Here is a 48,597-nt window from a genome sequence, read left to right on the forward strand (position 1 = left end):
GCAGGTGCCGGGTCAGCTGCGGGGCGGTCAGGTCCCCGGCCCGGTGCACCGCGTCGGCCACCGCGACGTCCAGGTCGTGGGGGTCGATGCCGGCACCGGCCTTGGAGACCTCGTCCAGGATCACGTCGACCTTGCGCCCCTCGATGGCACCGGCCGCCCAGGCGTCCCCGACGGCCGGGTGCTGGGCGGCACCCCAGGCCCGCAGGAAGACGTTCTCGGCGGCCCGTTTCGTGCACACCAGGGCGCACGCCAGCTCATCGGGCACGTGCCGCAACGCATCCGGGGTGCGTGCCCCCAGCTCGCAGGCGAACGAGCCCTGCAGCGCCTGCAGCATGGTGATCGCCTGCTGTGTCGCCGCGACCGCGTTCACCAGGGCCGCGCCAGACACCTCGGCCACCGGCACGGACGCGAGCATCGCCACCAGCTCGGCAACCTCGACCCCGGGCAGCGGGAAGTCCTCCACCGCCGCCAGATCGATCACCCGCGCACCCGGCCCCGGAACGGGCGCCGCACCTGGGCGAGCACCGTGACCCGAGTCCGCCCACACCAGCGCCGAGGGAGCGGGCGGCGTCGATGCGGTAGAGGTAGCGGTTGGTGCCACCGGCAACGAGGCGCGCACATCGGCGGCCGCGTCGGGCAACGGAGCGGACATGCTCGCCGAGGCCGAGGCCGAGGCCGAGGCCGAGCTCGATCCCGAGGCCGAGCTCGATCCCGACCCCGGCGCCGAGCCCGAGCTCGATACCGGGTTCGGACCCGGCCATGGGTTAGGGGCCGAAGTCTTGTATGTGTGGTCGGTTCCGTACGCGGCGAGGCCGTCGCGCGTGGGCTCGGCCAGAACTGCCGTCATCGCCGCCACCTCTCGCCGCGCGAAGCGCCCGATCCGGGCATAGAACAACTGTACGACCGACCACTGACATTCCCCCCTGACCAGCACAAACGCGACACGCAACCAGGAGCACCAACAGAAGGACTCGTACACTTGTTCGATGGTCCGCGACATCGACTGGTCGAAGTGGCAGCGCACGCCACGCGGCTGGGTGCGGGTGCCGCCGCAGGGTTGTCCGGCTGGCCACCGGTGGACCACGAGCGGGCCGGGCCGGCCGTCGGAGCGGTTCGTCACGTGCGGGTGCACGGTCGACCGGCACCACACGCTCTGGGTGTGCCCCACGTGTGGCATGCACTGCGCGGAGGGGTGCACCAACCCGGCGCTGTGGGCGGGCACGACGGTGTCGTCCGGCATCGTCGACAACCGGCGCGGCGTGGTGTGAACGCGGGATAGTGGCGGCATGGGGCGGGCCGCGGCGGTGGGGATGGTTCTCGTCGTCGCGACCCTGGCGGGCTGCGCGTCGTCGATGCCGAGCCGCGCGCCGAAAATCAGCGTCTCGCCGACGAGCGAGCCCACGCCAGTCACTGCACCCCTCGTGCCTGATGCGGACGAACCGCCCGTCGTCGCGGTGGCGCCGGCGTTCACGTCCGCGATCAGCGCGATCACCCCCGAGCTGGCGGACCGGATGAGCGCGTCGTGGCGCCCCGGCTGCCCGGTGCCGCTGGAGGACCTCCGCTACGTCAGGGTCACGCACCGCACCTTCGACGGCTCGGACGCTCAGGGCGAGCTGGTGGTCCACGCGGACGCGGCGCAGGACGTCGTGACGGTGTTCCACGCGCTGTTCGACGCGGGTTACCCGGTCCGCTCGCTGCGGCTCGTCGACGACTTCGGGGCGAGCGACGACGACTCGATGGCCGCGGACAACACGTCGGCGTTCAACTGCCGGGCGATCACGGGCGGCACGGGATGGTCGGAGCATGCCTACGGCCGGGCGATCGACCTCAACCCGGTGGAGAACCCCTACGTCAGCGGGGGATCGGTTGCACCGGACGCCGGTCGTGCGTTCGCCGACCGCCCGGACGACCCAGGCGTCATCCACGCCGGCGACGAGGTTGTGCGCGCCTTCGCGCAGGTCGGCTGGCAGTGGGGCGGCGACTGGGACTCGCCGATCGACTACCAGCACTTCTCCCCGTCGGGCCGCTGAGGTCAGCCGTCGAGCCGGGCGTCGACCTCGGCCATGCGCCGGGTCGCGACGAGTCGGACGGTCTCCTCGGAGAGCGGCGTGGCCGCGTCGAACTGCAGCGTCGCGCCTGACAGGTGCCCCTCGGTCAGAGTTCCGGCCAGCGCGCGCGCCAGGGGCGGGCTCATCAGGTGCACGCTGCAGTGCACCTTCGCGACGGAGAGCGCCACCAGACCGGCACCGCGGTACTTGATCGTCGGCACCTGGTAGGAGATCACCTGCTCCGCCCCGGGGACGACGGCGAGGAAGTGGTCGCGCACGGCGCGCAGCGCGGCGCCCTGCGTCTCGGGGACCGCGTCGAGGTACTCCTCGACGGTTGTCGCGGGAAATCCCTCTCGCACCATGGCTACGCCTCCTGGGGTTCTGACGACCGACGGACCGGCGACGTCGGGCGGACGGGATGAGCGGCGAGCTCGACGAACTCGTCCACGTGCATGCCGGCGAGCGCCACGCGGATCACGCCGGGCACCAGGCGCGCGCCGGCCTCGCCGTGCAGCCGGACGGGGTGGCTCAGCGCGAGGACCGTCCCGCGCCGGACCATCCGCGCCTCGGCGCCGACCGCCGACACGTTCTGCAGCCACTGCACGTGCGGGCCGTAGGTCAGAGCGATGACGACACCCCGCCGCGTGGGAAACGCGAACAACGGCGTGCGGAAGCGTCGACCGCTGCGCCGACCGGTGTGGTGCAGCGTCGCGAGCGGGGGGAGCCGGTCGGACAGGACGCCGAGGATCGGGTTGGTGACACGCCGGTTGACCCGCGTGACCCACAGAGGGATCGGCATGGAAGTCGACGCTAGCGCCGCGGCGAGGGCGGAGCATAGGGACGTCGGGCCGCCCCTCGCGACCGCTCGGACAGTCTGGACGCCGAAGGTCTCGCCCAGCGGACGCCGAGTTGCGCGGCTCGGCCGGCCGTGGTGACCGTAGAGGTGTCCGACGAGCCGCCCCGCGAGGGGTGGCGCCCCCGGCAACGGAAGGAGAGCCACTGTGCTCACCCTGACTGACAGCGCCCGCACCGCCGTCCACACGCTCACGACGAAGGCCGGACTGCCCGACGACACGGGCGGCCTCCGGATCGCCCAGCAGGAGGCCGGCGGCTTCGAGCTCGCGCTCGTCCCTGAGCCGCTCCCGGGCGACGACGTGGTGACCGACGGCTCGACCCGCGTGTACGTCGACCCCGAGGCGTCGCTCACACTGGCCGACCAGCGACTCGACGTCGAGCCGGCCGCCACGGGCTCGGCCTTCACGCTCAGCCCGCAGTAACGCAGCCCGGTAGATCGACGAAGGGGCCCGACGCGAGTCGGGCCCCTTCGTCGTGAGAGCTCAGGCGCCGCCGAGCAGCTGGTCGAACGAGGGCACGGCGTCGTAGAGCCCGACGGGGGCGGAGGGCTCCCGGTCGGCCACCATCTCGGCCAGCTCGCGGCCCGCGCGGCGGATCCTCGAGGGCAGCGGGTTGACGTCGTCGCCGCCGCCGTCGGCCCAGTCGTCGGTGGCCGCGAACACGGCCGTGCCGGCGACGTCGGCTCGCAGGTAGGCGAACAGCGGCCGCAGCGCGTACTCGAGCGCCAGCGAGTGCCGCCCGGTGCCGCCCGTCGCCCCGACGAGCACGGGTCGCCCGACGAGGGCGTCCTTGTCGAGGATGTCGACGAACGACTTGAACAGCCCGGAGTACGAGGCCGAGAAGATGGGCGTGACGGCGATGACGCCGTCGGCGGCCGTGACCTTCTCGATGACCTCCGTGAGCGGGCCGGAGGCGAAGCCCGTGAGGGTCATGTTGACCACCTCGTGGGCGACGTCGCGCAGCTCCACCGTCTCGACGTGCGCGGTGATGCCGCGCGCGGCGAGCTCGGTGACGGTCGCGTCGGCGAGGCGGTCGGCCAGCAGACGCGTGGACGAGGGCTGGGACAGCCCGGCCGAGATGACGACGATCGAGCGGTCGCTCATCGTGGTCCCTTTCCCGAACAGTGAAGACGAAGACGAGGTCATGAGGACAGCGAGTCCTCGGCCCGGAGGCCGGTGTAGTCGTCGGTCGCGCCGACGGTCTGCTCACGCACGGTACCCGCGGCCACGGCCTTCGCCACCCGCTCGGCGTGGGTCGGCGGGTTCGCCGGCACGTGCGCGGGACGCGCGGACTCGGCCTCGGCGCGCAGCACCGGGACGACCTCCGTCGCGAGGATGTCGATCTGCTCGAGCACCGTCTTGAGCGGCAGGCCGGCGTGGTCCATCAGGAACATCTGGCGCTGGTAGTGCCCGACCTGGTCGCGGAACTTGCCGTAGCGGTCGATGACCTGCTGCGGGCTGCCCACGGTCAGCGGGGTGTCGCGCATGAAGTCCTCCATCGACGGACCGTGCCCGTAGACGGGCGCGTTGTCGAAGTAGGGCCGGAACTCCTTGACGGCGTCCTGCGAGTTCTTGTTCATGAACACCTGCCCGCCGAGCCCGACGATGGCCTGGTCGGCCTGGCCGTGCCCGTAGTGCTCGTAGCGCTGGCGGTAGAAGTTCACCATCTGCGCGGCGTGCTCGAGCGGCCAGAAGATCGCGTTGTGCAGGAAGCCGTCACCGTAGTAGGCGGCCTGCTCGGCGATCTCGGGGCTCCGGATCGAGCCGTGCCACACGAACGGCGGGACGCCGTCGAGCGGGCGCGGGGTCGAGGTGAAGCCCTGCAGCGGGGTGCGGAACTTGCCCTCCCAGTCCACGACCTCCTCCTCCCAGAGGCGGCGCAGCAGCGCGTAGTTCTCGATAGCCAGCGGGATGCCCTGGCGGATGTCCTGGCCGAACCACGGGTACACGGGGCCGGTGTTGCCGCGGCCCATCATGAGGTCCATGCGACCGTCGGAGATGACCTGGAGCATCGCGTACTCCTCGGCCAGGCGCACCGGGTCGTTGGTCGTGATCAGCGTGGTCGCGGTCGACAGGATGATGTTCTTCGTCGTGCCCGCGAGGTAGCCGAGCATCGTGGTGGGTGACGAGGGCACGAACGGCGGGTTGTGGTGCTCGCCCGTCGCGAAGACGTCCAGGCCCGCGGCGTCCGCGTGCTGGGCGATGGTGAGCATGTTGCGCACCCGCTCCGTGTCGTCCGGCGTCCGGCCGGTGGTCGGATCGGTGGTGACGTCGCCGACGGTGAAGATCCCGAACTGCATCTCACGCCTCACTCGCTAGAGGTTCATGCGTTTGCATGTACTTGCCGCTCAACAGGGCCCACCCCGGACCTATTCCCCGGCGACGCAGCCCTTCCGCAACTTCGGACAACTCGGATGTATCAGGCGTGATGTACGCGTCCCTTTCTGCCCGTGCGCCGAACGACGGCGCGGACAGGAAAGGGCACGACCATGACCATCCTCAGCTCGCAGATCGGTGCGGACTACCGTCCCGCCGCCGCCGCAGCCATCCAGGCGCTCGCCGACTCCGGCATCCCGGTGCACCTGCCCGGGACCGAGGCGTACGCCGCCCGCACGGGCACCAGCAACCTCATCAAGGCGATCCGCCCCGCGGCCGTCGTGGCCGCGCGCGGCGCCGAGGACATCAGCCGGACGCTGCGCCTCGCGGCCACCGCCGGCCTGCGCGTCGCGGTCCAGGGCACCGGCCACGGCGCCACCGAGACCATGCAGGACGCGATCCTGGTGAGCACCGGCGCCCTCGACGAGCTCACCGTCCACGCCGACGAGCGCTGGGCGCGCATCGGCGCCGGCGTGAGGTGGGGCGCCGTCCTCGAGGCCTGCGCGCCGTACGGGCTCGCCGGCCTCGCGGGCTCGTCGCCGGACGTCGGCGTCGTCGGCTACCTCACGGGCGGCGGGCTCGGCCCGGTCGCCCGCACGCACGGGCTCGCGTCGGACACGGTCCGCGCGTTCGAGGTGGTCACCGGGGACGGCGCGATCCGCCGGGTCACGGCGACCAGCCACCCCGACCTGTTCTGGGGCCTGCGCGGCGGCAAGGGCACCCTCGGCATCGTCACCGCGGTCGAGATCGACCTGGTCGAGCAGGCCACGCTGTACGCCGGCGCGCTGTGGTTCGCCGACACCGACACCGCCGCCGTCGTCCGCACGTGGAGCCAGTGGTGCGAGCTGCTGCCCGACGAGGGCACCACGTCGATCGCGATCATGCGGCTGCCCGACATGCCGATGTTCCCCGAGCCGCTGCGGGGGAGGACCTCCGTCTCCGTGCGGTTCGCCTGGACCGGCGACCCGGCCGTCGGCGAGGAGATGATCCGGGCGATCCGCTGCCTGGGGACGCCGCTCATCGACACCGTGCAGGTCATGCCGTACGCGGCGCTCGGCACTGTGCACTCCGATCCGGTCGACCCGATGCCGCTGCACGAGCAGCACAGCCTGCTGGACGAGTTCGACCTCCACGCCGCCGACCGGCTGCTGGAGCTCGTGGGCCCTGACGCGCAGTCCGCTCAGGCCATGGTCGAGGTGCGGCAGCTGGGCGGGAGGATCCGCGACGACCGTGGCGTGCCCAGTGCCTTCGCCCACCGCAACGCCGCGTTCTCTCTGTTCACCATCGGAGTGCTCATCCCGGAGATCGTGCAGGTGGTCACCCGGGACACCGCGCGGGTGCACGACGGCATGGCGCCGTGGGCACGCGACGGGGGTCTGCCCAACTTCACGGACTCCGCGGGGCAGGAGTGGGCCGAGCGGGTGTTCACCCCCGAGGTGGCGCGCCGCCTGGAGACCGTGTCGATGGTCTACGACCCCGACGCCGTGCTGCTCGCGGCGCGGGGCGTGCGGTCCTGACGCCGGGCCGTCGAGCCCGGCCCTGAGCCCTACGGGGTCGGGGTCGGGCTCGGCTCGACGGAGAACGTGATCGACACGTCGGTGGTGTCGGTGAACTGGGCGGACGTCGTGCCGACGAGCGGGCTCAGCAGCGCCGCCACGGCGAAGGCGAGCACCACGCCCAGCCGGACGAGGCCGCCCGGGTCGACCGACCAGAACGTGCGCGGCGTCGTCTCGGCATCGCGCGGCGGCTCAGTCGAGAAGGAACTCATCGACCCTCCTGTCGGTGCCGTCCTGCGCGGGGCGCTCGCGACGGGCACGACGCCCGTCGCTCATCGCGAGCAGCTCGAGCGTAGCGAGTGCGACGAGCGGAGGGACCAGCATCACGGCGCGTCCCCGCGGGGATCCCGCCCACTGCAGGACCCAGCCCCAGCCCCGGTGCACGGCCAGCTGCACGCCGCGGATCCGGGTGATGGGGGTGGCGTTGACGTCGGGGTCCTTGTTGGCGTCGCCCTTGGTGATGACGTAGGACTTCGTCAGCGGCGTCCCGTCCGGGCCCAGCTTCCGCACCATGTTGCCCGTCGCGTCGTCCTGCTTGAGGTCGGGGAGCTTGCGCAGTGCCACGATGCGGTGGGTGACCAGCTCGTCCGAGCCGATGGGCCAGAACGAGATCACCTGGCCGACCTTGAGGTCCGACTCGTCGGAGATGGCGCGCAGGACGACGGCGTCGCCGGCGTCGAACTTCGGCGCCATGGAGCCGGACGTCACGATCAGCAGGCGCTGGTGGTGCACCTGGAACCAGAGCGGGACCGCCAGCGAGACGGCGTAGGCCGTGCCGCAGAGCACGACGACCGTCCAGAGCGCGACCCCGACCAGCCGTCGCCACGTCGGCTTCGGGGCACCAGAACGCCGCCGACCGGTCACGCGCGGCGCGCGACGGTCGACGGCGGGGGCGTCTGGTTGCCCGTCCGACCAGGAGGTCATGAGGATCAGGGGTTGTGGGCCGTCTGCTCGGCGTTGAACGTCAGGTCGAGCTTCACCCCGGCGGCCTGGAACGCGTTGTCGTTGGGCCCCTGCGGGAAGTCGACGCGGGCGCAGAGCTCGACGGGTGCGGAGGCGGCGGGCATCACCCGGTCACCGGTCTGCTGGCCGGGGGCGTTGCTGCCGACCAGCGGCGTCTCGACGGCGGGCCACGGCGAGATGGTGCCGGCCGCGTTCAACGGGGTGCTCGGCGTGAGCAGCCCACCCGTGCCCGCGTCGTTGCACTGCCCCGACGGCACCTCGTACATGCGCAGCTGCAGGACGGTGCGCAGGTCCCCACCGCTGGCGACGGGCGCGCCCGCCGGGTCGAGCAGGGTGGGCGGCGCGGCGGTCGCAGCGATCTGCTCCGCCTTGTAGGAGATCGAGTACCGCAGCTCGAGCGACCCGTTGCTCCTGACCACCAGCGGCGCGTAGGTCGTGTCGCCCGGCACCAGGTTCTGGGGCTGGAACGCGAAGGTCGCCGGGTCGTTGACGGAGAGGTCCACGGTGCCGGTCTGGATGTCGGCCGACGCCGAGTCGTTGTCCGTGAAGATGGCCGACGTCGTCAGGGCCGTCGCGCCGACGGCGGCGAGACCGACGATCGCCACGGTGGTCCAGAGGCGCCGACGACGAGCCGCGTCGCGGTGCACGGGAGCCGGGTCGATCATCTCCTGCAGCAGGTCGTCCATCATGCGAGAACCCTCCTAGGGGCGAGAGTCGAGACTGTTGCATCGGCACCGCAGGGGCCCGACTTGAGGCGAACGCACGGTACTCACTCGTTCGTGGAGTCTGCGCCGGGTGACCGCGGGGTTCGCGCACGTCGCGTCGTCGACCGCGGCGCGGCGACTGCCACACCGCCCCTGCTGCCGCGATCTCGGCGCGGTCGCGGGACCGACAGTGCCAGGGGAAGGTCGCCGGCCGGCACCGCCTGCGAGTACAGGAACCCCTGTGCCTGGTCGACGCCGAGCCGTCGCAGGATCACGGCCGTGGCCTCGTCCTCGACGCCCTCGGCGACGACACGCAGGTCGAACGAGTGGGCCAGGTCGACCATCGCCTGCACGACGACCTCGGAGCCCTCCCGACCGTCCGCACCGAGGTCGCCCACGAACAGCCGGTCGATCTTCAGCTCGTCCACGGGCAGGTCCCGCAGCTGGGAGATGGACGTGTTGCCGATCCCGAAGTCGTCGATGGCCACCCGGACGCCCAGAGCGCCGAGCCGCTCGAGCACCGGCACCACCCGGGAGGGGTCGGCCACGAGGGCCGTCTCCGTGATCTCGACCTCGAGCAGGTCGGGCGGCACGGCGTGCTCCTCCAGGAGCGCCTCGATGAGGTCGACCACGGCAGGCGTCGTCACGTCGTGCGCCGAGAGGTTGACCGCCACCGGGGTCGCGCGGCCGTCCGCCCGCCAGGCGGCCAGCTGCGTCACGCACTCCGTGAGGGCGAACCGGGTGATGTCGTGGATCAGGCCGGACTGCTCGGCCAACGGGATGAAGGTGGTGGGCGGCAGGACCCCGCGCGTCGGGTGCACCCAGCGCATCAGGGCCTCGAGCCCGACCGTCCGTCCCGTCGCCAGCTCGATCTTCGGCTGGTAGTGCATCCGGAGCTCGCGCTCGGCGTGCGGGGCGGGGGTCAGCGCGCGGTGCAGGTCGCCCAGCAGGACCAGGCGTGCGGGCGACGAGTCGTCCTCGTCGGCCGAGTACACCGAGACGCCGGTGCGGTGGTGCTTGGCGGCGTACATCGCGACGTCCGCGGTCCGCATGAGCGACGACGGGTCGGTCGCGTGGTCGGGCAGGCACGCCACGCCGACCGACGTGTCGACGTGCAGAGGCAGCTCGCCCAGCATGAACGGCGGTACGAAGAGCCCCCGCACCCGGCGCGCCAGGTGCTCGGCGTTGGCCACGGAGCGCACGTCGGGCAGCAGGATGGCGAACTCGTCACCGCCGAGGCGCGCGACGATGTCGTCGTCCCGCAGCGCGCCGCGCAGCCGCTCCGCGACCTGCTCCAGCAGCTCGTCGCCGCGGTCGTGTCCGAGCGAGTCGTTGATGTCCTTGAACCGGTCGATGTCGAGCAGCATCAGGCCGACGCGCGAGCCCGTCTCGTTCGCCTCGAGGATGGTCCGGCGCATCCGCTCGGCCAGCATGCGTCGGTTGGGCAGACCGGTGAGCGAGTCGAGGAGCGCGAGCCGCGCGTTCTCCAGCGCCGTGGCGTGCAGGCGTCGGGACGCGGTGAAGACGGTCCGGAACAGCACGAGCCACAGGGCGAGCAGCCCGAGGGCCACGACCAGAGACACCGTGCGCACGGCGTCGGAGAGGGCGGCGCTGGCGGCGGTGTGGTCCAGCATCACCTCGGCGGCGCCGACGATCTTCTGACCGCCCGTCGCGGGCCCGGCGGCCAGGGTGTCCTTGGCGTGCACCGGCACGTAGACGTCGAGCACCTCGCGTTCCGTGCCGCCGACGGCATCGGCGTTGTCGCCGCGCACGTCGGTGATCACCTGCGCGTCGGAGGCCCCCTCCGTGGTCACCAGGTCGAGCCGGGCGCCGTCGGGGAAGCCGGTGGTGGTGCCCGGCTCGGAGCTGTAGATGAGCGACCCGTCCAGCGCCCAGAGCCGCAGCTCGACCAGCCGCTCCTCGAACCCGGACGTGGCGGCCAGCACGGCGTCCGACTGCGCCGGCGTCAGCACGTCGGGCGCGAGGAACGAGGTGGTCGGCACGGGCGCCGTCGCGTAGGTCTGCACGGTCTGCGCCGTCGCGGTCCCGTCGCGCATCGACTGCTGCCCCATGACGCTCCACGTGACCCAGACGAGGGCGCACCCGAGCACGACCATGGCCGTGCTGCTGATGACCGCGAACGAGCGGGTCAGCGGCCAGCGGCGGCGGGTGGCTCTTGGCACGTGGGACCTCACGAGCTGGGTGAACGCGGGTCGGGAGGGGGCCGCGTTGAGGGCGAGAGTATGCGGTACGAGCGCCCAACAGCGACACCCCAGGTCAGAGGATTGTCCCGGCGCGTCGGGAACGTCCCGACGCGCCGCGCGGTTGCAGGGGACGCCAACTTCTTCTGGAGGATCCGATGACGTACGAGGTGACCAAGACCGACGAGCAGTGGGCCCTGGAGCTGGAGCCCCGAGAGTTCGCCGTGCTGCGCCGCGCCGGGACCGAGCGCGCGTGGACCGGGGAGCTGCTGGACGAGAAGCGCGAGGGGGTCTACCGCTGTCGGGCGTGCGGCAACGAGCTGTTCCGCTCCGACACGAAGTTCGACTCGCACTGCGGCTGGCCCAGCTTCTTCTCCCCGCTGGCCGGCGACAAGGTCGAGCTCATCAGCGACCGCACCCTGGGGATGGTCCGCACCGAGGTGCGCTGCGCCAGGTGCGGCTCGCACCTCGGGCACGTGTTCGACGACGCCCCGCAGACCCCGACCGGCGACCGGTTCTGCATGAACTCGGTGAGCCTGACGTTCGAGCCGTCCGCCTGAGCGCGTCCGTTCGGGGTGTCGTCCGGCGCGCCGGGCTCGACACCCCGGACGGGTGACGTCCGGATGGTCGACAGGGCTGAAGTCGCGTCGCCCCGGTGCCGATAATGCAGACGTGGAAGATGTCCTGACGGTGCGACGGTGGAGGCGCTACGGCGCTGACCGTCTCTATGTCACGCAGGAGACCGGCGCCCGCGTCGGTTCGGTCGACCTGCAGTCGGGAGAGGTCGTCGTCGACGACCCCCACTTCGAGAGCGGGCTGCGCCGCGCGGCTCAGGCGTACCTGCGGGCCGACGTGGCCGAGCTGGCGATGACGCTGCCGACGCAGGCCTCCGGTTCCCTGGCCCCGAACGACGAGGCGGCGCTCCAGGCGTGGCTCGGCGGGACGGACTGGGACGCCATCGACCTCGCGACCATCCGCTCCGAGCGCGGCAGCTCGGTGCGCACCCGGCTCGAGCGCCTCGGCGACGAGGGCTGGCAGGTGGTGCACGATGTGCCGCTGGGCCGGCAGGGCAGCCTGGTCGAGCACCTCCTCATCGGCCCCGCGGGCATCTTCACCATCGCCGAGCGCCGGCACTCCGGCCAGCGCATCGTCGTCGAGGGCCGGACCCTCGCGGTCGACGGCCGGTCCATGTCCTACCTGCGCGACGCGCGCCTCGAGGCCACGCGCGTGCAGGGGGCGCTGCTCGCGGCGGCGTGCGCGGCCATCACCGTCCGCGGTGTCGTCGTGGTGCACGGCGAGCTCGACGTGCGCACGGTGCAGCCGCAGCACGACGCGTTCGTGATCACCCGTCAGGACGTGCAGGCGGTGTTCCGGGCGATGCCCGTGCGGCTCGACCCGCCGCGCATCGCGGCGATCGCCCACGTGGCCCGTCAGCGCGCCACCTGGTCGCACTGAGCCGTTCTGGGTGTTGACACCCCTTCTGCGCGGTGATCTGCTGAAACGCGCCCACCCGTCGGGGTGGCGGTGCAGCGAATTCCGCGCCGGTCCCGTCAGGATGTGACCGTGGTCGACGAACAGTTCCGGCAGCTCGAGCGCGAGCTCGGTCTTCTGCTGCGCCGCGCGCAAGCCTCCTCGGCGTCGATCTCGCGCGACGTGCACCCCGACCTCGAGCCCGCCGCCTACTCGCTCCTCGCGCTCATCGCGGCGAGCCCGGGCATCCGCGCCAGCGACCTCGCGACCAACATCGGCGTCGGCCGCGGCACCATGTCGCGACAGCTCGCCCGGCTGGGATCCCTCGGGCTGGTGTCCCGCCGACCGGATCCCGATGACTATCGCGGACAGCTCCTCGAGCTGACCGACGAGGGCCGGCACCGCTACGAGACCGCGCAGCAGGCACGCCGCGCGTTCCTGCACCGCGCGCTGACCGGGTGGAGCGACTCGGACATCGAGGCCCTGGCCGGTCAGCTGGCGCGGCTCAACGCGGACCTCGCAGCGGCGCGCCGCACGCACTGAGAGACAGACAGAGCCCCGCGACCGTGACGGTGGCGGGGCTCTGTCGTGTCCGGCTCAGTCTCTCGTGGAGACCTTCTGCTCGGCCTCGAGGGCCTCGAGCTCGGCGGCGTCCTGCGAGGTCGCCGGCGCGAGCATCGCACCCTCCTGCTCGAGCAGCTGCTCGATGCCGGAGCGGTTGCCGAGCGGCACCTCCTTGAGGAAGAGCACGGCGATCAGCGAGACCAGCGCGACGGGCGCGGCGACGAGGAACAGGTCCGCGATCGCGTTGCCGAACGCCTGCTCGACGACCCCGCGGATGTTCTCCGGGAGGGTCGACAGGTCGGGGATCGCGCCGCTCGAGCCCATGGCGGCCGGGTCGATCCCGAGGCCGGTGAGCCCGCGGGCGATCAGCGTGGTCACCCGGTGCGAGAGCACGACGCCCAGCGCGGACACGCCGAGCGCGCCACCGAGAGTGCGGAAGAACGCGACCGTCGAGGTGCCGGACCCGATCTCCTTGACGTCCAGGGTGTTCTGCACGGCGAGGACCAGGTTCTGCATGAGCATGCCCACGCCCGCGCCGATGATCACCAGGTAGAGGCCGACCAGCCCGAAGCTCGTGTCGAAGTGGATGGTGCCCATGAGGCCGAGGCCCGAGGTGAGCAGGACGGCGCCGGCGATCATGAACTTCTTGTACTTGCCGGTGCGGCTGATGATCTGCCCGGAGATGGTCGACGAGACGAGCAGGCCGACGATCATCGGGATGGTGAGCAGGCCGGACTGCGTCGGCGTCTTGCCACGCGCCAGCTGCATGTACTGGCTGAGGAACACGGACGTGCCGAACAGTGCGACGCCGACCGCGATGCTCGCGACGACCGCGAGGACCAGCGTGCGGTTCTTGAACAGGTGCAGCGGGATGATCGGCTCCGCGGCGCGGGACTCCACCCACACGGCGAGGGCGAGGGCGACGATCGCGCCGCCGACCATCGCGGCGGTCTGCCACGAGGCCCACTCGAACGAGGAGCCGGCGAACGTGATCCAGAGCAGCAGGGTCGCGATGCCGAGCGAGATCAGCGTGGCGCCGAGGTAGTCGATCTTCACCTTGCGGGACTTGCGCGCGGGCAGGTGCAGGGTGCGCTGCAGCACGATGATYGCCGCGACCGCGAACGGCAGGCCGATGAAGAAGTTCCAGCGCCAACCCGKGCCGTCGGTGATGACGCCGCCGAGCAGCGGGCCGCCGACCATGCCGATGCCCATGACGGCGCCCATGAGGCCCATGTACTTGCCGCGCTCGCGGGGGCTGATGATGTCGGAGATCAGGATGGTGCCCAGCGCGGTCAGACCGCCGGCGCCGATGCCCTGCAGGGCGCGCATGCCGATGAGCATGCCGGTGGTGTGCGACAGCCCGGCGAGCGCCGACGACAGCACGGAGATGGCCAGCGCGAGCTGGATGAGCAGCTTGCGGTCGACGAGGTCGGCCAGCTTGCCCCAGATCGGGGTGGAGATGGTCGTGGTCAGCAGGGTGGCCGTGACCACCCAGGTGAAGGCCGACTGCGTGCCGCCCAGGTCGGAGATGATCTTGGGCAGCGACGAGGAGACGACGCTCGTCGCGAGGATCGAGACGAACATCCCGAGCAGGATGCCCGAGAGGGACTCGAGCACCTCGCGGTGGGTCATCTTCGGTGTGGTCGGCTCCGCGGTGCTGGTGGGCTCGGGCGCGGTGGTGGTGCTGGACATGTCTCGCTCTCGTGGTGCTCGATCGKCCGGTCGGGTGGGGTCAGGCGGGGGTGAGGACGTCCTCGGTGGCGAGCCTCGAGATCGTGGTGGTCAGTCGGTCGAGCGACGCCGTGGCGGCCTCGACGTCGGCGCTGGACCAGTCGGCGAAGATCTCGTCGGCGCGGCGGTCGAGGACGCTGCGGATCTCGACGGCCAGCGACCGGCCCGCGGGGGAGAGGCGCACGGTGCGCACGCGCCGGTCGCCGTCGTCGACGGCGCGCTCGACCAGCCCGTCGTCGACCAGCTGGCTCACCTGACGGCTGGCCACCGAGATGTCGACGCGCAGGGCGTGCGCGATGTCGCCGACCTGGAGGGTGCCTCGGCGTTCGAGGATCCGGACGATCGCGAGCGTCCCCTTGGAGCAGCCGATCTCTCGGGCCACCCCCAGCGACGACTCGCGCAGCGCGCGGCTGAAGGCCTCGACCGACCGCAGCAGGGCCTGCGGCGGTGTCTCGGGCTGGACGGACGACATGGCACTCCCTTTGTTGCTCGACGCAACCATACGACGAATGTTTGCTGCAAGCAACCGAGACGCTGCGCTGTTCCGGACACCACGACGGCCGGGCCCGTGGAGGGGCCCGGCCGTGGGTGGGAGGTGTCAGGCCTTCGTCGCGGAGCCTCGACGCGTGCGGTCGACCTTGACGCCCTCCATGTCTTCGAGCTCGATGCCCTTGGTCTCGGGCACCTTCCAGAGCGTGAAGAAGAAGGACAGTGTCGCGAAGATCGCGTACAGCAGGTACGGGATGGACGCGCCGAACGTGTCGAGCAGCGGGGGGAACGACACGGTGATGACGAAGTTCGCGATCCACTGCGCCGCCGCCGCCACGCCGAGCGCTGCCGCGCGGATGCGGTTGGGGAACATCTCGCCCAGGAGCACCCAGACGAGGGGACCCCACGTGGCGCCGAAGAACACCACGAACAGGTTGGCCGCGATCAGCGCGATGACCCCCCACGAGCCGTCGAGGGTGAGCTCGTCGCCGGTGCCCGTCGACTGCGTGAAGGCGAGCGCCATGACCCCGAGGGTCACCGCCATGCCGAACGAGCCGGTGAGCAGGAGCGGCCGGCGGCCCACCTTGTCGATCAGCGCGATGGCGATGAACGTCACCAGCACGTTGGTGATCGACGTGATGGTGGAGATCATGAACGACTGGCTCTCCTCGAACCCGACGGCCTGCCACAGCGTCGTCGAGTAGTAGAAGATCACGTTGATCCCGACGAACTGCTGGAACACCGACAGCAGGATGCCGATCCAGACGACGGGCAGCAGCCCGAACCGGGGGCCCTTGAGGCTGGCCTGAGACTCGAGCTTCTTGTCGGTCGCGATGGTGTGCTCGATCTGCACGACGTGCGCCTCGACGTCGTCGCCCTCCGCGAGCGTCGTGGCCAGGACCTTCTTGGCCTCCTCGCGCTTGCCGGTGGCGATGAGGTAGCGGGGCGACTCCGGGATGCGGAGCGCGAGGATGCCGTACACGGCCGCGGGGATCACGGCGACGATGAACATCCAGCGCCAGGCCTCGAGGCCGAACCACAGCTCCTCCGACGCGCCGCCCGCGGCCGTCTGCAGGAGCTGGTCGGAGAGCAGGGCCGCGAAGATACCGAGCGTGATCGCGAGCTGCTGGAGCGACCCGAGCCGCCCGCGCATGGCGGCCGGGGCGATCTCGGCGATGTACGCCGGCGCGATGACCGACGCGATGCCGATGCCGATGCCGGCCATGATGCGCCACAGCACCAGGTCCCAGACACCGGTCGCGAGACCGGAGAGGATCGAGGAGACGAAGAACAGGACCGCCCCGAGGAACATCACCCGGGTGCGGCCCCAGCGGTCCGCGAGCTTGCCACCCAGCCACGCACCGAAGGCGCAGCCCAGCAGGGCGATGGCGACGACGAGCCCGGTGACGGCAGGATCGATGTCGAACTCGCCCTCGATCGCGTCGACCGCGCYGTTGATGACCGAGCTGTCGAAGCCGAAGAGGAAACCGCCGACCGCGGCGGCGACCGCGAGTCCGATCGCCTTGTTCTTGTACGGGTTCGGCGGTACCGCCGAACCCCCGGTCGCCCCCTGCGGCGACCCTGACGCGTGGGACATGAGCGGACCTCCCTCGCCCCCGGGCCGCTCCCGGGAGATCACCCCCACCTTGGCCCCGGGCCGGTGAGTGCGCACGTCGGGACGCGAGGCTGCACGAATTCCCGTGCGGCCCGCACGGCCTGCGGCGCTGCGTGCTGGCCCGACGCCGGTGTCCGGGGGATCATCGTCCGATGAACGGCACAGGCGGTGGCGACGGCAGCGCGAGACGTCCGCGGCGTCCCGCGATGCTCGACCCCGCGGCGGCCGACGAGCTCCCCGGCGGGTACGACCCCGCGCTGCGCAACGAGGCCGCGCACACGACCGCGGCGGCGCTGGTGCACCGCGGCCGCGCGAACACCGACCCCGAGGTCGTCGCGCGACTGGTGTCCCTGGTGGAGACCGAGGGCCTCGACGTCGTCGCCGCCCTCTGGTCCGAGAGCCCCGCCGACACGCTCCCCGGTGCGCTGTGGCGGCTGTACGTGCTGCGCGAGTGGGTGCGCCGCGATCCCGTGACGATCGCCGACCGGTACCGCCTCGGCGTGGCGGCGGCGCCGGTGCACGACGTCGTCGCCGGGGTGGCGGACACCCCGGGTCCCGCCGACGTGCGCGCGGTCGCCGACGCGGTGCTCTCCGGCGTCTACACCGGTGAGCTCGACGTCGCCCTCGAGCGCGCCGCCGCGTTCTGCCGGGTCCTCGCCACGGGCGCCGCGTTCGACGCCGACCATCTGGACGACGTCGACCCGAGCGGAGCGGTGCGCCTCACGCGCGGCGCCGCCTCGCTGGTCCGGACGGCCGAGGAGCTCGAGCGCGCGGCCTCGTTGTGGCGGGCCGACCGGCTCGAGTGAGTGTGCAGGTCGGGGCGGCATACCCCTCCTGTCCCGTGTGCCAGGCGTACGATCGCTCTCGACGTCGGGCCGCGGTAGCCCCGGGCTCCATCTCAAGCCGCTTCGAGCGGCCACGCGCCGAGAGGCGCTCCGCGGTCCGGCGTCGCTCATCGCAACAGGCCCCAAGACGTCATCGGGCTGTCACCATGTGTCCATGCGCACGTCGCTGTGCGTTAGGAATACCCCAGAGCGTGACCTAGCCTGATCCCCGTCCTCCCACCCCCTGTTCCGGAGCCTGCCGTGCGCCTGCGCCTCACCCCGCGCGACACCACGTTCTTCGATCTCTTCGCCGCGCAGGCGGTCCATCTCGTCACCGGCGCGGACCTGCTGGGCCAGATGCTCGGGGCCGATCGCTCCACCCGCAAGGAGATCGGGAAGCGGATCGCCGACGCCGAGCACGAGGCGGACGACGCGACGCACTCGATCATGCGGCGGCTGAACCAGACGTTCGTCACCCCGTTCGACCGCGACGACATCTACAACCTCGCCTCGAGCCTCGACGACTGCATGGACTTCATGGAGGAGGCCGCGGACCTCATCGTCCTGTACAAGGTCGACGAGCTGCCCGCCCGGGTGTCCGACCAGGTGCAGGTGCTCCAGCGCGCCGCCGAGCTCACGGCAGAGGCCATGCCCCGCCTGCGCTCGATGGACTCGCTGTCCGAGTACTGGGTCGAGGTCAACCGCCTGGAGAACCAGGCGGACAAGATCCACCGCAAGCTCCTGGCCCAGCTGTTCGACGAGGTCACCGACGCCATCCAGCTGATGAAGGTCAAGGAGATCGTCGAAAAGCTCGAGGACGCCGCCGACGCGTTCGAGAAGGTCGCGAACACCGTCGAGACCATCGCGCTCAAGGAGTCCTGAGCGCGGTGGAACTCGCGCTCGTCATCGTCGTCGTCGCGTTCGCGCTCGGGTTCGACTACACCAACGGCTTCCACGACGCCGCGAACGCGATCGCCACGTCGGTGTCCACCAGGGCCCTCACGCCCCGCGCCGCGCTCATCATGGCGGCCGTCTTCAACCTCGTCGGCGCCCTGCTGGGCACGCAGGTGGCGACCACCATCGCCGAGGACATCATCAGCATCGACGGCGTCTCCTCGCAGGAGGCGCTGATCATCGTGCTGTCGGCGCTCATCGGCGCGATCGTCTGGAACCTCATCACCTGGCGGCTCGGCCTGCCCTCGTCGTCGACGCACGCCCTCATCGGCGGCCTCACCGGCGTCGGCATCGCCGCGGGCGTCACGGTGCACTGGGACGCGATCCTGGACAAGGTCGTCCTCCCCATGGTGCTCTCGCCGTTCGTGGGATTCCTGCTCGCGTTCCTGCTGATGGTGGGCGTGCTGTGGCTCGTGCGGAACTCCGCGCCCGCCCGCACCATGCGGCGGTTCCGCGTCGCGCAGACCGCCTCGGCGGCCGCGATGGCCCTCGGCCATGGCCTCCAGGACGCGCAGAAGACGATGGGTGTCATCGTGCTGGCCCTCGTCGCCGGCGGGTTCCACAGCGGCGACACCATCCCGCTGTGGGTCAAGCTCTCGTCCGCGCTCGCGATCTCGCTCGGCACCTACTCCGGCGGGTGGCGCATCATGCGCACGCTCGGCCGCAAGATCATCGAGCTCGACCCGGCCCGTGGCTTCGTCGCCGAGTCGGTCGCCGCGTCCGTGCTCTACGCGAGCGCGTACTGGCTGCACGCGCCGATCTCGACCACGCACACGATCACGTCCGCGATCATGGGCGTCGGCGCCACCAAGAGGCTGTCCGCGGTGCGCTGGGGCGTGGCCAAGAACATCGCCTACGCCTGGGTGCTGACCATCCCGGCGGCGGCGATCACCGCCGCCTGCGTCTACTGGGTGCTCAACCCGATCCTCACCTGAGCGTCGTTCTCGCTCAGTCCTCGTACGGCCGGTGGGTCTCCGTCGCCACGACGCGGGGTCCCTTCGGGGTCTGCGCCACGTGCGCGACCAGCACCTGGGCCGGGTGCAGGAACGGGTCGACGGCCGGCAGCGCGTCGGCGACCTGCCGGGTGGCGTGCTGGGCCAGCACGTCGACGACGGTCGGCAGCACCGGGCGGTGCGTGCACAGCACCGCGTCGCCCCGCGACTCCAGCAGCGCGAGCACCTCGGCGGCCACCCGCGCGGGCGACGTGCTGTGCTGGGCCTCGGTCAGGATGGCCGAGACCTCCGGGGTGACCTGGGCGGCCGCGGCGTACGGTGCGACCGTGCTGACGCACCGCGCCCACGCGCTGGTCACCACGCGCCCGACGCCGAAGGTCGACAGGATCGAGACCAGCTGGTGCGACTGCCGCTGGCCCACGGGGGTGAGCGGCCGGTCGAGCTCCGTGCCCTTCCAGTCCGCCCGCCGGCGGGCGGTGCCGTGCCGGGCGACCACGAGCGCGCGGGTGTCCAGCCGGCCCTTGTCGTACGCCTCGACCAGTGCCGCCAGCGGCTCCTGGTCGTCGTCGCGGGTCAGCCGCTTGGACGCGGCGGAGACGTCGAACCAGCGCAGCTGGTCGATCTCCTTGGTCGAGGCGGGGGGCACCGGCGGCCGGGCGCGCAGCGCGGCCGCGTCCGGCCGGCCCGCCACCTGGGCGGCCCAGTAGTGCACCCGCTTGCGGCGCCCGTCCGACAGCGGGTACTCCAGGCCGGGCAGCGGGACGCCGAGCACCACGTCGTGACCCGTCTCCTCGGCCACCTCGCGCGTGGCCGCCGCGAGGATCGTCTCGCCCGGGTCGACCTTGCCCTTCGGCCAGGACCAGTCGTCGTACCGGGGGCGGTGGACGAGCGCGACCTGCAGGCGCCCCAGACGGACGCGCCAGACGAGGGCCCCGGCCGCCTCGACGACGACCGGTGCCTGGGTGGGGCTCACCGGGAGTTGCCCGGCCGGCGCCGCTGCCGGTTGATCAGCACGGCCTGCAGGTCGGGCAGCGGTCCGTCGGGCCCGAGGTGGTGCCGGACCCAGGTGCCGTCCTGCTCGAGGTGCCACGACGCCGTGCTGTCGTCCATCGACTCGTCCATCAGCTCGACGAGCTCGCTGACCTGCTCGGCGTCGGCGATCCGCACCAGGGCCTCGACGCGGCGGTCGAGGTTGCGGTGCATGAGGTCGGCCGAGCCGATGTACACCTCGGGGCCTTCGAAGGTCGCGTCGTCCGGCAGCGTGGACGCGGCGAACGCGAAGATGCGCGAGTGCTCGAGGAAGCGGCCCAGGATCGAGCGCACCCGGATGGTCTCCGACAGGCCGGGGACCCCCGGACGCAGCGCGCAGATGCCGCGGACCACCAGGTCGACCGACACGCCCGCCTGCGACGCCCGGTAGAGCGCGTCGATCGTCGCCTCGTCGACCATCGAGTTGACCTTGATCTTGATCCACGCCGGCTTGCCCTCACGCGCGGCCGCGGCCTCGCGGTCGATGCGCTCGATGAGGCCCGCGCGCACGGAGCGGGGCGCGACGAGCAGGCGGTGGAACCGCGACTTGGGCGCGTACCCGGACAGCTGGTTGAACAGGCGCGTGAGGTCCTGCCCGACCTCCAGGTCGCTGGTGAGCAGCCCGAGGTCGGTGTACAGCCGGGCGGTCTTCGGGTTGTAGTTGCCGGTGCCGATGTGGCAGTACCGACGCAGCCCGTCCGCCTCCTGACGGACCACGAGCGACAGCTTGCAGTGCGTCTTGAGCCCGACGATCCCGTAGACGACGTGCACCCCCGCCTGCTCGAGCTTGCGGGCCCACGAGATGTTGTTCTGCTCGTCGAAACGCGCCTTGATCTCGACGAGGGCCAGCACCTGCTTGCCGGCCTCCGCGGCGTCGATCAGGGCGTCGACGATGGGGGAGTCGCCCGAGGTGCGGTACAGCGTCTGCTTGATGGCGAGCACCTGCGGGTCGGCCGCGGCCTGCTGCAGGAACGTCTGCACCGAGGTCGAGAACGAGTCGTACGGGTGGTGCAGCAGGATGTCGCGCTCGCGGATCTTGGCGAACATGTCCGCCGGCGTCGCGCTCTCCACCTCGGCCAGCTGCCGGGCTGTCGACGCGACGAACCGCGGGAACTGCAGCGAGGCGCGGTCGAGGTCGGCGATGAGGTTGAGGCCGGTGGCGTCCAGCGGCGCGGGAAGCTGGTAGACCTCGTCCTCGGCGACGTCGAGCTCGCGGATGAGCAGGCTCCGGATGCGCGGGCTGATGCTGTCGGCGATCTCGAGGCGCACCGGCGGGCCGAAGCGGCGCCGCAGCAGCTCTTTCTCCATGGCCTTGAGGAGGTTCTCGGCGTCGTCCTCCTCGACCTCCACGTCCTCGTTGCGCGTGACGCGGAACGTGTGGTGCTCCTGGACGATCATGCCCGGGAACAGGTGCTCGAGGTGCTCCGAGATGACGTCCTCGACGGGGACGAACGACATCGGCCCCTTCTCGGGCGACGCGGCCTGGATGTCGGGCGCGCTGGGCCGGCCGGAGGCGTCGACCGCGATGAACCGCGGCAGCAGCGGCGGCACCTTCACGCGCGCGAAGTGCTCCTTGCCCGTGGCCGGGTTGGTGACCACGACGGCGAGGTTCAGCGAGAGCCCGGAGATGTAGGGGAACGGGTGGGCCGGGTCCACCGCGAGGGGGGTCAGCACCGGGAAGATCTGGCGGCGGAAGAACTTGCGCAGGCGGTCCTGCTCGCTCTCGCCCAGCTCGTCCCAGCGGACCAGCGTGATCCCCTCGTGCGCCAGCTCGGGCTGCACCTGCTCCGCGAACACCGCCGCGTGGCGGGCCATGAGCCGGTGCGCCTCGTCGCTGATCGCCTCGAGGACCTGCCGCGGGGACAGGCCCGACGCGGCGGTCACGGCGATCCCGGTGGCGATGCGGCGCTTGAGGCCGGCCACCCGGACCATGAAGAACTCGTCGAGGTTGGAAGCGAAGATCGCGAGGAACCGCACCCGCTCGAGCAGGGGGATGTCCCGGTCCTCGGCCAGCTCGAGCACCCGCTGGTTGAACGCCAGCCACGACAGCTCCCGGTCCAGGAACCGGTCGTCGGGCAGCGGCTCCGCGTCGATCTCGCTCTCCTCGACCTCGAAGTGCGGAGCGGGTTGCACATGCTCGGCGATGTGAGCCGCCAAGGACGGCTCGAGGGCAGTGGCGTCCGTCATGCGCCCATCGTGACACCCACAGGTGAACTCTTGGTATCTGAACCGAACATCACGTCGACCGCGGACCGGACGAAGCCCGCGCGCTCGTAGGTGTGCACCGCGACCGTGTTCTCGGCGCCCGTGTACAAGATCGCCGTCGCGAGGCCGCGGGCCGCCAGGTGGTCGAGGCCGAGCGCGGTCAGGGCGCGCCCCAGCCCGAGCCCCTGCGCGTCAGGGTCGACGCCGACGACGTAGATCTCTCCGACGGGCTCGTCGCCATGCTCGCCGGCCGCATGGACCTTGGTCCACACCGAGCCGAGCAGGATCCCGTCGCGCTCGGCGAGGAGGAAGCCTTCCGGGTCGAACCACGGCTCGGCCTCGCGGGCCCGCAGGTCGGCGGACGTCATCCGGCCCTGCTCCGGGTGGTGCGCGAACGCCCGGGAGTTCACGCGGCGCCACGCGTCCTCGTCGCGACCCGGGACGAACGCCCGCACCGCGACCTCGGGCGGCAGGACCGGCTCCGGGCCGGGCCGGGCCGCGAGGTCCAGGCGCATCTGCAACAGCTCGCGGACGACCACCATGCCGGCGGCGTCGGCGAACGCGTGCGCGGGCCGCAGGTCGCCGTGCGCCCAGACCCGCAGCTCGCGGCCCGGGACCGAGGAGGCCTCCGCCTGCGCCCGGGCGAGGAGCGCGCGGCCGATGCCCGCCCGGCGGTGCCCCGGGTCGACGACGAGCTCGGCCCGGACCGAGGACTGCGAGCCGACATCGAGCTGGGCGTACCCGACCAGGCCGTCCGGCCCCTGTGCGCGCAGGTGGATCACCGGCGCCTCCGGCTCGGTCAGCCACAGCAGCGGCTGCTCGGACAACGGCGCGACCCCGTCGGCGGCGGAGGCCCGCTCGGCCAGGGTCCGCACCTCGTCGGCGGCGGCCGCGGTGAGCGGACCGGCCGTCGCACTCACGATGACCTGCGTGGACACGTCGTCGACCATGGGGCCATCCCACCACGCCTGGAGGTCGGCGTTGGCTGAGCGGGTACGTTGGTCGGGCCATGGACCCCATCCCGAGCTCCCCGACAGCGATCGGCGGGACCCCGGACCCCCGCGGGAACGTCGTCGCCGCGGTCGTGCCGTGAGCGAGGACCCCCTGCGTCCTCAGGCTGGCGGCGACACCCGACGCTCTCGACGCGCGGGCCGACCGTCGGCGGAGCAGGCGCCGGTCGACGTCACGGTCGTCGTCGTCGGTGCGGGCCAGGCGGGCCTGTCCGCGGCCTACCACCTGCGCCGCGCGGGTCTGGTCGCGGTGGGCGAGCCGGGCTGGGAGCGCGCGGGAGCGACGTTCGTCGTGCTCGATGACGCGCCGCAGGCCGGCGGCGCCTGGCAGCACCGGTGGCCGGGGCTGACCATGGCCGACGCGCACGGCGTCCACGACCTGCCCGGCATGCCGCTGCTCGTGCCCGACCTCGACGAGCCGGCCGCGTTCGCCGTGCCGTACTACTTCGCGCAGTACGAGGAGGCCTTCGACCTCCACGTCCAGCGGCCCGTCCGCGTGGAGTCCGTGACGTCGGAGGGCGACAAGCTCCTGGTGCGGTCCCGCAGCGTCGAGCGCCCCGAGGAGATCGTCGTCTGGCGCGCGGGCGGGCTGATCAACGCGTCCGGCACCTGGCAGAAGCCGTTCTGGCCCGCGTACCCCGGGCGCGGAGGCTTTCGCGGGCGGCAGCTGCACTCGCACGACTTCCGGCTGCCGGAGGACCTGGCGGACGGGCACGTGGTCGTGATCGGGGGCGGCACCTCGGCCGTCCAGCTGACCCTGCTGCTGGCTCGGGTGACGACGACGACCTGGGTCACCCGCCGGCCGCCCGCGTGGCGCGACGAGGTGTTCACCCCGGAGGTGGGCCGCGACGCCGTGGCGCAGGTCGACGAGCGCACCCGGGCCGGCCTGCCGCCGCAGAGCATCGTGAGCGTCACCGGTCTGCCGCTGACCGCTGCCTACCGCATCGGGATCACCGCCGGTGTGCTGCGCGCGCGCCCGATGTTCGACCGGATCACGCCTGACGGCGTCGTGTGGGACGCCCCCGACCACCCGGGCGACGGGTGGGTCGGCGGACCGGCACACGTCGAGGCGCGCACGCTCCTGTGGTGCACCGGCTTCCGAGCCTCCCTGGACCACCTGGCCCCGCTCGGCCTGCGCGCCGCCGGCGGGGGGATCGTCATGGACGGCACCCAGGTGGTGGCCGATCCGCGGGTCCAGCTGGTCGGCTACGGCCCGAGCGCGTCCACGGTCGGCGCCAACCGCGCCGGTCGGAAGGCAGCCGGCAACCTCCGCCGCCTCTGGGAAGGCTGAGGGCCGGGTCGCCGTGGCGGCCCGGCCCTGTGCCCAGAACGGCTCAGCCGGCGGTGCAGGTCACCGCGGTCGAGGCGCCGGGTGCGGTGCCGGTGCCGACGAACCCGTACGTGGTGCTGGCCCCGGAGCCGAGCAGCCCGTTCCAGGCGGCGTTGGACACGGTCACGGTGGAGCCGGACTGGGCGTAGGTGCCGGACCAGCCGGACTGCACGGAACCGCCGGCGGGCAGGGCGAACGAGGTGGTCCAGCCGCTGATCATGGCGCTGCCGGCCTTGACGGTCACGGCCGCCTGGTAGCCGCCGGGCCACACGTTGCTCACGACGAGCGCCGCCGTGCAGGCCTTGCCCGGCGCGGGGGTGGTGGGAGCGGGCGTCGTCGGCGCCGGGGTCGTGGGAGCCGGGGTCGTCGGCGCAGGGGTGGTCGGCGCGGGTGTCGTCGGCTGCACGCCGCCGTAGATCGCGGCGGTCACAGCCGTCGACCTGATGCCGTTGACCCCGTTGAGCACCTTCTGGCCCCACGGCGACAGGTTGGCGGGGTTGAAGCTCAGCACCATGTCGAGCACGGGGTCGGTGTTGCCCGACCACGACCAGCCGTAGTAGCCGATGTTCCGCTTCAGGGCCTCGGCCATCACGGTGGCGTCGTCGACGTCGGCGGAGCTGGACCGGTAGCCGAACTCGCCGATGATCAGCGGCAGGCCGGCGGTCTTGAACGCGTCGAGGTACGTGGTGATCGACGAGGCGGTGGTGTAGACGCCGTACATGTGGATGGAGAAGAGGGTGTTGGCGTCGGGGTCGGCCGCGGCGACGGTGGCCGCGCTGTCCCGCATGATGTTCTTCCAGTCCTGACCCCAGGCCGGGGCGTCGACCACGATGTTGTGGTGCAGGCCGGCGGCGCGCAGCTTCTTGATCGCCGCGGCGGTGTCGCCTGCCCACTTGGTGTTCGCGGTGTCGTTGTTGCCGAAGGGCTCGTTGCCGATGTTGATCTGGACGTAGTCCTCCTGGCCCTTGAGCACGGAGGCCAGCGAGATCCAGTAGCTGGCGGCGGTGTCGAGGCTCGCCGCGGCGCCCTCCTCGCCGTAGCCGGTGGTGTCGTGGTCCTCGAGCATGCAGATCAGCTTGTTGGCCTTGCACAGGCTGATGATGTTGGCGACGTCGCTGGCGTCGTTCTTGGTCCAGCGCGTGCCGTCGGACAGGACGACGCGCAGCGCGTTGGCGCCGGCGGCCCGGATGGCGGGGATCGCGGTGGCGGTCTGCGAGGTGTACCAGGTGTGCGCGTGGCTGACGCCGCGGGCGACGAACGGGGTCCCGTCCTTCTCGACCAGCTGGGTGCCCGACACGTGCAGGCCGGGCGGGGTGGCGGCGTGGGCCGCCGTGGAGAACAGCGACGTCGCGCCGAGCGCGACGACGGCGGCTGCCAGGGCGGCGCCGGACAGCAGGGACTTGCGAGACCTCATGGGACTTCCTCGTTCCGTGGGCATCTGGGTGGCGACCGCGCAGCGGGCGGGTCGACGCGTGGATGCACCCACCCGCCGTTCCGCCGGCCGGTCGACGGGCGGGTGCGTCGTCACACAACCAGGTCGGGCAGGCGCTCTCCACGGCCCGAAACGCTTCACAGCGGTGCTGACCTCGGGACTCCTCCGTCAGCGCGCCCAGCCCACGGACGCGTTCAGGGGTCGGGACCGAACCGGGCAGACTGGGCGCATGACGGCCAGCAGCGTGCCCCTCCCGCGCACCGCCCGATCCGCCATCGAGGAGCAGCGACGCCGTAACCACGTCCGGGTGCTCGCGTCGCGCGTGGTCCTCGCGCTCGCCGTGCTCGGGGTGCTCTCGGCCGCGGCGCACCCGCTCTGGCAGCGGTTGGGCTTCGTGCGGGACCTCGTGCCGGGCCTCGTGATGCACACCGCCCGCCCCACCCTGGTCCTCGTGTCGGTGATCCTCCTGCTCACGGCGCGCGGCCTGCGCCGCGGCCACCGGCTCGCCTGGATCGCGACCATCGCGACGCTCGCCGTCTCGACCTTCCTCCACCTCGCGAAGGGACCCGACGTGCTCTCGGCCGTCGCGGTCGCCGCGGGGGCGGTGTGGCTCGCGGCGCAGGGCAAGGCGTTCCCGGTGCTGCCGACGCGGCGCCAGGTCCGCCGGGCGATCATCTGGGTGGTCGCGGCCGTCGTCTTCGTCCTCGTCCTGTTCGTCGGCCTGGCCGTGTGGGTGCTCGTGGTCGACCCGACGGACTCGCAGATCGACCGCCTCGGTCACGTCCTGGCACCGATCACGTACCTGCTGACCGTCGTGTTCGTCGTCGTCCTGCTGTGGTCCCTGCTCTCCCCGCGCCGCCCGCACCGGCTGAGCCCCGCGGACCACCGCGACGAGAGGGAGCGCGCACGCTTGGTGGTGCAGCAGCACGGCGGCGGGACGCTCGACTACTTCGCGCTCCGCGACGACAAGGACTGGTTCTTCAGCGGGTCGTCCGTGGTGGCGCACTCGGTGCGCGGCGGCGTGTGCCTGGTCTCGCCGGACCCGATCGGGCCGCCCGGGGAGAAGGTGCTCGCCTGGGCGGAGTTCCTCGACTACGCAGACGACTTCGGCTGGTCGGTCGCGGTCGTCGGCGCCGCGGCGGACTGGCTGCCCGAGTACGAGTCGAGCGGCCTGCGCACGGTCTACCTCGGCGACGAGGCCATCGTCGACTGCCCGACATTCAGCCTTGCGGGGCGCTCGCACAAGTCGCTGCGCCAGGCCGTCAACCGGATCGACCGGGCGGGCTACGTGACGAGCTTCCACGACCCGGCCACCATCGATCCGACGCTGCGGGAGCAGATCGCGGCGATGAGCGACGAGTCCCGGCAGGGCGACACCGAGCGCGGGTTCTCGATGACGCTCTCGCGGCTGTTCCAGCCCGACGACACCGGCCTCATGCTCTCGGTGACGCGCGACCCCACCGGACGGGTCGACGCGTTCGTCCAGTGGGTCCCGGCCACCGACATCGGCGGCTGGTCGCTCGACGTGATGCGGCGCCGCACCGACGTCGAGGGACTGCCCAACGGCCTCATCGACTCGACCATCGTCGCGACCATCGCCCACCTGGCGGCCCGCGGCGAACGCGGCCTCGGTCTGAACTTCGCGATGATGCGGGAGGTGCTCGAGGGCGACAGTGACGGCACCGCGGCAGGCTCGCGATTCGACGCCCTCGCCAAGCCCATCCTGCAGCGGCTCTCGCAGGGCACCCAGATGGGCACGCTCAGCACGTTCAACGAGAAGTTCGACCCCGGCTGGGTGCCGCGCTACGTGGTGCTCGACTCCGTCGAGTTCGTCGCGACGCAGGCCCTCGTGCTGGCCGGCGCCGAGGGTGTCACCGAGATCCCCGTGATCGGGCGCTTCCTCGGGAACATCGGGGCCGCCACATGATTGTCGCGATCCTCGCCGCGGTGATCTCCTCGATCGCCTACGGCGTCAGCACGATCATGCAGGCGGTCGCCACGCGCAGGGCGGCCGGGCTCGCGGTGGTCAAGCAGCCCCTGGTCATCGCCGCGTTCGCCGTCGACGTGCTCGCCTGGGTCCTGTCGCTCGCAGCCCTCGACAGCCTGCCCCTGTTCGTCGTGCAGGCGATCATCGCGTCGTCGCTGGTCGTCGTCGTCATCCTCGCGCGGTTCGTGCTGGGCACCCGGATGCGCCCGATCGACCGGGTCGCCGTGCTCGTGGTCGTCGGTGCGCTCGTGCTCGTGTCGCTGTCCGGCGGCGAGCAGCCCGCGGTCGCCCCGCCCGACGGGTTCGTCGCGATCATGATCGCCGCGTCGGCAGGCCTCGTCGTGCTCACCGCCGTGTTCTACAAGGCCGGCCCGCCCATCCTGCTGGGGATCCTGGGCGGGCTGGGGTACTCCGGCGCCGCGATCGCCGCGCGCGCCGCGACCGAGCGCGACGGCTTCCTCGCGACCGTGCTCCAGCCGGTGGCCATCGCGATCGTGCTCTGCGCGATCGCCGGCGCCCTGGCCTACCTGCGGGCGCTCGAGCGCGGCTCCGTCGGCACCGCGGCCTCGATCGTCTCCGTGCTCGAGGTCGTCATCCCCGGCGTCGTCGGCATCGCCGTGCTCGGGGACAAGGTCCGCGACGGGTGGGTCCCCGCGGCCGTCGTCGGCATCGCGTTGGCGCTCGCCGGGTGCATCGCTCTCGCGCTGAGCCCGGCGAACGCCGCCGCGGAAGCCTCGGCCGACGGGCGGGAGCTCAGTCCTCCTGCCTGATGTCGGCCCGAGCCTGCGCCCCGCTCCGGCTCAGTCCTCCTGCTTAGCGCCCGGGGCRGACAAGCCCTGGGCGATCAGGTCCATGACCGACGAGTCCGCCAGCGTGGTGGCGTCCCCGACCTGACGGTTCTCGGCGACGTCGCGCAGCAGGCGGCGCATGATCTTGCCGGAGCGCGTCTTGGGCAGCTCGGCGACCACCAGGATCTGCCGCGGCTTCGCGATCGGCCCGATCTCCTTGGCCACGTGGTTGCGCAGCTCGGTCTGCACGGCGTCGGCGTCCTGGTCGCCGCCGCCCGCGTCGCCGCGCAGGATGACGAACGCGACGACCGCCTGGCCGGTGGTCTCGTCGGCGGCGCCCACGACCGCGGCCTCCGCGACCCACGGGTGGCTGACCAGCGCGGACTCGATCTCGGTGGTGGAGAGCCGGTGACCGGACACGTTCATCACGTCGTCGACGCGGCCCAGCAGCCAGATGTCGCCGTCGTCGTCCTTCTTGGCGCCGTCGCCCGCGAAGTAGAGGCCCTTGAAGCGCGACCAGTAGGTGTCGACGTAGCGGTCCGGGTCCCCCCAGATGCCGCGCAGCATCGACGGCCAGGGCTCGGTGAGCACCAGGTAGCCGCCGGCGCCGTTCGGCACCGACTGCGCCTCGTCGTCGACGACGTCCGCCGCGATGCCCGGCACGGGCACCTGGGCCGACCCCGGCTTGGTCTCCGTCACGCCCGGCAGCGGGCTGATCATGATCGCGCCGGTCTCGGTCTGCCACCACGTGTCGACGATCGGTGCGGTGTCCCCGCCGATGACGCGGCGGTACCAGATCCACGCCTCGGGGTTGATGGGTTCGCCCACCGACCCGAGCACGCGCAGGCTCGACAGGTCGAACTTGCCCGGGATCTCCTCGCCCCACTTCATGCATGTACGGATCGCGGTGGGCGCGGTGTACAGGATCGAGACCTTGTACTTCTCGATGATCTCCCACCAGCGCCCGCGGTGCGGGGTGTCCGGCGTGCCCTCGTAGATCACCTGGGTGGCGCCGTTGATGAGCGGGCCGTAGACGACGTAGGTGTGGCCGGTGATCCAGCCGATGTCGGCCGTGCACCAGTACACGTCGGTCTCGGGCTTGAGGTCGAAGACGTTGCGGTGGGTGTAGGCCGCCTGCGTGAGGTAGCCGCCGGTGGTGTGGAAGATGCCCTTCGGCTTCCCCGTGGTGCCCGACGTGTAGAGGATGAACAGCGGGTGCTCGGCCTCGACCGCGACGGGCGCGTGCTGGTCGCTGGCCGTGTCGACGACGTCGGACCACCAGACGTCGACGTCGTCGTTCCAGGCCACGTCCTGGCCCGTGCGTTTGACGACCAGGACGTGCTCGACCGACGGCGTGCCCTTGGTCAGCGCCTCGTCGACCGCGGGCTTGAGCGCGCTGGGTGCGCCACGGCGGTAGCCGCCGTCCGCGGTGACGACGAGCTTGGCCTCGGCGTCGTTGATCCGGGTGCTCAGCGCCTCGGCCGAGAACCCGCCGAAGACCACGGAGTGCGGGGCGCCGATGCGGGCGCACGCCAGCATGGTGACGACCGCCTCGGGGATCAGCGGCAGGTAGATGGCGACGCGGTCGCCGGTGCCGACGCCGAGCGCGCTGAACGCGTTCGCGGCCTTCGAGACCTCGCGCTGCAGGTCCGCGTAGGTGAGGGTCCGGGTGTCGCCGCCCTCGCCCTCGAAGTGGAGGGCGACGCGGTCGCCGTTGCCCGCCTCGACGTGCCGGTCGACCGCGTTGTACGCCGCGTTGAGCGTCCCGTCGGCGAACCAGCGCACGAACGGCGCCTTCGACCAGTCGAGGACCTCCTCGAACGGCTTCTCCCAGCTGAGCAGCTCGCGCGCCTGGTCCGCCCAGAAGCTGGGCCGGTCGGCGTTGGCCCACGCGTACAGGTCGTGCTGGGCGTTGGCCTGCGCGGCGAACTCGGGGCTCGGCGGGAACCGGCGGTCCTCGGTGAGCAGGTTCTCGAGCCCGGGCTCGTGGGGCTGGGCGCCCTCGGCGGGCGTGGTGTCGGTCCCTTGTTCGGTCACAAGGACCACCTCCTGTGCAGCGACGTCGGTGCAGGTGAAGCCCGCAGGCCCGGTTCCGCACTCTAGCCGGACCCCGGCGACCTCACCGTTCCTTCTCGTCGTGGAGCGTCAGGCCCGGTGGCGCTCCCGGAACTCCCCGAAGCGGACACCGCGACGGCGGGCCGACGCCGCAACCAGACCGGCGAGCAGCAGCAGGAAGCCGACGGCCAGCACCGTGCCGGACGTGCCGGCGACGGTCACCTGCGTGACGGTGAGCCGCCAGCCCGAGGAGGTGAGGACATTGAGCGTCTGCTCACGGGCGACGGACGGGGCGTACAGGTAGACGATCCCGGCGAGCGTGAGGATCGTCCCGGCCGTGATCGGCACCGCGGGCGTCCACAGCGCGAGGAGCAGCACGCACGCGAGCAGCAGCAGGCCGAGCGAGACGAGCACGATGCCGAGGACCTCGGTGGACGCGTCCCAGCCGTCGACCTGGGCCGCAAGGATGCGCGACTGGCCGAGCAGGAGCACGCCGACACCGACGGGCCCCAGGATCAGGCCGACCAGGACGCCGAGGATGTGCGAGCCGACCGACGTGGAGCGCGGGGCGTTCGGGTCGGGGAACAGCCGGTCATCCTCGGCGGTGGTCGGCGGGGCGACCGGGGGCTCGGTCGGCGCAGAGGTTGCGGGCGCGGCGACGGGGACGACCGGCTCGGGCTCCACCGGTGCGGTCGGCGTCGTGGTCGTCGTGGGGGCCAACGCGGGTGTCTCTGCGACGACCGGTTCCGCCACGGGCTCGTCGGGCGGTGTCGGTGCGGGGCGGACGACCGCGTGGCGGCCGGTGTCGAGGGCCGGCTCGGCCGTCGTCGCGAGCGGCACGGCGCCCGTGGCGGGCGAGGGCTCGACCGGCTCCACCGGCGCGTCGGCCTTGGTGGAGGTGGGCGGGGAGGGCTCGCCGTCCGCGTCGGCCTCGGTCGCGGTGGGCGGGTCGAGCGTCTCGACGCCCGGGGCGACCTGGTGGGCGGGTGAGTCGTCGGAGGCCGGGGTGGTCGGCTCGATCGTGTCGGCGGACTCGTCGGCAGCCGGTGCCTCGTCGGGACCGCCGGGGCGGTTCGGGTCGGAGGTGCTCATGCGTGCTCCTCGGGCGCGGGTGCGGCGCCGGTCGGCGTCGCTGTCCCGTCACCGTATTGCCACGCGCTCCCGGTCGCCGGGCAGCGCGCCCGAGTCGGGCACGTCGGACTCGTCGGACGACTTCCGCGGGTGGCTGCCGTACGCGTACGCGGCGCCCACCAGGATCGCGCCACCGATCACGTTGCCGAGGCCGACGAAGGCGATGTTCCTGGCCATCTCGGCGATCGTCGCGCCCGGCAGCCCGCCGTACAGCCCGAGCGAGAACGTCGTCATGTTGGCGACGACGTGCTCGAAGCCCGAGGTGATGAACACCATCACGCACGCGAAGACCACGGCGATCCGGGCTCCCTCGCTGCGCAGCCGGGCCGCGCACCAGATCGCCAGGCACACCAGCAGGTTGCAGAGGATGCCCCGGACGAGCAGCTGCCCGGACGTCTCATGGGCCTTGTGCTCGACCATCCCCGCCAGGACGGTGCCGCCGGGCGTGCCGGGCGCGAGCACGCCCGAGGCGTGGACCAGCAAGGCGAAGAGCATCGCGCCGAGCAGGTTGCCGACGAGGCAGGCGAGGAGCGTCACGCCTGCCCGAGCCCAGCCGACGGCGCCGCGCAGGGCGCCCTGGGTGAGGATCATCATCGCGGAGGTCGCCAGCTCCGCGCCGGCGACGAGCACGATGGTCAGCGCGACGCCGAACACGAGGCCCTGCACGAGCGGTGTGAAGGGCGAGCCGGCCACCGCCAGCGGGCCGCCGGCCGTGGCCATGATGAGGACGCCGATGCCGATGTACGCGCCGGCCAGCATCGTGCGCACGAGAAAGAGGCCGGGCGTGGCGGTCAGCTCCACCTTGTGGCGGGCGGCAGCCGCCTGGGCGTCGACGGTCTCCGGGATAGTCAGCACGCCCCATCGTCCACTGGCCTCCGCGGCGGGACGCGGGCCCAAAGGCCCGGGAATCGGGAGGGCATCGCGGCGGTTGCGAGCCGACGTGACCCTTCTCTTCTCGCCGCTCACCCTTCGGGGTACCACCTTCGCCAACCGCGCCTGGCTGGCCCCGATGTGCCAGTACTCCGCCGTCGACGGCAGCCCCAACGACTGGCACCTGGTGCACCTCGGCTCGCGGGCGTCCGGCGGGTTCGGCCTGCTCATCGCCGAGGCCACCGCCGTCGTCCCCGAAGGCCGCATCTCCCCGGAGGACACCGGGCTGTGGCACGACCTGCACGTGGCCGAGTGGCGCCGCATCACCGACTTCGTGCACGAGCGCGGCACCAAGATCGGGGTCCAGCTGGCCCACGCGGGCCGCAAGGCCTCGACGTTCTCCCCGTTCTCCGGCGGGCGCGGCTCGGTGCCGGTCGACCAGGGCGGCTGGGCCACCGTCGGCCCGTCGGCGACGGCCTTCCCCGGCTACGCCGAGCCCCGCGCGTTGACCCTCGACGAGATCGCCGGCATCCCCGCCGCGTTCGCCGCCGCCGCACGCCGTGCCGACGACGCCGGGTTCGACGTGGTCGAGCTGCACGCCGCCCACGGCTACCTGCTGCACCAGTTCCTCTCGCCCCTGTCCAACGACCGCGACGACCAGTACGGCGGCCCGCTGGAGAACCGCGCGCGGCTGCTGATCGAGACCGCCGACGCCGTCCGCGCCGCGTGGCCCGACGACAAGCCTCTGTTCGTGCGGCTCTCCGCGACGGACTGGGTCGACGGCGGGCTCACGGTCGACCAGGTCGCCCAGGTGGCCAAGGAGCTGGGCGGGCACGGCGTCGACCTGGTCGACGTCTCGACCGGCGGCAACGCGCCCGCGACGATCCCCGTCGGCCCCGGCTACCAGGTGCCGGCCGCCCGGGAGGTCCGCGCGACGTCCGGTGTCCCCGTCGCCGCCGTCGGGCTGCTCACCGACCCCGCCCAGGCCGAGGCGGTGCTGGCCGACGGGTCGGCCGACGCGATCCTGCTGGGCCGCGAGGGCCTGCGCGACCCGTTCTGGCCGCTGCGCGCGGCGCACGAGCTGGGGGTTCCCGACGACGCGGCCTGGCAGCCGCAGTACACGCGCGCGACCTGGGCCTCATGAGCGTCGATTGGGACGAGCGGTACTCCGCGGCGGAGCGGGTCTGGAGCGGGGAGCCGAACGGCACGCTGGTCGCGGAGGTCGCCGGCCTGACCCCGGGCCGCGCGCTCGACGTCGGCTGCGGCGAGGGCGCCGACGCCGTCTGGCTGGCGGGCCGCGGCTGGACGGTCACCGCGCTCGACGTGTCGCGCGTGGCCCTGGACCGTGCCGCGCTGCACGCGCGCGACGCGGGGGCCGAGGTCACGTGGGTGCATGCGGGGCTCGTGGAGGCCGGGCTGGACGCGGGCTCGTTCGACCTCGTGTCCGCGCAGTACCCCGCGCTGCTGCGCACCGCGGCGCACGACGCCGAGCGCGCGCTCCTCGCCGCCGTTGCGCCGGGCGGAACCCTGGTCGTGGTGCACCACGCCGACGTCGACCGCGAGGAGGCGCTGTCCCGCGGCTACGACCCCGACCTGTATGTCGACCACCAGGACGTCGTCGACGCCCTGGGCGACGGCTGGTCGATCGAGGTCGACCAGCGGCGCGCTCGGGCCGTGCCGACGAGCGGTCAGGCGCACCACCACGTCGACGAGGTGCTGCGGGCGCGCCGCCTGGTCTGACGACCCGCGGGCGGCGCCGCGGTCGAGAGGTCTTCACCTAGAGCGTCAGCGCCCGCGCGAGAGGGACGCCCGGGCGGTAGGCCAGGTGGCGCTGGGTCGGGGCGTCCAGGACGGCCAGGTGGGCGCGAGCGCCCAGGCGCAGGTGGCCGATGTCGTCGCGACGCAGGGCGTGCGCGCCGCCGAGCGTGGCCGCGCGGACGGCCTCCGCGATGGTCAACCCCATCTCGCGGACCGCAAGCGCGATCATCAGCGGCATCGACGTCGAGAAGCACGTGCCCGGGTTGCAGTCGGTGGCCAGGGCGACCTCGACGCCCGCGTCGAGCAGGCGGCGGGCGTCCGGGTACGGCGAGCGGGTGGAGAACTCGACGCCGGGCAGCAGGGTGGCGACCGTGCCGCTGCCGGCCAACGCCGCCACGTCGGCGGCGGACAGGTACGTGCAGTGGTCGACGCTTGCGGCGCCGAGCTCGACGGCGAGCTGCACGCCCGGACCGTGGCCGAGCTGGTTGCCGTGGACTCGGAGGCCGAGCCCCGCTCTCTGTGCGGCGTCGAGAACCTCGCGGGCCTCGTCGCCGTCGAACGCGACCGGGCTGGCCGGCTCGCAGAAGACGTCGGCCCAGCGGGCGTGCGGGGCGCAGGCGGCGAGCATCGGGCCGGTGACCAGCGCGACGTAGTCGGCGCGGTCGATGCCCGGCGGGACCACGTGCGCGCCGAGGAACGTCGTCTCGGGCGTGACCTCTCGCGCCAGGCTGAGCAGGCGCTTCTCGGAGGCGACGTCCAGGCCGTAACCGCTCTTGATCTCGAGGGTCGTCGTGCCCTGGGCGCGGGCCTCGGCGACCAGCGTGCTCAGGCGTGCGCGGAGCTCGTCGTCGGACGCCGCGCGCGTCGCCGCGACCGTCGTCGCGATGCCGCCGCCCGTGTACGGGGTGCCGGCCATGCGGGCCTCGAACTCGGCGGAGCGGTCGCCCGCGAAGACCAGGTGGGTGTGGCTGTCGACGAAGCCGGGGATCACCGCGGCGCCGCCGAGTCCGGTCATGTCGTCGGCCTCCGGAGCCTCGCGCGCGGGCCCGACCCACGCGATCACGCCGTCCTCGACGACGAGTGCGGCGTCGAGCAGCGGGCCGTCGAACCGCTCGTCGTGCGTGGTGAGCTCGCCGATGCCGGTGACCAGGCGCGCCGTCATCGGGCCTCCTCCCACGCGGTGGTGATCGCCGAGCCGAGCATCGCGCCGACGTCGCCCAGGACGTGCTGCCCGCCCGCCACGCGCACGACGCCGCCGACCACGACGGTGTCGACGTCGGCGCTGCCCGCGACGAGCACCAGCTGCGCCGGGTCGGCACCGGCCGTGCGCGGGGTGTCGGTGCGGACGGCCACGAGGTCCGCGCGGGCGCCGGGCTCRAGGCGGCCGCCCGTGGGGTCGCCGAGGCTCGCGTGGCCGCCGGCGGTCAGGAGCTCGAGGAGCTGGACGGGTGTGAAGACGCCGCGGTTCTTGCCGGCGAGGCGCTCGTGCATCTCGACGGACCGGGCCTCGGCGAGCAGGTCGGTGCGGACGTGCTGGTCGCTGCCGACGGACAGGCGGGCGCCCGCGCTCCGGAGCAGGTCGCCGGGGGCGATGCCGTCGCCGAGATCCTGCTCGGTCGACGGGCACAGGCAGATCCCCGTCCGCGTGGAGCCCAGGATCGCGACGTCCTCCGGTGTGACGTGCACCGCGTGGATCGCGGTCGTGTCGGGGCCGAGCGCTCCCGCGTCCTCCAGCACCCGCGTCGGCGTCGCGCCGAACGTGGCCAGCGACTGCTCGTTCTCCAGGCGTTGCTCGGAGAGGTGGACGTGCAGCGGGCGGCCCGTGGCATGGGCGGCGATCGTCGGGATCGCGTCGAGGGGGACAGCGCGGACCGAGTGGACCGCGGCGCCGACCGTCAGGGTGTCGTCGGGGCGGATCGCGGCGACGCGGGTGGCCCAGGCGTCGGCGTCGTGGTCGCCGAACCGCCGCTGGGCTCCCTCGAGCGGGGCGTCGATGCCGCCGGTCAGGTAGGCCGTGTCCAGCAGGGTGATCCGCAGGCCGGCGTCGTGGGCTGCGGTGCGCAGGGCCTCGGCCATGACGTTCGGGTCGTCGTACGGGGTGCCGCCGGGGGCGTGGTGCAGGTAGTGGAACTCGCCGACCGCCGTGACTCCCGCGAGGACCATCTCGGCGTAGGTCGCGCGGGCCAGGGCGAGGTAGGTGTCCGGGGTCAGGGTCGCGGCCAGGGCATACATCCGGTCCCGCCAGGTCCAGAATGTGCCGCCGTCGTCGTGCGTCCGGCCCCGGAGCGCGCGGTGGAACGCGTGGGAGTGGGTGTTGGCGAATCCGGGAAGGGCGACGCCGGGGAGGCGATGGTCGGCCTCGTCGGCACGGACCCCCGCGGACACGCTCGTGATGCGGCCGTCGGCGACCGTGATGCGGACGTCCGCGGCGATCCCGTCGGGGAGCCAGGCCCGCGCCGCCCAGAACGTGGTCACGACAGCAGCCGTTCGAGGGTGGCGGTGAGCGCGTCGATGCCGGCCAGGCAGTCGGCCTCGTCGGCGTCCTCCGCGGGCGCGTGCGAGATGCCCGACGGGTTGCGGACGAAGAGCATGGCCGTCGGGATGCCGGCCGCCGCGAGGATGCCGGCGTCGTGGCCGGCGCCCGTACCCAGCCGTGGCGGGTCGTCCAGGGCGTCGGCGACGACGTCGGCGAGGTCCGCGTCGAGCAGCGTGACCGGGGTCCACGACTCCTCGGCCGGGGTGTATCCCGCCAGGGCGCTCAGCACCGCTTCGACGGCGGACTCGTCCTCCGCGCGGACGTCCAGCCAGGCCGTGACCAGCGACGGGATCGCGTTGACGCCGTTCGGGTCGACGCGCAGCTTGCCGACGGTCGCGAGCGCACCGGCGTCCTGCGCGGCCGACCGCACGTGCGCGATGAACGCCGCGAGGTCGAGCATCGGGTCGCGGCGGTCGGCCAAAGGGGTGGTGCCGGCGTGGTTGGCCTCGCCGCGCAGGTCGACCCGCCAGCGGCCGTGCGGCCAGATCATCCGGCCGACGCCGACCGGGTCGCCGGTGTGCACGAGCCCGCGGCCCTGCTCGACGTGCAGCTCGACGAAGGACGCGATGCGGCGCAGGGTCTCGTCGTCGCGGCCGAGACTCGACGGGTCGCGGCCGGCCCGCCTGAGCGCCTCGGCCATGGTGACCCCGTCGGCGTCCTTCAGGCCCCTCGCCTGGTCGGCGTCGAGGACCCCGGTGATCAGCCGCGACCCGGCGCAGGCGACGCCGAAGCGGGCGCCCTCCTCGTCGACGAAGTTGGCGATGCCGAGCGGCCTGCTCGGCTCGAAGCCGCGTGAACGGAGTGCGTCCAGGGCCGCGAAGCCGCTGACCACCCCGAGCGGGCCGTCGAACGCGCCGCCGCCCGGCACCGAGTCGAGGTGGCTGCCCGTGACGACCCCCGGGGTCGCGTCCGGGTCGCCCCACCAGGCCCACTGGTTGCCTGCGCGGTCGGTCGTCAGGGAGAGCCCGCGGGCCTGCGCCTCGCCCGCGAACCACTCGCGCAGCACGTGGTCCTCGCGTGTCCAGGCGAACCGGCGGTAGCCGCCGTCGTGCGCCCGGCCGACGGGCTCGAGGTCCGACCACATTCTTGCGAAGGTCACGCTGTCGCTCATGCGGGCCTCTCCCGCATCGGCACGCGCAGCCCGTTGGCCGTCGCGACCTCGTCGGCCCGTTGGTAGCCGGCGTCGACGTGCCGCAGCACGCCCATGGCGGGGTCGTTGGACAGCACGCGGGCGAGCTTGCGCGCGGCCAGCTCGGTGCCGTCGGCGACGGAGACCTGCCCGGCGTGGATCGAGCGGCCCATGCCGACGCCGCCGCCGTGGTGGATCGACACCCAGGTCGCGCCCGACGAGGCGGCGACCAGCGCGTTGAGCAGGGGCCAGTCGGCGATGGCGTCGGAGCCGTCGGCCATGCCCTCCGTCTCGCGGTACGGCGACGCGACCGAGCCGGCGTCGAGGTGGTCGCGGCCGATGACGAGCGGCGCGGACACCTCCCCGGAGGCCACGAGCTCGTTGAACCGCAGGCCGGCGCGGTCGCGCTCGCCGTGCCCGAGCCAGCAGATGCGCGCCGGCAGCCCTTGGAACGCGACCCGGTCCTGGGCCGCGCGGATCCAGCGGTGCAGGTGGTCGTTCTCGGGGAACAGGTCGAGCACGGCCTGGTCGGTGACGGCGATGTCCCGCGGGTCGCCGGACAGCGCGGCCCACCGGAACGGTCCCCTGCCCTCGGCGAACAGCGGCCGGATGTACGCCGGCACGAAGCCGGGGAAGTCGAACGCCCGGTCATAGCCGCCCTGCCGGGCCTCGTCGCGGATCGAGTTGCCGTAGTCGAACACCTCGGCGCCGGCATCCATGAACCCGACCATCGCGCCGACGTGCCGGGCCATCGACGCGCGCGCCCGTTCCGTGAACTCCTCGGGCTTCGCTGCCGCGTAAGACGCCCAGTCCGCGACGTCGACGCCGACCGGGAGGTAGGACAACGGGTCGTGTGCGGAGGTCTGATCGGTGACGACGTCGACCTCGACGCCGCGCTGCAGCAGCTCGGGCAGGACGGCTGCGCAGTTGCCGACGACGCCGACCGACAGTGCTCGCTTCTCCCTGCGCGCTGCGGTGACCAGCGCGATCGCCTCGTCGAGACTCGTCGCGACCCGGTCGAGGTAGCGCTCGCGGACCCGCCGGTGCAGCCGCTCGCCGTCGACGTCGACGATCAGGCACGCGCCGCCGTTGAGGGTCACCGCGAGCGGCTGCGCGCCGCCCATCCCGCCGCAGCCACCGGTCACGGTCAGCGTGCCGGCGAGCGTCCCGCCGAACCGCTTGGCGGCCACCGCGGCGAGCGTCTCGTAGGTGCCCTGCAGGATGCCCTGCGTCCCGATGTAGATCCACGAGCCCGCGGTCATCTGCCCGTACATGGTCAGGCCGAGCTGCTCGAGCCGGCGGAACTCGGGCCAGGTCGCCCAGTCGCCGACGAGGTTCGAGTTGGCGAGCAGCACGCGCGGCGCCCACTCGTGGGTCTGCAGCACGCCGACGGGCTTGCCTGACTGGACCAGGAGCGTCTCGTCGTCGCCGAGCGTGGTCAGGGTCCGCACGATGGCGTCGTATGCGTCCCACGACCGGGCCGCCTTGCCCGTCCCGCCGTAGACGACCAGGTCGTCGGGGCGCTCGGCCACCTCGGGGTCGAGGTTGTTCATGAGCATCCGCAGCGGGGCCTCGGTCTGCCAGCTGCGGGCGGTGAGCGTGGTGCCGCGCGGGGCGCGGACGGGGCGGGGGCCGGCGGTCATGAGCGTGCTCCTAGCTGTGAGGCGATGGCCCCATCCCGCACGGCGTCCGCGGCGGTCTCGAGGTCGGGGGAGAGGTAGGTGTCGGGACCGGGGCCGGGGATGCCGCGCGCGCGGAGCAGGTCGCGCACGGCGCCCGTGACCGGCGACGGCCGCAGCGGCGCGCGCAGGTCCATCGCCCGGGCGGCGGTGAGCAGCTCGATGCCCAGCACGCGGGTCAGGGCGTCGAGGGATCGGCGCAGCTTGCGGGCCGCGTGCCAGCCCATCGACACGTGGTCTTCCTGCATGGCCGACGACGGGATCGAGTCGACGCTCGCCGGCACCGCGAGCCGCTTGAGCTCCGAGACCAGCCCAGCCGCCGTGTACTGCGCGATCATCAGGCCGGAGTCGACGCCGGGGTCGTGCGCGAGGAACGCGGGCAGGCCGTGGTTGCGGGCGACGTCGAGGAACCGGTCGGTGCGGCGCTCGGACATGCTCGCGACGTCCGCGACGGCGATGGCCAGGAAGTCGAGCACGTAGCCGACGGGGGCGCCGTGGAAGTTGCCGTTGGACTCGACGCGGCCGTCGTCGGTGATGACCGGGTTGTCGACGGCGGCGGCCAGCTCGCGCTCGGCGACGTCCCGCGCGTGCTGCGCCGTGTCCCGGGCTGCGCCGTGCACCTGCGGCGCGCAGCGCAGCGAGTAGGCGTCCTGCACTCGGGTGCAGTCGGGGGTCTTGTGGCTCGCCATGATCCCGGAGCCGTGCAGGACCGCGCGGATGTTCGCGGCGGACACGGCCTGGCCGGGGTGCGGGCGCAGGCCCTGGAGGTCTGCGGCGAAGACGGCGTCGGTGCCCAGCAGCGACTCGACGCTCATCGCCGCCGCGACGTCCGCCGTGGTCAGGAGGGTGTCGAGGTCGTGCAGCGCGAGCGCGAGCATGCCGAGCATGCCGTCGGTGCCGTTGATGAGGGCGAGGCCCTCCTTCTCGGTGAGCGTGACGGCTTTCAGTCCCGCCTCCGAGGCCGGCATGAGCGTGCCGGTGGCGTCGCGGACCTCGCCCTCGCCCATGAGCGCGAGCGCGCAGTGTGCCAGCGGCGCGAGGTCGCCGGAGCAGCCGAGCGAGCCGTACTCGCGGACCACGGGCGTGATGCCGGCGTCGAGCATCGCCGCGTACGCGCTCGCGGTCTCGGGACGGACGCCGGTGTGGCCGGTGGCCAGCGTCGAGAGGCGCAGGAGCATGAGCGCCCGGACGACCTCGCGCTCGACCTCGGGGCCTGTGCTCGCGGCGTGCGAGCGGACCAGGCTGCGCTGGAGGTCGCGTCGCTTCTCGGCGGGGATCGACAGGGTGGCCAGCGCGCCGAAGCCGGTCGAGATCCCGTAGTGCGGCTGCGGATCTGCGGCGAGCTCGTCGACGACGGCGCGGCCGCGGGCGATCGCGACGAGGGCTTCGTCGGACAACCGGACGCCCGCGCCGTGCCGGGCGACCGCGACGACATCAGCGATCGAGACCGGACCGGTGCCGACGACGACGGTGTCGGTGGCAGTAGTGGTGCTCATGGTTCATGACACCGCTCGACGGCGTGCGCTCCTAGGTCGCCGGCAGCGATATCGTCTGGGATACCAGACAGGAGGCGCGATGAGCGACGTCCCCGCCGCCGACGCGACGCTGCGGCTGCTGCGCCACCTGTCGCGGACCGGACCGCTGCCCGCCGCCGCCCTGGCGACCGCCCTCGACCTCCCGCGGTCGACGACCTACCACCTGCTCACGGTCCTCGCTCAGCACGGGTTCGTCGTCCACCTGCCCGAGGAACGCCGGTACGGCCTCGGGCTCGCCGCCTTCGAGCTCGGGTCCGCCTACTCCCGCCAGGCGCCGCTGGCCCGCGCCGCGCGGCCGGTGCTGGCGCGGCTCGTCGACCAGGTGGGCGAGAGCGCACACCTGGCGGTGCTGCACGGGCGGGACGTGCTCTACGTCGTCGAGGAGCGCGCCGCCGGTCGGCCGGTGCTGGTGACGGACGTCGGCGTGCGGCTGCCCGCGCACCTCACGGCCAGCGGGCGCGCGATCCTGGCCGACCTGCCGTCGGCGCAGGTCAGGGCGCTGTTCCCGAGCCGCGAGGCGTTCGTCGACCGGACGGGCGTCGGGCCTCGTCGCCTGTCGGAGCTCCGGACGGTCCTCACCGAGGTCCGCCGGGTCGGCTGGGCGCAGGAGCGCGGGGACGTCACCAGGGGGTTCGCCTCGGTCGCCGTGGCCGTCCGCGACCACACCGGGTTCCCGATCGCGGGGCTGGCGGTCACGTTCGCCGACGGCGAGGTCCCTGCGCCGCTCGTCCGCGCGACCCAGCGGGCGGTGGCCGAGCTGTCCCGGCGGGTCTAGACCTCGATCGGGGTCTGGGCCGCCTTCGTCACGGCCGCCGCGACGACCGTCGTGACCTCGGGGTTGAACACGCTCGGCACGATGTAGGTCGGGTTGAGCTCCTCGTCCGTGACCACCGACGCCAGCGCGTACGCCGCCGCCAGCAGCATGCGGCTGGTGATCCGGTGCGACTGCGCGTCGAGCAGTCCCCGGAAGACGCCGGGGAAGGCCAGGACGTTGTTGATCTGGTTGGCGAAGTCGGAGCGGCCGGTGCCGACGACGGCCGCGTACTGCGCCGCGTCGTCCGGGTCGACCTCGGGCCGGGGGTTGGCCAGGGCGAACACGATCGAGTCCTTGGCCATCGTCGAGACGTCGTGGCCCGTGATGACGTCCGGGGCCGAGACGCCGATGAAGACGTCGGCGTCCTTGAGCGCGTCCGGGATCGACCCGGTGATGCCGCGCGGGTTGGTCATGCTCGCCGTCCAGAACAGGGACTCGTCCAGCCCGGGTCGGTCCGCGCGGATGACGCCGTCGATGTCCGCGACGACGACGTCCTTGGCGCCCGCGGCGAGCAGCAGCTTGAGCACGGCCGTGCCCGCGGCACCCGCGCCCGAGAGCACGATCCGGACGGTGCCCAGGTCCTTCTTGACCACCTTGAGCGCGTTGGTCAGCGCCGCGACGACGACGATCGCTGTGCCGTGCTGGTCGTCGTGGAACACCGGGATGTCCAGGCGCTCCCGCAGCCGGCGCTCGATCTCGAAGCACCTCGGCGCCGAGAAGTCCTCGAGGTTGATGCCCGCGAACACCGGCGCGATCGCGCAGATGGTCTCGACGATCTGGTCGACATCCTGAGTGTCGAGCGCGATGGGGAAGGCGTCGATGCCCGCGAAGCGCTTGAACAGGACCGCCTTGCCCTCCATCACGGGCAGGCTGGCCAGCGGGCCGATGTTGCCGAGACCGAGCACCGCGGTGCCGTCGGTGACCACGGCGATCGTGTTGCGCTTGATGGTGAGCCGGCGCGCGTCCTCCGGGTGGGCCGCGATGGCCTCGCACACGCGCGCCACGCCCGGCGTGTAGACCATCGAGAGGTCGTCGCGGTTGCGCAGCGGGACCTTGGACTCGATCGACAGCTTTCCGCCGATGTGCATGAGGAACGTGCGGTCGCTGACGCGGTCGACGACCACGCCGTCGAGGACCTTGAGGGCCTCGACGATATCGGCCGCGTGCTGCTCTCCCCGCGTCGCGCACGTGACGTCGACGGTCATCTGCTCGTGGCCCGACGCCGTGACGTCGAGGGCGGTGACGATGCCGCCGGCCTTCTCGATCGCCGTGGTGAGCTCGCTGACGGCCGTCGGTCGGGCCTGCACCTCCAGCCGTGCCGTGATGKACGAGGAGACGCTCGGTGACACCATCTCGCCATTGTGGCCTCTCTCGTAGGGTGGGCGCGTGCTTGACCCCCTCGCGCCGTTGCTGGACCTTCCCGGCGTCGCCGACGCGGTCGAGCAGGCCCGTGTCGCGTGCGAGGAGCTGCGCTGGCACGAGGCCTATCGGCGGCGCTCGCAGGAGGTGCGCTCCGAGGCCGGCCTGCGGGTGACCCGGTCGTCCTGCGCGATCGAGGGGGTGCGCGTGCCGTTGTCCTTGGTGCGGTCGCTGGCCACCGAGGGTGGTCATGCGCCGGTCGTCGCCGGGGCGCTGCGGGCGACGGCGTTGGTGGAGAGCCTCATGCCGTCCCTGGGTTCGCGGGGTGCGGCTCCGCTGCCGCCGCTGCGCCAGCTGCTGGTGCGCGTGCACGTCGCGGCGGCCGGCGGGTGGCTGTCCGAGGGAGACATCGGACTCCTGCGGGCCGTCGAGCAGCCCCAGGACCTCACCGGTCTCGGGTGGGCTCCGGTCGGCGACGAGCTGGCCGCGCGCGTCGACCTGCTCGACCAGACCCTGCGTGCGACGAGCGTGCCGGCCCTCGTCGTCGGCGCCGTCGTGCACGGGGAGCTGCTCGCCCTGCGCCCGTTCCGCGCCGGGAACGGGCTGGTCGCCCGGGCCGTGGCGCGCCTCGTCCTGACGGCTCGCGGTCTGGACCCCACCGGTTCGGTGATCGCGGAGGCGACCTGGGCCGCCGCGCTGAACCCGTACCTCGGGGCGGCCGCGGGCTTCGCGACGGGGACTGCTGACGGGGTCGCCGCGTGGCTGCGGTCGTGCGGGGCCGCGGTGGTCGACGGTGCGCTCGAGGCCCGCGCCGTCGCGGACGCGGTGCTGGCGGGGTCGTTGGCGCCCTAGGCAGAAACGAACGACGGCGCCCAAGGGGCGCCGTCGCCAACAGCCGACCGGAAGGTGATCAGGCGTGCACCGGTGTCGGTCGCGACGGGACCAGCCCGGTCGACCTGCCCATAGGTGGGCTCTCCTGCGCGTGGGTACCCTCGCGGTCATGCAGTTGTGATCCCTTGGTACCCCAGGTCCGTGACGAGCGAAAGCCCAGACGGTGACTGCCCAGGCCAGCCGTCCGCGCCCGCCGGATGCTGGGACGACCGTCCGTGATGCGGGACGCCGTCAGGCGCGACGTCGCTGCCGGCGGACGAGGATCCACGTGAGCACGAGGGCGGCCACGACGAGCGCGATCCCGCTCGCGGACGCGATGCGCGCGGTCTTCTTGAAGGAGAACAAAGCCACCGGCCGGACGAAGGACAACGTGCCCCAGCCGCGCTCGAGCGCGAGCCGCCGCAGCGCCTTGTCGGGGTTCACCGCGAACGCGTGCCCGACCGCGCCGAGCATCGGTGCGTCGGTGATCGAGTCGGAGTAGGCGTAGCTGGCGTCGAGGTCGTACCCCTCGACCTGCGCGAGCTCACGGATGGCCGACGCCTTGTTCTCGCCGTACGCGTAGAAGTCGATCTCGCCCGTGTACCGGCCGTCGACCACGTTCATCCGGGTCGCGATGACGTGGTCCGCACCGAGGATCGCCGCGATCGGCTCGACCACCTCGGCCCCAGACGCCGACACCACGACCACGTCCCGACCTGCGGCGTGGTGGGCCTCGATCAGCGCGACGGCCTCGGCGTACACGGTGGGGTCGATCGACTCGTGCAGCGTCTCGGCCACGATGGCCGACACCTGCGCCACGTCCCATCCGGCGACCATGCGCGACAGCTCGGCGCGCAGGCGCTCCGTCTGGTCCTCGTCGGCACCGCCGAGCAGGTAGAGCACCTGCGCGTACGCCGTGCGCATCACGGACCGGCGCGTGAGCAGTCCTTGCGCGAGGAACGGGCGGGAGAAGGCGGTGGCCGACGACGTCGCGATGATCGTCTTGTCGAGGTCGAAGAACGCGGCCTCGCGCGGCGACGGCTCGGCGTCGTCCTGCGTGGGGTGCTCGTCCATGCTTCTCCGGGCCTCGGTCGTCGGGCGCGCGCGGCACCGGGAGGTGGCGCGCGGTTCGCCGCGAGCCTAGTGGCCGGGGCCGACACGTCGCCGTCGCTTCCCTGTCCGCGTGCCCGAGGCGCCCACAGCCCACGACGCTCGCATCGGCGTCCACCGATTCGCGCGTGCCCGGATCGCGTCGGGCCCGGCCGCTGCAGTGTTTCTCGTGCGCCGGCGGTCGGGTCGGGCAGGACGGAGAGGTGCACCGATGACCCCCCTCGCGGTGGCCCGCCTCGGCCTTCCCTCCCCGCCGTCGGTCGCTTCGCCGTCGCCGCGGGCGCTCGTCGTGGGCGTCGTCGGCGCCCGTGGCGGTGCAGGCGCCTCGACGCTGGCCGCGGGTGTCGCCCGTCGGTTCGCGCGGGAGACCGCGACGGTGCTGGTCGACCTCGACCGCGCGTCGGGTGGGATCGACGTCCTGCTCGGGCTCGAGGCCGCGGACGGCGTCCGTTGGCCCGATCTCGCGGACGCGCGCGGTGACGTCCCCGGCGCCGACGTGCTGGCGCTGCTGCCGCGGTGGGGTCCGTGCGCCGTGCTCAGCKCCGACCGCGAGCGGCCCGGCGCGCCCGAGCCCGCGGTCGTGGCGGACGTCCTGCACGCGCTCACGCTCGAGGCGGGCGTGCTCGTGCTCGACCTGGACCGAGCGGCGACGGTGGCGGGGGAGTCGGTGGCCGCCGTGTGCGACGCCGTCCTCGTCGTGGCGCCGCGGGACCTGCGGGCCGTCGCCGGGATCCTCGCGGTGCGGCCGCAGCTGGACGCGGTGCCGGCCTGGCTGGTCGTGCGCGGTCCCGCACCCGGTGGGCTCGGCACCGCGGACCTGTCCGCCGCGGTGCGGCTCCCGGTGCTGGGGACGCTGCCGACGGACCGGGGCGTGACAGCGGCGCTCGAGCGCGGCGGCGTGCCGAGCCGCGGGCGCCTCGCCCGTGCTGCGGCCCGGCTCGTCGGTGCCCTCGAGCGGGAGCTCGGGCGATGAGGCCCGTCGGACCCGACTTCCTCGACGCCGTCCGGGCGCGCGTCGGGCTCGACGTGGAGGCGGTCGGTGCGGCCGTCGAGGCCACCGCGCGCGACGTCGGCGCGGTGCTGGGGTCCGCCGCCCTGGGGTCGGTGACCCGGGCGGTCCGCGACGAGCTGTTCGGCGCGGGCCGGCTGCAAGCGTTCCTCGACGATCCCGAGGTGACGGACGTGCTGGTCAACGGGCCGCGCGAGGTGTGGGTCGAGCGAGCGGGCCGCCTCTCGCTCACCGGGATGGACCTCGGTGGCGCCGACGAGGTGCGCGCCCTCGCCGTGCGGCTCGCGGCAGCAGGCGGCCAACGCTTGGACGACGCCTCGCCGGCGGTCGACGCGCGGCTGCCCGACGGAACGCGGCTGCACGCCGTGCTTCCGCCCGTCGCCGACGCCGGTGCCCTGATCAGCCTGCGCGTCGTGCGGGCGCGCGCGTTCACGCTGGACCAGCTCGTGTCGTCCGGCACGCTGGCGACCGCCCTCGTCCCGGTCGTCCGGGCGCTCGTGGCCACCCGCGCGAACCTCCTGATCTCGGGCGCCACCGGCTCCGGCAAGACGACGTTGCTCGCGGCGCTGCTCTCGCTCGTGCCACCGGACGAGCGCATCGTCGTGCTCGAGGAGGCGGGCGAGCTTTCCCCGGCGCACCCGCACGTGGTCCGGCTGGTCGCCCGGCAGGCCAACGTCGACGGCGCCGGCCGGGTGGACCTCGCGGACCTGGTCCGGCACGCCCTGCGCATGCGGCCCGACCGGATCGTGCTCGGCGAGTGCCGCGGTGCCGAGGTCCGCGAGGTTCTGGCCGCCATGAACACCGGGCACGACGGCGGCTGCGCCACCGTGCACGCCAACGCCGCAGCGGACGTTCCGGCGCGGCTCGAGGCGCTCGCGGCGCTGGCGGGGATGTCGCGCGACGCCGTCGCGGCGCAGGCGTCGAGCGCGTTCGAYGCCGTGCTCCACCTTCGCCGGGCCGCCGCGGACCGGGGTCGGCGGTACGTGGCGGAGGTCGGCGTCGTCCGTCGAGATGCGTCCGGTGCGCTCGAGGTGGCGTGCGCGCTGCGCTGCGACCCGGCGGGCGTGACCGCGTCCGGGCCGGGGTGGCCCGGGCTGGCCGCGAGGCTCGGACTCGCGGCGATCGGTGGGGCGCGGTGAGCCTGCAGGTCGGCGTCACCAGGCTCGGGCCCGCCGAGATCGGTGTGGCCCGGTGAGCATGCTCGTTGGGGTGCTCGTGGCGCTCGCGATCTGGGTCGCCGGTGGCCCGCGAGGTCGGCCGGTGCGCGGACGGTCGGCTCGGACAGCACCGGAGGCCGGTTCTGTGCCTGCCGGTCCGACGAGCAACGACCTCTCGGCCGTCCTGCTCGCGACCTCCGCGCAGCTGCGGGCCGGGGCGAGTCCGGCCGACGCCTGGGGCCGTGCGCTCGGTGACCCGTCGGCAGGATCCGTACCGGCCGAGGCGGCGCTCCTCGCGGCCATCGTTCCGACCGGCAGGCGGCGGACGCGGACGGCGCCGCCCCGGTCGCGCTGGCGACGTGGCCGGCCGGGTGATGGCGACCTCCAGCGGGCGCGGGCCGTCGTCGCGGCGGCCCGGCTGTCGGACGAGCTCGGGGCGCCCCTGTCCGGCGTGCTCGACCGGATCGCCTCGGCGGTCGCGGCAGACGAGGAGGCCGAGGGC

Annotated in this window: 46 protein-coding genes and 1 pseudogene; 21 read left to right on the forward strand and 26 right to left on the reverse strand. The window is 73.0% G+C overall.

The window, feature by feature from the left end:
* Positions 1-481: hypothetical protein (locus ACXJKA_RS16405; RefSeq protein ID WP_456826283.1), on the reverse strand; the 481-nt coding region annotated here is incomplete at its 3' end.
* A 169-nt stretch (positions 482-650) separates the two neighbouring features.
* Between ACXJKA_RS16405 and ACXJKA_RS16410 the strand changes: the two genes are divergently transcribed.
* The 3 genes from ACXJKA_RS16410 (at position 651) to ACXJKA_RS16420 (ending at position 2,030) form a co-directional block, all read left to right on the forward strand.
* Positions 651-890, forward strand: coding sequence for a hypothetical protein (locus tag ACXJKA_RS16410; RefSeq protein ID WP_456826284.1), 240 nt, complete (start codon positions 651-653; stop codon positions 888-890).
* Positions 891-986: 96 nt separating this feature from the next.
* Positions 987-1,268: a hypothetical protein gene (locus tag ACXJKA_RS16415; protein WP_456826285.1), complete on the forward strand. Its 282-nt coding sequence runs from the start codon at positions 987-989 to the stop codon at positions 1,266-1,268.
* A gap of 153 nt (positions 1,269-1,421) precedes the next feature.
* The gene (locus ACXJKA_RS16420; protein WP_456826286.1) at positions 1,422-2,030 is read left to right on the forward strand and encodes a M15 family metallopeptidase; all 609 of its coding nucleotides are present in this window, start codon (positions 1,422-1,424) and stop codon (positions 2,028-2,030) included.
* Between the two features lie 2 nt (positions 2,031-2,032).
* Here ACXJKA_RS16420 and ACXJKA_RS16425 read toward each other — a convergent pair whose 3' ends face one another.
* Both ACXJKA_RS16425 and ACXJKA_RS16430 read right to left on the reverse strand, forming a co-directional pair.
* Positions 2,033-2,410, reverse strand: a complete 378-nt coding sequence (locus tag ACXJKA_RS16425; RefSeq protein WP_456826287.1) for an iron chaperone — start codon at positions 2,408-2,410, stop codon at positions 2,033-2,035.
* A gap of 2 nt (positions 2,411-2,412) precedes the next feature.
* Entirely contained in the window at positions 2,413-2,847 is a 435-nt protein-coding gene (locus ACXJKA_RS16430; RefSeq protein WP_456826288.1) for a nitroreductase family deazaflavin-dependent oxidoreductase, read from the reverse strand.
* A 202-nt stretch (positions 2,848-3,049) separates the two neighbouring features.
* Here ACXJKA_RS16430 and ACXJKA_RS16435 point away from each other — a divergent pair, with 202 nt between their 5' ends.
* Positions 3,050-3,325 (forward strand): adhesin, encoded by a 276-nt coding sequence (locus ACXJKA_RS16435; protein WP_456826289.1) that lies wholly within the window; start codon positions 3,050-3,052, stop codon positions 3,323-3,325.
* A 60-nt stretch (positions 3,326-3,385) separates the two neighbouring features.
* Here ACXJKA_RS16435 and ACXJKA_RS16440 read toward each other — a convergent pair whose 3' ends face one another.
* The gene (locus ACXJKA_RS16440; protein WP_456826290.1) at positions 3,386-4,006 is read right to left on the reverse strand and encodes an FMN reductase; all 621 of its coding nucleotides are present in this window, start codon (positions 4,004-4,006) and stop codon (positions 3,386-3,388) included.
* A gap of 38 nt (positions 4,007-4,044) precedes the next feature.
* Positions 4,045-5,202, reverse strand: coding sequence for an LLM class flavin-dependent oxidoreductase (locus ACXJKA_RS16445; RefSeq protein ID WP_456826327.1), 1,158 nt, complete (start codon positions 5,200-5,202; stop codon positions 4,045-4,047).
* A 189-nt stretch (positions 5,203-5,391) separates the two neighbouring features.
* Here ACXJKA_RS16445 and ACXJKA_RS16450 point away from each other — a divergent pair, with 189 nt between their 5' ends.
* Positions 5,392-6,795: an FAD-binding oxidoreductase gene (locus ACXJKA_RS16450; RefSeq protein ID WP_456826291.1), complete on the forward strand. Its 1,404-nt coding sequence runs from the start codon at positions 5,392-5,394 to the stop codon at positions 6,793-6,795.
* Positions 6,796-6,824: 29 nt separating this feature from the next.
* On the opposite strand, the gene ACXJKA_RS16455 is transcribed toward ACXJKA_RS16450, so the two are convergent.
* The 4 genes from ACXJKA_RS16455 to ACXJKA_RS16470 all read right to left on the reverse strand — a co-directional run bounded on the left by ACXJKA_RS16455 (position 6,825) and on the right by ACXJKA_RS16470 (position 10,684).
* Entirely contained in the window at positions 6,825-7,046 is a 222-nt protein-coding gene (locus ACXJKA_RS16455) for a hypothetical protein (RefSeq protein WP_456826292.1), read from the reverse strand.
* Positions 7,027-7,758, reverse strand: coding sequence for a signal peptidase I (locus ACXJKA_RS16460; protein ID WP_456826293.1), 732 nt, complete (start codon positions 7,756-7,758; stop codon positions 7,027-7,029). Before ACXJKA_RS16460 ends, ACXJKA_RS16455 begins: the two co-directional genes overlap by 20 nt.
* A gap of 5 nt (positions 7,759-7,763) precedes the next feature.
* On the reverse strand, positions 7,764-8,486 hold the full coding sequence (locus ACXJKA_RS16465) for a TasA family protein (RefSeq protein ID WP_456826294.1): 723 nt from the start codon (positions 8,484-8,486) through the stop codon (positions 7,764-7,766).
* An 80-nt stretch (positions 8,487-8,566) separates the two neighbouring features.
* Complete coding sequence (locus tag ACXJKA_RS16470) at positions 8,567-10,684, reverse strand: putative bifunctional diguanylate cyclase/phosphodiesterase (RefSeq protein WP_456826295.1); 2,118 nt, start codon at positions 10,682-10,684, stop codon at positions 8,567-8,569.
* 176 nt (positions 10,685-10,860) lie between these two features.
* On the opposite strand from ACXJKA_RS16470, the gene msrB reads away from it, so the two are divergent.
* From msrB to ACXJKA_RS16485, 3 genes are all read left to right on the forward strand, one after another.
* Positions 10,861-11,262, forward strand: a complete 402-nt coding sequence (gene msrB, locus ACXJKA_RS16475; protein ID WP_456826296.1) for a peptide-methionine (R)-S-oxide reductase MsrB — start codon at positions 10,861-10,863, stop codon at positions 11,260-11,262.
* A gap of 112 nt (positions 11,263-11,374) precedes the next feature.
* Positions 11,375-12,157: a nuclease-related domain-containing protein gene (locus ACXJKA_RS16480; RefSeq protein WP_456826297.1), complete on the forward strand. Its 783-nt coding sequence runs from the start codon at positions 11,375-11,377 to the stop codon at positions 12,155-12,157.
* Positions 12,158-12,265: 108 nt separating this feature from the next.
* Positions 12,266-12,715, forward strand: coding sequence for a MarR family winged helix-turn-helix transcriptional regulator (locus tag ACXJKA_RS16485; RefSeq protein ID WP_456826298.1), 450 nt, complete (start codon positions 12,266-12,268; stop codon positions 12,713-12,715).
* Between the two features lie 54 nt (positions 12,716-12,769).
* On the opposite strand, the gene ACXJKA_RS16490 is transcribed toward ACXJKA_RS16485, so the two are convergent.
* The 3 genes from ACXJKA_RS16490 to ACXJKA_RS16500 all read right to left on the reverse strand — a co-directional run bounded on the left by ACXJKA_RS16490 (position 12,770) and on the right by ACXJKA_RS16500 (position 16,553).
* Positions 12,770-14,428, reverse strand: a complete 1,659-nt coding sequence (locus ACXJKA_RS16490; protein ID WP_456826299.1) for an MDR family MFS transporter — start codon at positions 14,426-14,428, stop codon at positions 12,770-12,772.
* Between the two features lie 40 nt (positions 14,429-14,468).
* Positions 14,469-14,939, reverse strand: a complete 471-nt coding sequence (locus tag ACXJKA_RS16495) for a MarR family winged helix-turn-helix transcriptional regulator (protein ID WP_456826300.1) — start codon at positions 14,937-14,939, stop codon at positions 14,469-14,471.
* Positions 14,940-15,065: 126 nt separating this feature from the next.
* Positions 15,066-16,553: a sugar porter family MFS transporter gene (locus ACXJKA_RS16500; RefSeq protein WP_456826301.1), complete on the reverse strand. Its 1,488-nt coding sequence runs from the start codon at positions 16,551-16,553 to the stop codon at positions 15,066-15,068.
* A 224-nt stretch (positions 16,554-16,777) separates the two neighbouring features.
* Here ACXJKA_RS16500 and ACXJKA_RS16505 point away from each other — a divergent pair, with 224 nt between their 5' ends.
* The 3 genes from ACXJKA_RS16505 to ACXJKA_RS16515 all read left to right on the forward strand — a co-directional run bounded on the left by ACXJKA_RS16505 (position 16,778) and on the right by ACXJKA_RS16515 (position 19,284).
* On the forward strand, positions 16,778-17,377 hold the full coding sequence (locus ACXJKA_RS16505) for a hypothetical protein (protein WP_456826328.1): 600 nt from the start codon (positions 16,778-16,780) through the stop codon (positions 17,375-17,377).
* Between the two features lie 279 nt (positions 17,378-17,656).
* A complete protein-coding gene (locus ACXJKA_RS16510; RefSeq protein ID WP_456826302.1) occupies positions 17,657-18,277 on the forward strand; it encodes a DUF47 domain-containing protein in 621 nt (206 codons plus the stop codon).
* 5 nt (positions 18,278-18,282) lie between these two features.
* Positions 18,283-19,284, forward strand: a complete 1,002-nt coding sequence (locus tag ACXJKA_RS16515; RefSeq protein WP_456826303.1) for an anion permease — start codon at positions 18,283-18,285, stop codon at positions 19,282-19,284.
* A 13-nt stretch (positions 19,285-19,297) separates the two neighbouring features.
* Here ACXJKA_RS16515 and ACXJKA_RS16520 read toward each other — a convergent pair whose 3' ends face one another.
* The 3 genes from ACXJKA_RS16520 to mshD are packed head-to-tail and all read right to left on the reverse strand — an operon-like array spanning position 19,298 to position 23,486.
* A complete protein-coding gene (locus ACXJKA_RS16520; protein ID WP_456826304.1) occupies positions 19,298-20,275 on the reverse strand; it encodes an NUDIX hydrolase in 978 nt (325 codons plus the stop codon).
* On the reverse strand, positions 20,272-22,518 hold the full coding sequence (locus ACXJKA_RS16525) for an RNA degradosome polyphosphate kinase (protein WP_456826305.1): 2,247 nt from the start codon (positions 22,516-22,518) through the stop codon (positions 20,272-20,274). Before ACXJKA_RS16525 ends, ACXJKA_RS16520 begins: the two co-directional genes overlap by 4 nt.
* The gene (mshD, locus tag ACXJKA_RS16530) at positions 22,515-23,486 is read right to left on the reverse strand and encodes a mycothiol synthase (RefSeq protein ID WP_456826306.1); all 972 of its coding nucleotides are present in this window, start codon (positions 23,484-23,486) and stop codon (positions 22,515-22,517) included. Before mshD ends, ACXJKA_RS16525 begins: the two co-directional genes overlap by 4 nt.
* A gap of 139 nt (positions 23,487-23,625) precedes the next feature.
* Between mshD and ACXJKA_RS16535 the strand changes: the two genes are divergently transcribed.
* Positions 23,626-24,837 (forward strand): NAD(P)-binding domain-containing protein, encoded by a 1,212-nt coding sequence (locus tag ACXJKA_RS16535; RefSeq protein ID WP_456826307.1) that lies wholly within the window; start codon positions 23,626-23,628, stop codon positions 24,835-24,837.
* A gap of 43 nt (positions 24,838-24,880) precedes the next feature.
* Here the strand turns inward: ACXJKA_RS16535 and ACXJKA_RS16540 are convergent, their stop codons facing one another.
* A complete protein-coding gene (locus tag ACXJKA_RS16540) occupies positions 24,881-26,290 on the reverse strand; it encodes a cellulase family glycosylhydrolase (protein ID WP_456826308.1) in 1,410 nt (469 codons plus the stop codon).
* A gap of 247 nt (positions 26,291-26,537) precedes the next feature.
* Between ACXJKA_RS16540 and ACXJKA_RS16545 the strand changes: the two genes are divergently transcribed.
* Together ACXJKA_RS16545 and ACXJKA_RS16550 are read left to right on the forward strand one after the other, a co-directional pair.
* Positions 26,538-28,235 carry a bifunctional lysylphosphatidylglycerol flippase/synthetase MprF gene (locus tag ACXJKA_RS16545; protein WP_456826309.1) on the forward strand — a complete coding sequence of 566 codons (1,698 nt, stop codon included), beginning with the start codon at positions 26,538-26,540 and terminating at the stop codon, positions 28,233-28,235.
* Complete coding sequence (locus tag ACXJKA_RS16550) at positions 28,232-29,065, forward strand: hypothetical protein (RefSeq protein ID WP_456826310.1); 834 nt, start codon at positions 28,232-28,234, stop codon at positions 29,063-29,065. Before ACXJKA_RS16545 ends, ACXJKA_RS16550 begins: the two co-directional genes overlap by 4 nt.
* 30 nt (positions 29,066-29,095) lie before the next feature.
* On the opposite strand, the gene acs is transcribed toward ACXJKA_RS16550, so the two are convergent.
* From acs to ACXJKA_RS16565, 3 genes are all read right to left on the reverse strand, one after another.
* Positions 29,096-31,120: an acetate--CoA ligase gene (gene acs / locus ACXJKA_RS16555; RefSeq protein WP_456826311.1), complete on the reverse strand. Its 2,025-nt coding sequence runs from the start codon at positions 31,118-31,120 to the stop codon at positions 29,096-29,098.
* A gap of 108 nt (positions 31,121-31,228) precedes the next feature.
* A complete protein-coding gene (locus ACXJKA_RS16560) occupies positions 31,229-32,230 on the reverse strand; it encodes a hypothetical protein (protein ID WP_456826312.1) in 1,002 nt (333 codons plus the stop codon).
* A gap of 48 nt (positions 32,231-32,278) precedes the next feature.
* Entirely contained in the window at positions 32,279-33,124 is an 846-nt protein-coding gene (locus ACXJKA_RS16565; RefSeq protein WP_456826313.1) for a formate/nitrite transporter family protein, read from the reverse strand.
* A gap of 85 nt (positions 33,125-33,209) precedes the next feature.
* Here ACXJKA_RS16565 and ACXJKA_RS16570 point away from each other — a divergent pair, with 85 nt between their 5' ends.
* Together ACXJKA_RS16570 and ACXJKA_RS16575 are read left to right on the forward strand one after the other, a co-directional pair.
* The gene (locus tag ACXJKA_RS16570) at positions 33,210-34,283 is read left to right on the forward strand and encodes an NADH:flavin oxidoreductase/NADH oxidase (RefSeq protein WP_456826314.1); all 1,074 of its coding nucleotides are present in this window, start codon (positions 33,210-33,212) and stop codon (positions 34,281-34,283) included.
* Positions 34,280-34,879, forward strand: coding sequence for a class I SAM-dependent methyltransferase (locus ACXJKA_RS16575; RefSeq protein WP_456826315.1), 600 nt, complete (start codon positions 34,280-34,282; stop codon positions 34,877-34,879). Before ACXJKA_RS16570 ends, ACXJKA_RS16575 begins: the two co-directional genes overlap by 4 nt.
* 37 nt (positions 34,880-34,916) lie before the next feature.
* Here ACXJKA_RS16575 and hutI read toward each other — a convergent pair whose 3' ends face one another.
* The 5 genes from hutI to hutH are packed head-to-tail and all read right to left on the reverse strand — an operon-like array spanning position 34,917 to position 41,737.
* Positions 34,917-36,059, reverse strand: coding sequence for an imidazolonepropionase (hutI, locus tag ACXJKA_RS16580; protein WP_456826316.1), 1,143 nt, complete (start codon positions 36,057-36,059; stop codon positions 34,917-34,919).
* Positions 36,056-37,372: a formimidoylglutamate deiminase gene (locus ACXJKA_RS16585; protein ID WP_456826317.1), complete on the reverse strand. Its 1,317-nt coding sequence runs from the start codon at positions 37,370-37,372 to the stop codon at positions 36,056-36,058. Before ACXJKA_RS16585 ends, hutI begins: the two co-directional genes overlap by 4 nt.
* Positions 37,369-38,544 (reverse strand): allantoate amidohydrolase, encoded by a 1,176-nt coding sequence (locus tag ACXJKA_RS16590; RefSeq protein ID WP_456826318.1) that lies wholly within the window; start codon positions 38,542-38,544, stop codon positions 37,369-37,371. The genes ACXJKA_RS16585 and ACXJKA_RS16590 overlap by 4 nt, the downstream gene beginning before the upstream one ends.
* Positions 38,541-40,205 carry a urocanate hydratase gene (hutU, locus tag ACXJKA_RS16595; protein ID WP_456826319.1) on the reverse strand — a complete coding sequence of 555 codons (1,665 nt, stop codon included), beginning with the start codon at positions 40,203-40,205 and terminating at the stop codon, positions 38,541-38,543. The genes ACXJKA_RS16590 and hutU overlap by 4 nt, the downstream gene beginning before the upstream one ends.
* Positions 40,202-41,737, reverse strand: a complete 1,536-nt coding sequence (hutH, locus tag ACXJKA_RS16600) for a histidine ammonia-lyase (protein ID WP_456826320.1) — start codon at positions 41,735-41,737, stop codon at positions 40,202-40,204. The genes hutU and hutH overlap by 4 nt, the downstream gene beginning before the upstream one ends.
* A 79-nt stretch (positions 41,738-41,816) precedes the next feature.
* On the opposite strand from hutH, the gene ACXJKA_RS16605 reads away from it, so the two are divergent.
* Positions 41,817-42,551, forward strand: a complete 735-nt coding sequence (locus ACXJKA_RS16605) for an IclR family transcriptional regulator (protein ID WP_456826321.1) — start codon at positions 41,817-41,819, stop codon at positions 42,549-42,551.
* Here the strand turns inward: ACXJKA_RS16605 and ACXJKA_RS16610 are convergent.
* Complete coding sequence (locus tag ACXJKA_RS16610; RefSeq protein WP_456826322.1) at positions 42,548-43,942, reverse strand: malic enzyme-like NAD(P)-binding protein; 1,395 nt, start codon at positions 43,940-43,942, stop codon at positions 42,548-42,550. The genes ACXJKA_RS16605 and ACXJKA_RS16610 overlap by 4 nt on opposite strands.
* 34 nt (positions 43,943-43,976) lie before the next feature.
* On the opposite strand from ACXJKA_RS16610, the gene ACXJKA_RS16615 reads away from it, so the two are divergent.
* Complete coding sequence (locus ACXJKA_RS16615; RefSeq protein ID WP_456826323.1) at positions 43,977-44,801, forward strand: cell filamentation protein Fic; 825 nt, start codon at positions 43,977-43,979, stop codon at positions 44,799-44,801.
* Between the two features lie 270 nt (positions 44,802-45,071).
* Here ACXJKA_RS16615 and ACXJKA_RS16620 read toward each other — a convergent pair whose 3' ends face one another.
* Positions 45,072-45,893 (reverse strand): HAD family hydrolase, encoded by an 822-nt coding sequence (locus ACXJKA_RS16620; RefSeq protein ID WP_456826324.1) that lies wholly within the window; start codon positions 45,891-45,893, stop codon positions 45,072-45,074.
* 247 nt (positions 45,894-46,140) lie between these two features.
* On the opposite strand from ACXJKA_RS16620, the gene ssd reads away from it, so the two are divergent.
* From ssd to ACXJKA_RS16635, 3 genes and pseudogenes are all read left to right on the forward strand, one after another.
* Positions 46,141-46,902 (forward strand): septum site-determining protein Ssd, encoded by a 762-nt coding sequence (gene ssd, locus ACXJKA_RS16625; protein ID WP_456826325.1) that lies wholly within the window; start codon positions 46,141-46,143, stop codon positions 46,900-46,902.
* Positions 46,899-48,077: a TadA family conjugal transfer-associated ATPase gene (locus ACXJKA_RS16630; RefSeq protein ID WP_456826326.1), complete on the forward strand. Its 1,179-nt coding sequence runs from the start codon at positions 46,899-46,901 to the stop codon at positions 48,075-48,077. Before ssd ends, ACXJKA_RS16630 begins: the two co-directional genes overlap by 4 nt.
* Positions 48,078-48,240: 163 nt before the next feature.
* Positions 48,241-48,597 (forward strand): annotated as a pseudogene (locus ACXJKA_RS16635) (hypothetical protein); the annotation flags it as partial.

It is taken from the genome of Cellulomonas sp. P5_E12 (assembly GCF_054049315.1).

Bases quoted from the DNA above. Each gene is read 5' to 3' on its own strand.
- ACXJKA_RS16455 (WP_456826292.1), bottom strand. From the start codon at position 7,046: ATGAGTTCCTTCTCGACTGAGCCGCCGCGCGATGCCGAGACGACGCCG.
- ACXJKA_RS16605 (WP_456826321.1), top strand. From the start codon at position 41,817: ATGAGCGACGTCCCCGCCGCCGACGCGACGCTGCGGCTGCTGCGCCAC.
- ACXJKA_RS16460 (WP_456826293.1), bottom strand. From the start codon at position 7,758: ATGACCTCCTGGTCGGACGGGCAACCAGACGCCCCCGCCGTCGACCGT.
- ACXJKA_RS16415 (WP_456826285.1), top strand. From the start codon at position 987: ATGGTCCGCGACATCGACTGGTCGAAGTGGCAGCGCACGCCACGCGGC.
- hutI (WP_456826316.1), bottom strand. From the start codon at position 36,059: ATGACGGCGCGCCTGGTCACCGGCATCGGCGAGCTCACCACGCACGAC.
- ACXJKA_RS16440 (WP_456826290.1), bottom strand. From the start codon at position 4,006: ATGAGCGACCGCTCGATCGTCGTCATCTCGGCCGGGCTGTCCCAGCCC.
- ACXJKA_RS16465 (WP_456826294.1), bottom strand. From the start codon at position 8,486: ATGATGGACGACCTGCTGCAGGAGATGATCGACCCGGCTCCCGTGCAC.
- ACXJKA_RS16445 (WP_456826327.1), bottom strand. From the start codon at position 5,202: ATGCAGTTCGGGATCTTCACCGTCGGCGACGTCACCACCGATCCGACC.
- ACXJKA_RS16525 (WP_456826305.1), bottom strand. From the start codon at position 22,518: ATGACGGACGCCACTGCCCTCGAGCCGTCCTTGGCGGCTCACATCGCC.
- hutH (WP_456826320.1), bottom strand. From the start codon at position 41,737: ATGAGCACCACTACTGCCACCGACACCGTCGTCGTCGGCACCGGTCCG.
- ACXJKA_RS16560 (WP_456826312.1), bottom strand. From the start codon at position 32,230: ATGAGCACCTCCGACCCGAACCGCCCCGGCGGTCCCGACGAGGCACCG.
- ACXJKA_RS16505 (WP_456826328.1), top strand. From the start codon at position 16,778: ATGCTCGACCCCGCGGCGGCCGACGAGCTCCCCGGCGGGTACGACCCC.
- ACXJKA_RS16620 (WP_456826324.1), bottom strand. From the start codon at position 45,893: ATGGACGAGCACCCCACGCAGGACGACGCCGAGCCGTCGCCGCGCGAG.
- ACXJKA_RS16425 (WP_456826287.1), bottom strand. From the start codon at position 2,410: ATGGTGCGAGAGGGATTTCCCGCGACAACCGTCGAGGAGTACCTCGAC.
- ACXJKA_RS16410 (WP_456826284.1), top strand. From the start codon at position 651: ATGCTCGCCGAGGCCGAGGCCGAGGCCGAGGCCGAGCTCGATCCCGAG.
- msrB (WP_456826296.1), top strand. From the start codon at position 10,861: ATGACGTACGAGGTGACCAAGACCGACGAGCAGTGGGCCCTGGAGCTG.
- ACXJKA_RS16495 (WP_456826300.1), bottom strand. From the start codon at position 14,939: ATGTCGTCCGTCCAGCCCGAGACACCGCCGCAGGCCCTGCTGCGGTCG.
- ACXJKA_RS16545 (WP_456826309.1), top strand. From the start codon at position 26,538: ATGACGGCCAGCAGCGTGCCCCTCCCGCGCACCGCCCGATCCGCCATC.
- ACXJKA_RS16430 (WP_456826288.1), bottom strand. From the start codon at position 2,847: ATGCCGATCCCTCTGTGGGTCACGCGGGTCAACCGGCGTGTCACCAAC.
- ACXJKA_RS16575 (WP_456826315.1), top strand. From the start codon at position 34,280: ATGAGCGTCGATTGGGACGAGCGGTACTCCGCGGCGGAGCGGGTCTGG.
- hutU (WP_456826319.1), bottom strand. From the start codon at position 40,205: ATGACCGCCGGCCCCCGCCCCGTCCGCGCCCCGCGCGGCACCACGCTC.
- ACXJKA_RS16450 (WP_456826291.1), top strand. From the start codon at position 5,392: ATGACCATCCTCAGCTCGCAGATCGGTGCGGACTACCGTCCCGCCGCC.
- mshD (WP_456826306.1), bottom strand. From the start codon at position 23,486: ATGGTCGACGACGTGTCCACGCAGGTCATCGTGAGTGCGACGGCCGGT.
- ACXJKA_RS16540 (WP_456826308.1), bottom strand. From the start codon at position 26,290: ATGAGGTCTCGCAAGTCCCTGCTGTCCGGCGCCGCCCTGGCAGCCGCC.
- ACXJKA_RS16550 (WP_456826310.1), top strand. From the start codon at position 28,232: ATGATTGTCGCGATCCTCGCCGCGGTGATCTCCTCGATCGCCTACGGC.
- ACXJKA_RS16590 (WP_456826318.1), bottom strand. From the start codon at position 38,544: ATGAGCGACAGCGTGACCTTCGCAAGAATGTGGTCGGACCTCGAGCCC.